Below are 55,363 nucleotides of genomic sequence, written 5' to 3'. Positions count from 1 at the left end.
TGGGCGTGAGCATGGCCTTGCGAGCCGTAGCCGACGATGGTGACTTTCTTGCCCTTGATGAGCGACAGGTCTGCGTCCTTGTCGTAGAAGACTTTCATGGGTTTCCCTTGTGTGCTGTGTAGGTTTATGCGGTGCTGCGGGCTGGTGCGGAATGCGGTGTGCGGATCAGAGACGCAGGATGCGGTCGCCGCGGCCGATGCCGGCCACGCCGGTACGCACGGTTTCCAGGATCAGCGAGCTGTCGATCGCGCCGACGAAGGACTCGATCTTGGCCGTGTTGCCGGTCAGTTCGATCACATAGGTCGAATCGGTCACGTCGATGATGCGGCCACGGAAGATGTCGGCGACACGCTTCAGTTCCTCGCGGTCCTTGCCGGTGGCGCGCACCTTGATGAGCATCAGTTCGCGCTCGATGTGCGCGGCTTCGGACAGGTCGACCACCTTCACCACCTCGATCAGCTTGTTCAGCTGCTTGGTGATCTGCTCGATGATGTCGTCGGAGCCGGTGGAAATGATGGTCATCCGTGACAGCGAACCGTCTTCGGTCGGCGCCACGGTGAGCGATTCGATGTTGTAGCCACGCGCCGAGAACAGGCCCGACACGCGCGACAGCGCACCGGCTTCGTTCTCGATCAGTACGGAAATGACATGCCTCATTGCGAGCGCCTCTTTTTTCTAAACGGAGAACCGCCGCCACGGTGCGGGCTGCCGGAGGCCGGTGCCCGCTGCCTGACCGGCGGGTAAGCCGGTCAGGCGACCCCGGCGACGCGTGGATGCCGGGGGCCGCGCGCGACAGTGTCGGATTGCCGTGTTACAGGTCCTCGGCGGACAGGATCATGTCGGTCAGACCCTTGCCACCCATCACCATCGGATACACGTTTTCAGTCGGATCGACCTGGAAGTCGATGAACACCAGGTCGTTCTTGCGCTTGAAAGCTTCGCGCAGCGCACCTTCCACGTCACCCGGCTTCTCGACGCGCAGACCGACGTGGCCATAGGCCTCGGCCAGCTTTGCAAAATCGGGCAGCGAATCCATGTAGGACTCGGAGTAGCGGTTGCCGTGGATGAACTCCTGCCACTGGCGAACCATGCCCAGATAGCGGTTGTTCAGGCTGCAGATCTTCAGCGGAATGCGGTACTGCTTACAGGTCGACAGTTCCTGGATGTTCATCTGCACCGAACCTTCGCCGGTGATCACCGCCACCGGCGAACCCGGGTGCGCGAGTTGCACGCCGATGCCGTAGGGAATGCCCACGCCCATGGTGCCCAGACCGCCGGAGTTCAACCAGCGACGCGGCTTGTCGAACTTGTAGTACTGGGCGGCCCACATCTGGTGCTGGCCCACGTCCGAGGTGACAAAGGCGTCCCCCTTGGTGATTTCCCACAGCTTCTCGACCACGAACTGCGGCTTGATCACCTCGTCGCTGTGCTTGTACTTCAGGCAGTCGCGACTGCGCCATTCCTCGATCTGCTTCCACCATTCGGCCAGCGATTCCTTGTCCGGACGATCGCCCGAAGCTTCAAGCAGACGCAGGATGTCGTCCAGCACGTCCGGCAGGTTGCCGACGATGGGCACATCCACCTTCACGCGCTTGGAAATCGACGACGGATCGATATCGATGTGGATGATCTTGCGCGCCACCCGGGCGAAATCCGCCGGGTTGCCGATCACGCGGTCATCGAAGCGGGCACCGACCGCGATCAGCACGTCGCAGTACTGCATCGCCATATTGGCTTCGTAGTTGCCGTGCATGCCCAGCATGCCGACGAACTGCTTGTCGGTCGCCGGATAGGCACCCAGGCCCATCAGCGTGTTGGTGCAGGGCGCGCCCAGCGTGCGCACCAGCTTGGCCAGCTTGTCCGATGCATCCGACAGCACCACGCCGCCGCCGGCGTAGATCATCGGACGCTTGGCTTCCAGCAGCAGCTGGACCGCCTTCTTGATCTGGCCCTGGTGACCCTTGGTGATCGGGTTGTAAGAGCGCATGGTGACCGACTTCGGATAGTCGAATTCGGCCTTGGCCATCGTGATGTCCTTCGGGATATCGACCAGGACCGGACCTGGACGGCCGGTCTTGGCGATGAAGAAGGCCTTCTTGATGGTCGGGGCGATGTCCTTGACGTCCTTCACCAGGAAGTTGTGCTTCACGCACGGGCGGGTGATGCCGACCGTGTCGCACTCCTGGAAGGCGTCCTGACCGATGGCGGCGGTCGGCACCTGGCCGGTGATGATCACCATCGGAATGGAATCCATATACGCGGTCGCGATGCCGGTCACGGCATTGGTCACGCCCGGACCCGAAGTCACCAGCGCGACGCCGACGCGCTCGGTCGAGCGCGAATAGGCGTCCGCTGCGTGCAGCGCGGCCTGTTCGTGGCGGACGAGTACGTGCCGTACCTTGTCCTGCTTGAAAAGCTCGTCGTACAGGTACAGCACGGCGCCGCCGGGGTACCCGAAAACATACTCGACCTTTTCTTCCGCAAGGCACCTGACTACAATTTCCGCTCCGGTCAAAAGCATCGCCACACCTGTAAAAAAATTCCGGAAAAGCCGCAAAGGGTAGCTTTGGCACTCTTTCCGGTCAAGGCATTTGTCGGCGTCAGGCGGGCATATTGCCGCCCGTATGCCGCCTGTGGCATACCATCCGCACCGACCCACCGAAAGACCGAGCCCTGGCTTCCCGCGAAGAACTGTCCGCCTTTCTTGCCGCTGTCGAACGCCGCGCCTTCAAGCAGGCCGTGTTCGCTCTGCGCAACGACGAATCGGCGCTGGATGCGGTACAGGACGCGATGATGAAACTGGCCGAGAAGTACGCCGACCGGCCGGCCGACGAGCTTCCGCTGCTGTTCCAGCGCATTCTGCAGAACGTGATCCGCGACGCCTTCCGGCGTCGCAAGGTCCGCTCGACCTGGACCACGCTGCTGTCGGCGCTGACCGGACAGGACGACGAGGACGACTACGATCCGCTGGAAACGATGGTGGTCGACGACCCGTCGGAACTCGGCCGGACCCCCGAACAGAACCTCGAACAGTCGGAAGTGATGGCATTGATCGAGCGCGAGATTTCCCGCCTGCCGACACGTCAACGCGAAGCCTTCCTGATGCGTTACTGGGAGGAACTGGATATCGCCGAGACCGCGTCGGTCATGGGCTGCTCCGAAGGAAGCGTCAAGACGCACTGCTCGCGCGCAACGCACGCCCTCGCGGCCGCCCTCAAACTGCGTGGCATCAAACTATGAACCGGACTCACCTACCGCCTCCTGCAAGCGGCCTCGACGAAGCCGCCATCGGTCGTCGCGCGCATGCCGCCCTCGAAGCAAGCTGCGCCGAACTGCCCCCGGATATCGCGTTCCGTCTGCGTCAGTCGCGCGAACGGGCCGTCGCGGCCGCACTGCCCCGGCGGCGTCTGGCGCTGCTCCCCCGGCTGGCCGGCATGGCCGGCACGCTGGGCGGCGGCGACTGGCTGCGGCAGAACCTGATATCGGCCACCGGCGTCGTGCTGCTCGCGCTGATTGCGGCCTTTGCCAGCCAGCAGTCGCAGGACGAGCGCCTGAATGAATCGATAGACATCGACACCGCACTGCTGACCGACGACCTGCCGATCGACGCCTATCTCGACCGCGGCTTCGGCAACTGGCTGGACAGCCAGGGCGAGCGCTGATGCGTATCCTTCTGGCCGGCGCGCTGCTCGCAGCGTCGCTGTCGTGCGCCCCCGCGCTCGCCCAGAGCCGGGCGCCCGCATGGTATCTGCTGAAGCCGGCGGAACAGGCCATCCTGTCGCCGCTGGCGGAGGACTGGGACAGCTTCGAACCCGAACGCCGGCGCAAGTGGCTGGATCTGGCGGCCCGCTATCCTTCGATGACGTTGGAAGAACAGACCCGCATGCGCGCGCGCATGGCGTACTGGGGCAGCCTGAGTCCGAAGGAAAGAATCGAGGCACGGGAACGCTACCGGCGGCTTCAGACCATGCCCCCGGACCAGCGCGAAACCCTGCGACGGCAGTGGGAAGCCTACGAAAGCCTGTCTCCGGAAGAACGCAAACGCCTGCAGGAAGCAGGCAGAAGCGGCAGCAAGACACCGGGCGCGCCTGCAGCGGCGCCGGTTCGCAAGTAGACTGCGCTCCCCTTCCCTTTCGCGGCTTCCTTGCAGCCGCACTGAAACAATGTCAGAAGCTGCCCGATTTCCGGCCGCCGGCCTGCGCCGCCGGCTCGCCTCCCTGTTCTACGAAGCGCTGCTGCTGCTCGGCGTGCTGGCTGCCGGCTTCATGCTGCCGTATCTGGTGATCGGGCTGGCGCTGGACGTGGCGCCTCAGGGCTGGTTCGCCTGGCTGCACATTTTCCTGCTGCTCGGCCTGTACTTCGTGCACTACTGGCGCAAGGGCGGCCAGACGCTGGCCATGCAGACCTGGGGCATACGGGTGGTGGATGCGCTGGAAGACCGCCCGCCCAGCTTTCGCCGTGCGCTGCTGCGCTATCTGCTGAGCTGGCCCTCGCTGTGGTTCGGCGGCGCCGGACTGATCTGGGCGCTGTTCGACCGAGAACGCCAGTTCCTGCACGACCGGCTGGCCGGCACCCGGGTGATCCGGATCAAGTAAGGCCGGTCAGCGCCGGTCTTCCCACCACAGCATGGCGGCTGCGGCGAACATGAACAGCACGCCCGGGGTGAGCGCCGCCGCATAGGGCGGCCACGAATTGATCGCGCCGAGGTTGGAGAACAGGCCGTTCAGCATGTGGAACAGCACGCCGATCATCACGCCGGCAAATACCTTGATGCTGACCGCGGCGTTGCGGTTGTGCATGTAGGCGAAGGGCAGCGCCAGCGCCAGCATGACCAGACAGGCCAGCGGATAGGTAAACTTCTTCCACAGCGCGATTTCGTAGCGGCCGGTGTCCTGGTGGTTGTCCGCCAGATGCTGGATGTAGTGCCAGAGCTTCCAGGCAGACATGCGTTCCGGCACCACCAGCATCACGCTCATCACATCCGGGCTCAGTTCGGAATCCCATACCAGGGTTTCGGCGCGCGTCACGCGTGCGCCCTCGGCCGAGAAGTCGGTTCTCGCCACCTCAGCGAGTACCCAGCCGTCAGGCAGACGGTAGGCGCCCCGCCCCGCTTCCAGAATCGACAGCAGCTCCCGGCGCTCGTTGAACTCGAAAATGCGCACCTTGCGCAGTTCGCCGTCGGGCGTGACGCTGCCGATATTGATGAAATTGCGGCCGTCCTTCACCCAGAAGCCACTGCGGAATTCGCTGGTGAGCAGTTGCGAACGGGCGGCCAGCTTCAGTTCCTGCGCTGCACGTTCGGCTGGTGGCGCGATGAATTCGCCAGTCGCGAAGGTGAGCAGTACGAAAGGCAGGCCAATGCGCGCAAGCAGTTTCAGGATGCGCGCGGTGGACAGGCCGGAGGCGCGCAGCACCGTGATTTCCGAGTGCCGCGACAGCGTGGTGAGCGAGTACAGCGCGCCGATCAGCACCGCGATCGGCAGCGTCTCATAGGCCCGGCCGGGAAGCGTCAGCACGGTGTACATCACCGCGTGCTCCAGCCCGTAATTGCCGCGCCCGAGGTTGTCCAGTTCGTTGATCAGGTCGAAGAAGCCGAACAGGCCGAGGAAGGCGGTCAGCACCAGAAGGGTGGCGAGGGCGACCTCGCGGCGGACGTAGCGTTCATGAATCAGCATGGTCAGCGGCTCCGCAATGCACGCGGCAGATGGCCGTACATGCGCCACGCGAACATCGCCGACAGCAGCAGGAACATGCCGCCGTGCAGCGTCCACATGACCATGCCGAACGACAGCTTGCCCTGCGCCACCATGGCCTGGGTCACGCTCAGCAGATTCGAGTACACGAGGTAGATGAGCAGCGCCATCAGCAGATTGTTGGCCCGACCGGCCCGCGGATTCACGAAGGAAAGCGGAATGGCGAGCAGCGCCAGGTTGAGCGCGGCGATCGGCAGGCCAATGCGGAAGGCCAGCTCACCCATATTGGGCGGCGACGGATCGGCCAGCAGTTCCTGCACCGTGAGCACATTGGGCCGCTCTTCCGCGCCCTGGGATTCCTTGGTTTCTATCCGCACCGCGTAACGTTCGAATTCCATCACCCGGAATTCCGGTGTGCCGGGCAGACCTTCATAACGACGTCCGTGCAGCAGCACGACGAAGCGGTCGCCGCTGGCCAGCGTCTGGGTATAGCCGTCCGCAGCGACCGTCACGCCCACGCGCCCCTTGTCGCTCGAACTGACGAAGATGTTCTTGACGGCACCGTCACTGCCGTCCCCGCTCTCGACGAAAAACACGCGGTTGGCCTGGGACGATTCGCGGAAACTGCCGGGCGACATCTGCGCCACGTCGTCGCGGTTGCTCATGCGGGTGCGGAACTCAGCGCTTTTTACCTGCGACCAGGGCGACAGATAGAGCGACAGCACCGCCACCGCCACCACCATGGGCAGCGCGAACAGCACCACCGGACGCACCCACGCCGACAGCGGCAGGCCGGTGGCGAACCACACCACCATTTCGGAATCGCGCCAGGTGCGCGACATTGCCAGCAGCACCGAAATGAACAGCGTGAGCGACAGGATCACGCCCAGGTAGCGCAGTGCGCCGAAGCCGAGCAGCGCCATGACCGCTTCGGACGCCACTTTTCCGCCGGCCGCCTGTCCGAGCAGGCGCACCAGCTGGGTGGACAGCACGATGGCGAACAGCGCGACGAAAACAGTCAGTGCGGTACTGGCGAATTCGCGCAGGGCGGCGCGCTGGAAGATCAAGCCTGGGGCTCCGTGCGGAACGCCTTCGCGCAATGGCGCGTCAGGCCGTTCTTTTTTGACTCGCGCGCAGCGTCGAGCCGATAATCGGCGCGACTGACTCAGCGCGTACTGATAGAGGAGAAGCGGGTGGAATTTAGCATAAAGAGCGGCAGCCCCGAAAAGCTGCGTACCGGCGCCCTGGTCGTGGGCGTATTCGAGTCACGCAAGCCGGGTGCCGCCGCAGCGGCCCTCGATGCCGCCAGCAAGGGCCGCATCACCGAAGTGCTCGCCAGCGGCGACCTGGAGGGCAAGGCCGGCAGCACGCTGCTGCTGCACAAGCTGCCGGGCGTGGCGGCGGACCGCATCCTGCTGGTCGGCCTGGGCAAGGAAAAGGATTTCGGCCTGAAGGAATTCCGCGACGCGGTTGCCGCCAGCGTCCGCGCCCTGCGCGATACCGGCGCTGCTGACGCGGTGATCACGCTGGCCGAACAGGCCCCGCGCAAGCTGGGCGGCGCTGGCGCACTGCGCCAGTCGGCCATCGTCGCGCTGGACGTGCTCTATCGCTACGCCTCGCCGGTCGGCGAAACGAAGGACCCCAGCCGTGCGCTGGCCGCCCTCGGCTTCACGGTGCCGAAGAAGGGCAGCGCCTCAGCCGCGGCCGAAGCGCTGAAACAGGGCGAAGCCATTGGCCACGGCATGTCGCTCACGCGCACGCTGGGCAATCTGCCGCCCAACATCTGCACGCCCACCTATCTGGCCGAACAGGCGCTGGAGCTGGGCAAGCGCGGCGACATCAAGGTCACCGTGCTGGACCGCCCCGAACTGGAAAAGCTGGGCATGGGCTCGTTCCTTTCGGTGTCCGATGGCTCGCGCCAGCCGCCGAAGTTCATCGTGATGGAGTACCGCGGCGGCAAGAAGAATGACGCGCCAGTGGTGCTGGTGGGCAAGGGCATCACCTTCGACACTGGCGGCATTTCGCTGAAGCCGGGCGAAGGCATGGACGAAATGAAGTACGACATGTGCGGCGCCGCCAGCGTGCTCGGCACCTTCCAGGCGCTGGCCGCGATGAAGCTGTCGCTGAACGTGGTCGGTCTCATCCCGACCACCGAGAACATGCCGGGCGGCGCCGCCACCCGGCCGGGCGATGTCGTGAAGTCGATGTCCGGCCAGACCATCGAAATCCTGAACACCGACGCCGAAGGCCGGCTCATCCTGTGCGACGCGCTGACGTACGCCGAGCGCTACGACCCGGCCTGCGTGGTCGATATCGCCACGCTGACCGGCGCCTGCATCATCGCGCTGGGCCACATCACCAGCGGCCTGATGGCCAACGACGACGCGCTGGCCGATGAACTGCTGGCCGCCGGCCAGGCATCGTGGGACCGCGCCTGGCGCCTGCCGATCTGGGACGACTATCAGGAACAGCTGAAGAGCAACTTCGCCGACATGGGCAATATCGGCGGCCGGCCGGCGGGTTCGATCACCGCCGCCTGCTTCCTCGCGCGCTTCACGAAGAAGTACAAGTGGGCGCACCTGGACATCGCCGGTACCGCATGGAAGAGCGGCAAGGACAAGGGCGGCACCGGCCGTCCCGTGCCGCTGCTGACCCACTTCCTGCTCGAACGCGCCGGCAAGCTCTGAGGCGGGCATGGCGGTCGCCGAATTCCATCACGACGCCCAGGACAAGCTGCGCCACGCCTGCACGCTGGTGGCACAGTGGTACCGGGACGGGCGTCGCGTCTGGATTCATTGCGACAGCGAGCCGCTGGCCGCACGGCTGGACCAGATGCTGTGGGTATTCGAGCCGCTGGCCTTCGTTCCGCACGTACGCGACGGCCACCGGCTGAGCGAGGCCACACCGGTGCGCATCGGCCATGACCCGGCCGCCGCGCCCGCGGACGCCATCGTGCTGAACATGGCGCAGTCGGTGCCCGCCGGCTTCGAACAGCGCGAACACATCGTCGAGATCGTGAGCCGCGACCCGGCGGACCGCGACGCGGCCCGGGCGCGCTTCATGCGCTACCGGGAGCGCGGCTTCGACATGCAGACACGAAAGGCTGAAGCATGAGTGAGGACCTGATTGGCCGCGCGGATTCGCTGATGCGGCGCGGTCGCAGCTTCGTCGCCGGCCGGGTCGCGCCGGCGGTGGTCGACGACGGCATTCCGCTGCTCACCGAGGCGGTCGACCTCGAAACGCTCGCCCCCGAGCCGGAAGACCGCACGGCCGAAATCACCGCGGCAGTCACCGCCGAGGTCACTGAGCGGGTCACCCGGGACGTGACCGAACAGGTGACCGCCGAGGTGACCGAGCGGGTGACGGCTGAAGTGACCGAACGCGTCACCGCCGAAGTCACGGCCGAAGTCACCGAGCGGGTCCGCGCGGAGGTGAGTGCGCAGGTCACCGAGCAGGTGAGCCGTTCGGTCGGCAGCGAGGTGAGCGAGAACCTCCTGCTGCGCGCTTCGGATGCGCTCGACCGGGAGTTCGCCGATCTGCCCTCGCAGGTGCAGCTGCGCATCGACGAATGGTGCGCGAGCACGCTGCCGGCACTGGTGAGCATCGAAATGCAGGCCGCCTTTGAGGCGGCACTGGGCGCCGCGCTCGAGAGCGCCGCAGGCCGCATCCGCAGTCAGGCCACGCTGGATCTGCGTGAACAGATCGCCGCCGAGATCGAAAAGCGCAGCCAGGCTGTGCTGCACGCCACGAACCCGCCTTCGGACCAGCCCGACCAGCCTCTATAATCGCGGGTTTGCATCCACGCAGACCCGTCATGACGCTGGCCAAGAGCTTCGAACCGGCCGACATCGAACGCCGCTGGTACCCCGAGTGGGAATCGCGCGGCTATTTCGCTGCCGGCCTGGACACCGACACCCCGAACAAGCCCAACTTCTGCATCCTGCTGCCGCCGCCGAATGTCACCGGCACGCTGCACATGGGTCACGGTTTCAACCAGACCCTGATGGATGCGCTCACCCGCTACCACCGGATGCGCGGCGACAACACGCTGTGGCAGCCGGGCACCGACCACGCGGGCATCGCGACCCAGATCGTGGTCGAACGCCAGCTCGACGCGAAGGGCGTGTCGCGCCACGATCTCGGCCGCGAGGAATTCGTGAAGAAGGTGTGGGAGTGGAAGGAGTACTCCGGCTCCACCATCACCCGCCAGATGCGCCGCCTCGGCACCTCGCCCGACTGGACGCGCGAGCGTTTCACGATGGACGAAGGCCTGTCGAAGATCGTCACTGAAACCTTCGTCCGCCTGCACCAGGAAGGCCTGATCTATCGCGGCAAGCGCCTGGTGAACTGGGATCCGGTGCTGGGCACCGCGGTGTCCGACCTCGAAGTGGTACAGGAGGAAGAAGCCGGCTCGCTGTGGCATATCCGCTACCCGCTGGCCGACGGCTCCGGTTCCCTGACCGTCGCCACGACACGTCCGGAAACCATGCTCGGCGACGTCGCGGTCATGGTGCATCCGGAGGACGAGCGCTACAGCGCGCTGATCGGCAAGACGGTGAAGCTGCCGCTGACCGACCGGGAGATCCTGGTCATCGCCGACGCCTACGTCGACCGCGAATTCGGTACCGGCGTGGTGAAGGTCACCCCGGCGCACGACTTCAACGACTACGCGGTCGGCCAGCGCCATGGCCTGGCCATGATTTCCATCCTGACGCTGGATGCGAAGATCAACGACAACGCGCCGGAAAAGTACCGAGGTCTGGACCGCTTCGCCGCACGCAAGGCTATCGTGGCCGACCTCGAAGCCGCCGGTCTGCTGGAAAAGACCGACAAGCACACGCTCAAGGTGCCGCGCGGTGACCGCACCAATGCGGTGATCGAGCCCATGCTGACCGACCAGTGGTTCGTCGCCATGAGCAAGCCGGGCCCGGACGGCAAAAGCATCACGCAGAAGGCGCTCGACGTGGTGGCCAGCGGCGAAATCCGCTTCCACCCGGAAAACTGGGTGAATACCTACAACCAGTGGCTGAACAACATCCAGGACTGGTGCATCTCGCGCCAGCTGTGGTGGGGCCACCAGATTCCGGCCTGGTACGACGACCAGGGCAATGTGTTCGTCGCGCACTCGGAAGCCGAGGCCTACCAGCGCTACTTCGAACATCTTGCGAAGACCAACCCCGACCTGAAGCGCCTGGCGATCGCCACCGCGATGGCGCGCGAAATGTCCGGCGACACGCTGCCGGAGGTCGGCCGCAACTACGCGATCAAGGAAAACCTGCCGCTGCTCAAGCGCGACGAGGACGTGCTCGACACCTGGTATTCGTCGGCGCTGTGGCCTTTCTCGACGCTGGACTGGACGCCGGACTGGGAGCCGGGCAACCCGGAGAAGAGCAACCCGGCGCTCGACCTCTACCTGCCCTCCTCCGTGCTGGTGACCGGCTTCGACATCATCTTCTTCTGGGTGGCGCGCATGGTCATGATGACCACGCACATCACCGGGAAGATTCCGTTCCGCGACGTCTATGTGCACGGCCTGATCCGCGACGCGGAAGGCCAGAAGATGTCGAAGTCCAAGGGCAATGTGCTGGACCCGATCGATCTGATCGACGGCATCGCGCTCGACGATCTGGTGAAGAAGCGCACCACCGGCCTGATGAATCCGAAGCAGGCGGAGCAGATCGAGAGGCGCACCCGCAAGGAATTCCCGGACGGAATTCCCGCCTTCGGTACCGACGCGCTGCGCTTCACCTTCGCCTCGCTCGCCAGCCCGGGCCGCGACATCAAGTTCGACATGCAGCGCTGCGAGGGCTACCGCAACTTCTGCAACAAGCTGTGGAACGCGACCCGCTTCGTGCTGATGAACTGCGAAGGTCAGGACTGCGGCATGGCGCCGTGCAATGACGACTGCGGCCCGGACGGCCCGCTGCACTTCCAGGCGCCTGATCTTTGGATCGTCAGCGAACTGCAGCGCGTTGAAGCCGAGGTCGAGAAGCAGTTCGGCGACTACCGCTTCGATCTGGTGGCGCAGGCGATCTACCGCTTCGTCTGGGACGAGTACTGCGACTGGTACCTCGAACTGGCCAAGGTGCAGATCCAGAACGGCACGCCGGCCCAGCAGCGCGCCACCCGCCGCACTCTGCTGCGCGTGCTGGAAACGGTGCTGCGTCTGGCGCACCCGCTCATTCCCTTCATCACCGAAGAGCTGTGGCAGACCGTCGCGCCGCTGGCCGATCGCAAGGAAGGCGAGTCGATCCAGCTGGTGCGCTATCCGCAGGCCAACCTCAGCCGCATCGACGCCACCGCAGACGCCTGGGTGGCCGAGCTGAAGACCATGGTGGATGCCTGCCGCAGCCTGCGTGGCGAAATGGGCATTTCGCCGGCCACCAAGGTACCTCTGCTGGCCGCCGGCAAGACCGAGGCGGTGCGCGGCTACGCGCCCTACCTGGCTGCGCTGGCCAAGCTCAGCGAAGTACAGGCGGTCGGCGATGCACTGCCGGATTCGCCGGCCCCGGTGCAGGTGGTGGGTGACTTCCGCCTGATGCTCAAGATCGAGATCGACGTCGCCGCCGAGCGCGAGCGCGTGGGCAAGGAAGTCGCGCGGGTGAAGGGCGAAATCGCCAAGTGCGAGGGCAAGCTGGGCAACGAAAGCTTCGTCGGCCGCGCGCCCGCCGCGGTGGTCGATCAGGAGCGCAAGCGCCTGGCCGACTTCGGCGACCTGCTGGCGAAGCTGGAAGAACAGCTGGGGCGGTTGGGGTGACGCGAGGGGCTGGGGGCTAGGGATTTGGGGCTAGCGGATTGCGGGCGGCGAAGCCGCCCGGAAACTTTTCTAGCCCCTACATCCTAGCCACTAGCTCCTCCAGTAAACGTCCCTCATCCGCTCGCAGTAGCGGACGAGGGACGGATAGTCACGCTCGATCAGCGTCTTGAACGGCAGGTCGAGATCGACGAACACCACGTTGGCCAGCATGCCGTAGGCACTGGCATCGACGCTGGACGGTTCGCCGAACAGGAAGGGCTTGTCGCCCAGCACGGTGGCGATGGCGTCGATGTCGCGCATGCCCAGCGCAGTGATCTCGTCCGCCGAATGGCGGCCGATGCCGGCCGCCTTCACCTGCTTCACCATGCCCTGGCGGGCCAGCTTTGGCACGAACCACTTGTAGGGCGCGCCCATGCCGGCGAAAAAGGCCTCGTGCGTGGCCGGCCAGAAGCGGTCGTCCGCCCAGCGGAAGTACAGCACGCACCAGTAGGCGTGCTCTTCCAGCGTGCGCTGCAGCAGCAGCGACTGCGCACGCTCGCCTCTATCGAGATGATCGTCCAGCGTCACGCCGTGGCGCTTCGTCAGGTGATCGATGATGAAGCTGCTGTCGGCCAGGGTCGTGCCGTCGTCAATGATGAAAGGCAGCTTGCCCTTGGGCGCCCGCCCCAGATTCATCGTGTAGACGTTTTCGTACGGCAGGCCCGCCATGCGCAGCCAGGTTTCGAGCTTGAGGCAGAAACCGCTTGCGTTGGGCAGCCCCATCGCCGGGGGAAACTGGAACAGCCTGATCATGTTGCAGTCTCCCGGTAGAGGTGAGGGGTGGCCGCTTACTTGCGGCGCAGCAGGAACACGAATTCCTTGTCCGCCTCGGTGGCCTCGAGCAGCGTGTGGCCGGTCTGACGGGTAAAGGCCTCGAAATCGCGCACCGCGCCCGGGTCGGTCGCCACCACGCGCAGCACCTGACCGCTGCTCAGTTCGGACAGCGCCTTCTTGGTACGCAGGATGGGCAGCGGGCAGTTGAGCCCGCGGGCGTCGAGTTCCTTGTCGAATTCCATGATTCACTCCAGTGCGGAGCGCCGTTTATACCTGCAGCCACCGCTGCTGCGCAACGCCGCCACGCTCACAGTCCGTCACGGCGCTGCTCGGCCAGCCGCTCACGCAGCTCGCGCAGCCGCGCATCGACCGCCGACTGCTGATAGAAATCGCCGTCGGCCGCCCGCTGGGCCAGTTCCAGCTGTTCGATCGCCGCCTGATACTGGCCGTTCAGCACATAGGCCTCGGCCTGTGCGCGATGCTGGGCCAGCCGCTTGCCGAGCAGCGCGCTGGTGCGGGCCTGGTACTGGTAGAGCTGCGGGTCCTGGGTAGTGAGACTGATTTCGTCGGTCGCGACCGCGAGTGCCTCTTCCGGGCGGTTGTCGGCGATCAGCGCCTCGATCAGGCCATACACGATGGCACGGGGCCGCAGGCCGCTGCGCTGCAGCCCTTCCTTGAAACGGCTCACCGCTTCCGCGGGGCGGCCGGCGTCGAGGCTGATGCGGCCTGCGAGATTGTCCAGCATGGGCGATGAAAACCCGTCGGCGCGCAGCCCGTCGACTTCCTTCTGCGCGCGGACGAAATCGCGCTTGCGCAGCGCGGCGTGCGCGAGGCCGAAGCGTGCCGCGATGCGGGCAGCGCCCTGCACGTCGCGCAGCCGGGTCTCGAACTCGGCGAAGGCTTCGCGTGCCTCGCCGTCGTAGGCGCGCAGCTTGGCACGCACCAGCAGGAAATCGATGCTGTCCGGCACCTGGCGGTAGGCGGTTTCCTGGATGCGGGCGGAGGCGTCGGCGATCCGCTCGGTGGTCAGCGGATGGGTGCGCAGATAGGCCGGCGAATTCGATTCGTAGAAGCGGACCGAGCGCTGCATGCGCTCGAAGAAAGCCGCCATGCCGCGGGTGTCAAAACCTGCGCCATCCAGCATCTGGATGCCGATGCGGTCGGCCTCTCGCTCGAAATCACGGGTGTAGGCGAGCTGGCTGGCCACGGTGGCAGCCTGGCCGCCGACCACCGCCGCCTGCGCCGCCTGTCCGTTGCCACGCGCCGCCAGCGCCGCGATGATGAGCGAGGCGATGGCGATCACGCTCATTTCGCCGCGCTTCGAGTAGAGCCGCGCGATGTGGCGCTGGGTCACGTGCGAAATTTCGTGTGCGATCACCGAGGCCAGTTCCGATTCGCTCTGCGCCGCAACGATGAGCCCGGAATGCACGCCGATGAAGCCACCGGGCCAGGCGAAGGCGTTCAGCGTCGGGTCGCGCAGCGCGAACAGTTCGAAATCCTGGCGCGAATCCGGCAGCTTGGCGATCAGCCGGTCCGCCAGCTGGTTCAGATAGCCGTTGATTTCCGGATCGTTGATGTAGCTGCGCTCGCGTACGCGGGTTTCGCGCCACAGCGATTCGCCGATGCGCCTTTCCAGCGAAGGCGGCAGATCGGCCTGCGCCACGTCGCCCAGATCGGGCAGGTTGTTGGCCGGCAGCACCGGCGGCATCATCAGCACGATCGCGAGCGCCGCGCGCAGTCGCAGGGCGCGGCGGGACCGTCCGGCAGAGGGGAAGAAGGTCATGGCAATGCTATGATAGCCGGCAGGCGTGAACGATCGTTCGGTCGCAGGTGAAAGGCGGCGCGCACGACGGGTAAGCAGATGTGACGACAGGTATCGTCGCGCGGACACGCCGCATCACAGCGCTGCACAGAAGGCCGGCCCCCAACGTTACCCATCTCCACGCCTCCGATGTCGTCCATTCCGGTTGGTTCGCACGCCCTGCTGCTGATTGAAGACGTTCCCGAAGACGTCAAGCTGATCACCACCGCGCTGCGGGCCATCGTGCCAGCGGACCAGATACAGGTGGTGGCCTCCGGCGAGGAAGGCCTGGACTACCTGTTCGGCCGCGGCGTCTATGCCGGTCGCGATACCCGCTATCAGCCGGCACTGGTCATGCTCGACCTGACGCTGCCCCGCATCGACGGTCTGGAGGTGCTCAGGCAGATCCGCGCCGAAGCGCAGACCCATGTACTGCCGGTGGTCATCGTGTCGGCGTCGAGCCAGCAGCGTGACGTGAAACTGGCCGCCCAGCTGGGCGCCAACAGCTTCGTACGTAAGTCGCTCGATTTCGTGAGCTTTTCCGAAACCCTGACGCTGCTGGCCCGCTACTGGCTGGAACTGAACATTCCGCCCCCCCACCCTTCAGCAATGGTTCGATGAGCGCAGACAATCCCCTCACCCACTTCGACGCCCAGGGCCAGGCCCACATGGTGGACGTCGGTGACAAGGCACACACCGCGCGCGTCGCCCGCGCAGCCGGCTCGATCACCATGCTGCCGGCGACGTTCGCGCTGGTGCGCGACGGCAACGCGAAAAAGGGCGACGTGCTGGGCGTGGCGCGCATTGCCGGCATACAGGCGTCGAAACGCACCTCGGACCTGATCCCGCTGTGCCACCCGATCGCACTGACCAAGGTGAGCGTCGACTTCTCGCTGGATGAGGCGAACAACCGGGTGGACTGCGAAGTCACCGCCCGGACCACCGGCCAGACCGGAGTCGAGATGGAGGCGCTGACCGCGGTCAGCGTGGCGCTGCTCACCATCTACGACATGTGCAAGGCGGTCGATCGCGGCATGCGCATCGACGGCATACACCTGCTGGAAAAGGCCGGCGGCAAGTCCGGCCACTGGACCGCGGAATGATCCAGCTCAGGCGGCGCCTGCGGGCCAGGCCTGCAGGGCCCCGGCAGCGCCGCCCTGACGGCTCCGCGCATGTCTGTCGCAGTGCACGGTGACGAACACGACCGCTTTCGGTCTACCATCCGGCCGGTTGCGGAGGCCCGCTCCGCTCTCCCGCCGAAACGATGGCCCAGGAAATAGAACTCAAGCTGGCGCTGGCCGAACAGGGCTGGCGATCCCTCTCGCGCCACCCGGCGCTGCGTGAGGCGGCAGAACCGCCCCATACGCAGACGCTGCGCAATCTCTATTTCGATACCGTCGACCTGGCCCTGCGTCGCCAGCGCGTCGCGCTGCGTCTGCGCCGCGCCGGTCGTCAATGGCTGCAGACGGTCAAATGCGCCAGTTCGGCGCGGGCCGGCCTGTCATCGCGTCCGGAGTGGGAACAGCCCTTTTCCGGACATTTCGATTTCTCCCGGATCGAAGACGTCGCACTGCGTAGCGAACTGGAAGCGCTGCGCGACCGCGGCGCACTGAGCGCGGTGTTCGACACCGACTTTGAACGCCGCGAATGGCGCTTCAGCGTCGGCGGCGGCGAACTGCTGCTGATGGCGGACCGCGGCCACATTCTGGCCGGAGGCCGGCGGGAAACCATCTCGGAGATCGAGCTCGAACTGGCCGGCGCGCCGGTGGAGGCGCTGCTCGAACTGGCTGGCCGGCTGGCCGAAACCCTGCCGCTGCGTGCGGAGTCACGCAGCAAGGCGCAGCGCGGCTACGACCTGATGGCCGGCGCAGAACCGGTGCCGGTACGCGCCGGGCGTTCGCCCATCGATCCGGACGGCTCTGCGGCGGCCGCCTTCCGGGCGGTCGCGCTGGACTGCATCGCCCACTATCAGGCCAACGAACACGGCGCGCTACATTCGGACGCCCCCGAATTCATCCATCAGATGCGGGTCGCGCTGCGCCGCCTGCGCAGCGCGCTGCGCGTGTTTGCGCCCGCCCTGCCGACCGCAGCCGCCGAAACGCTCGCCATGCACCTGCGCGCTCTGGCCAGCGAACTCGGCGAACTGCGCGACCGCGACGTGCTGCAGACAGAACTGCTGGCGCCGGTCATCGCCAGCGCACCGGATGTCGCGCTGCTGGATCTGGAGCGTACCTTGCGCAGCGCGCGGGCGGCCCGTCGCGACCGCGTGCTGGCTGCGCTGCAGGACGGCCGCCAGGCACGACTCATGATCGCGCTGCTGTCGCTGCTGCAGCAACCGGACATCGATCACGCGCCGTCGCTGCGCAAGCTTGCCCGCAAGCGCCTCGCCAGTGCGCACCGCCGCATGATCCGCGCAGCCCATCGCGCGCGGGGCGGCGACATCGACACATTGCATGCGCTGCGCATCGACGTGAAGCGGCTGCGCTACGCGATCGAATTCTTCCTGCCGCTGCTGGACGCCGAACGCACCCGCCAGACCCTGGACACGCTTTCGGAGGCACAGGAATCCCTCGGATTCCTCAACGATCTGAGCCAGGCCGGTCCGCGACTGCTGGCAGCGGCCGGCAACAGCGAGGTGCTGCTGTCTGCCGTGTCGCGCATCGCCGCGCATCACATGCCACGTTACCGCACGGTCGTTGATCGGGCACCGTGTCTGCTGCGCGCGCTGTCACATCTGCCGGCCCCGCGCTGAGCCACGCAGGGCGTCACGCCCCTGTCACTGCAGTTCATGACACTGCCGCGCCGAAGAACACGAGGAGACATTGCATGGACCTGATTCTGTGGCGCCACGCCGAAGCGCTCGATACCGTGCCGGATGCCAGCCGCAAACTGTCGTCGCGCGGCGAGAAGCAGGCACGCCAGATGGCGGCCTGGCTCAAGCCCCGGCTGCCCCGACAAACCCGCATCCTGGCCAGCCCCGCGACGCGCTGTCAGCAGACTGTCCAGGCACTCGGGCTGGAGTTCGAAACCTCACGCCTGCTCAGCACCGATGCATCGGTGGCCGACCTCATCGCCGCCACCGAGTGGCCGACATGTAGCGGCGCGGTTCTGGTGGTGGGGCATCAGCCGACGCTGGGGCGGGTCGCCGCACTGCTGCTGTCGGGGCAGGAGGCAGAGTGGACGGTGAAGAAGGGGGCTGTGTGGTGGTTCACGAATCGCGTACGGGATGGCGAGACGCAGACCGTCTTGCGGGCATGCCTCGGCGCAGATCTTCTGACCTCGTCTTGAGCCAGCGATGGATGGTCGATGACCGGACCCCATCGACAATAATCATCGCGATGAACATGCGAATGCGCCCTACAAGTATCGAGAAGAAGGAAGCTCCATGACCCATTCCGTGATCAAGAGATGGCTTTTTCCAGCGCTGATCGTTCTCGCAGCGGCAGGACTCTACGCGCCCTACCTCGACAACCCGCTGGTGTTCGATGACGAATACTTCTTCATGGCTGGAAATCCCGAAAGTTATGTGGCGAAGGGATTTTCGTTCGCACCGCGCTGGCTGGCGTACTACTCGCACGGACTGACATTCACGCTGATCGGCACGGAAATCTATCCGCAACGGATCGGCAACATGATCCTGCACGCCGGCACTGGCGTTGCCCTCTATGCGTTCATTCTCTGTCTTCTCTCGACGGTGCGTACAAGACGAGAGAACGGACCCAGTGTTGAATTGGCTGCTGCAATTGCGGCCCTGTTGTTCGTTCTTCACCCAGCAGCAGTTTACGGGGCTGGCTATCTGATTCAGCGCACCATCCTGATGGCCACGTTTTTCTGCTTGCTGAGCTGGGTTGCGTTCTGGAAAGGGATCAACGGCTCCAGAACAGCGTTGTGGTTGGCCACCCCGCTGTTTATGTTGGCCGCCCTTTCGAAGGAGCATGTCGTCATGGCACCAATCATCGCGGCGCTACTCTGGATTGGAGTTCGCGGCGATGGCATGCAGCGGCCTTGCCCAAGCCAGCGGGAAATCATCGCCGCTCTTCTGAGTCAGGCAGTCGTGTCGCTGATGCTTGTACTGAGCATGGCCAAAGTCATCGGACATGCGTATGAGCCGATGGTCGCGGGTACTGTAAGCCCCGAATCCGCAGCGAGTACTGACAGTCCGCTGATCTTCCCGTTGAGCGTTCTGACTCAGTCAGGGCTCTTCTTCAAGTACTTGATACTTTGGATTGTTCCAAACGGCTCGTGGATGTCGATCGATATGCGTGAGCCTTTCGCCGCTCTCCCGGTGCCGGCAACGACCTGGTTGCGCAGCCTTGCGTTTTTCGCATATCCGGTCGCGATAGTGATGGCGTGGCTCAAGTACCGACGGCGTTTCGCCATCGGTATCGCGCTGCTCACTCCTTGGGTCATGTTTTCCACGGAGATCGCCACGGTTCGTGTGCAGGAGATATTCGTGCTTTATCGAAGCTATCTGTGGATGCCGGCTCTTTTCGCCCTGGCTGCGCTCGGACTGCTCAAGCTCGAACGACGCATGTGCATAGCCCTGGGCGTCATCGGCTGCTGTGCCCTCGGTTTGTTTTCCATCAACAAGCTCAACACCTTCTCTCATACGTTCTACATCTGGGATGAAGCTGCGTCTCTAGCCGAGCAACAAGGAGCCGATGAGCGCACTCCGGCTGGTCTGGCGCGTATCTATCACAACCGGGGACTGTCGCTGATGCGAGAGGGCTTCATTCCCAATGCAATCGAAGACTTCAACAAGGCACTCTCTCTCGCGCCTGAATACACAGCGGTCTATAGCGACAGAGGTGCAGCCCACCTCGGGATGAAGGCTTTCGATCAGGCAATCGAGGACTTTGAATCAGCGGCCAGACTCGACCCGAACGAAGGAAAATACAGAGCCGGCAAAGCGGCCGCGCTGCGAGGTAAGGAGGACACGTCGAACGCACGCCTGGAAGACGCAGCGGCGTGCGCACTCGGCTGGGTCAGAAGCTGCACATCTCCTTGAATACAATAAAAAAAGCCGCTCCGAGGAGCGGCTTTTTCATCCATCGAGGGTTACTTGCAGACGTTCGCCGCCAGGCAGGTGCCGGACGTGGTCCACTTCAGCACACCACCATCAACAGACGGGGTGGAAATGTAGGTGTAACCACCTGCGGTCGACGTCGCGGTGCTCGTAATGACACCAGCAGCAACCGTCATGCTCGCGAGGTTGGCATTTGCGGCCGGAACCGCGGGGATACCGTTCGAACCGGCGTTGCAATTGGTCAGCACGCCAGCGTTTTCCTGCGAGCAGAGCGCCACGGCCGTCTTGTAGGACTCAGTCTGACTGATGACGTCTGCGAATTTTGCCTTGGTCGTGTACTGCTGATACTGCGGCAGCGCGATCGCCGCCAGAATGCCGATGATTGCGACCACGATCATCAGTTCGATCAGGGTGAAACCTTGCTGAACCTTTTTCATTACTCTCTCCTGTGTTGAACGATACGGGCGCCGATGCGCTCAGGGTGTTATCGAGCAAGGTAGGTGCCAGCTTTAGCAGAATTTTACGTTTTCCGCGAATTCAATGACTTGCCGGAAAATGCGGTCAGGACACCTTTCGTCACACATGCCCGCGTCGTGACAGGCAACGACAGAAAGTGACGAAAAACGTCAGTTCGCGAGGTAGCCGGGGATGGCGGACAGATCGACCATATCGATCTGTTCCGGATCGAGGAAGGTTTCGGCGTAGCGCAGATAGACCTGCTTGCGCACGAACACGTCGAACAGATCCGGGTCGATGTGACCGTTGAGGCGGAACTTGCCGAGGATGTGCAGCGCTTCCGACAGCTTCATCGGCCGCTTGTACGGCCTGTCCTTGGCGGTGAGCGCCTCGAAGATGTCAGCAATGCCCATCACGCGCGCCTGCACGCTCATCTGGTCGCGGGTCAGCCCCCGCGGGTAGCCCTTGCCATCCATGCGTTCATGATGGCCACCCGCGTACTCGGGCACGTTGGACAGATGACGCGGCCAGGGCAGCGATTCCAGCATCCGTATCGTCGATACGATGTGGTTGTTGATGACTTCCCGCTCGGCGCCTGTCAGCGTGCCGGCGCGTATCGTAAGGTTCTCGATCTCGTCGTCGCTCAGGCAGGCATGGGTCTGGCCCAGCGTGTCGGACCATGACCAGCGGCGCGCGATCGCATGCACCCGCTCAACGTCGGCGTCGTTCATGCGCTCGGAGCCGATGTTGGCGTGGTGCAGGAAGGCGCGATCAGCATCCAGCTCCCGCAGCCTGTCCTCGCCGTGGCGCTCGATCTGCGCGAGCACCACCGGCGACGCATCCGGACCTGCGGACACGCGGCTGCGCAGCGCGGACAGCTCCACGTCGCGACGGATCAGTTCGAAGCGGGTGTCGACCAGCGCGATGCGATCGAAAATGGTCTGCAGCTTGGTGGCCTTGTCGACCACATGCACCGGCGTGGTCACCTTGCCGCAGTCGTGCAGCAGGCCGGCGATCTTGAGTTCGTAGCGGTCGGCGTCTGACATCGTGAAGTCGGCCAGCGGCCCTTCGGTGGTGTCGTTAACTGCCTCGGCCAGCATCATGGTGAGCGTGGGTACGCGCTGGCAGTGGCCACCGGTATAGGGCGACTTTTCGTCGATCGCGTTGTTGATCAGCGTGATGAAGGATTCGAACAGCGCTTCGAGCTGGCTCACCAGCAGCCGATTGGTCAGCGCGATGGCCGCCTGGGAGGCCAGTGATTCAGCCAGCTTGCGGTCCGAGTCTGAAAACACGCCGACGGCGCCGGTCACCGGGTCCAGTGCATTGATCAGCTGCAGCACCCCAATCACCCTGCCCTCGTGATTCATCATGGGCACAGTGAGGAAGCTGGTCGATCGATAGCCGGTACGGGCATCGAACGCGCGGGTGCCGGAAAAATCGAAACCTTCCGCGGTGTAGGCGTCGGCAATGTTGACCGTCTGCCGCTTCAGTGCGGCGTAGGCCGCCACCATGGACAGATTGGGTGCGCCATCGGCGAGGTGCAGCGGCAGCGGCGGAAACACGATGCGCTTGCCGCTGGTCCCGCCCATCGCGATGCCGATCGAATCGGTGCGCATGATTTCGAAACGGAGATGGGTCCCGCTGTCGTCGGTGCGGTAAAGCGTGCCACCGTCGGCATGGGTGATCGCCTTGGCGGCGAGCAGGATCTTTTCGAGCAGGGCGTCGATATTGCGCTCGTTGGACAGCGCTGCGCCGATCTCGTTGAGATCCTCGAGCCGGCGCAGCAGATCCTGGAGCTTGTCCATGCGGCGGCGGCCTACTTGATGCAGACCGCGCGAACCTGCTTCATGTCGGTCACGCCGGACAGCACCTTCTCCATGCCGTCCATCTTGAGAGTGCGCATGCCCTCTTCCAGCGCGGTGGCCAGCAGTGTGGCGACACGCTCACGCTCCTGGATGTTCTTCTTAACGCGGTCGGTACCGATCATCAGTTCGTGCAGACCGAGCCGGCCACGGTAGCCGGTGTTGCTGCACTCGGCGCAGCCCTTGGGCCGGTACAGCGTGAAACGGCCCTTGTCGTCGGCGTAGGCCTTCGCCCAGGCCTTGAAGATGCGGTCCATCGCGCCTTCGGCATCCACCTTGAAGTCGGTGGTGTTGCGCAGCTCCTCGCAGTACTCGTCGAGAAAGTGCTTCATTTCCGCCGCTTCCGGGTGGTAGGCCTCCTTGCAGCTCGGGCACAGCCTCTTGGCCAGACGCTGGGCGAGGATGCCAAGCAGCGCATCGGCGAAGTTGAAGGGGTCCATGCCCATGTCGAGCAGGCGGATGATGGATTCCGGCGCGCTGTTGGTGTGCAGCGTCGAGAACACCAGGTGACCGGTCAGCGATGCCTCGATGCCGATGGCCACCGTTTCCTTGTCACGCATTTCGCCGACCATGATCACGTCCGGATCGGCCCGCAGGAAGGCACGCATGATGGCCGCAAAATCAAGGCCTGCCTTCTTGTTGATCTGGACCTGGCGCAGACCCTTCTGGGTGATTTCGACCGGATCCTCGGCAGTCCAGATCTTGGTTTCCGGCGTGTTGATGTAGCTGAGGATGGAGTGCAGCGTGGTGGTCTTGCCGGAGCCGGTCGGACCGCACACGAAGAACAGGCCATAGGGCTTGCCGACCGCCTCCTTCAGCCGCGACAGGTTGTGCGGCAGCACGCCCAGCTTGTCGATCGGGATCGGCTCGCCGGCGGCGAGGATACGCATCACCACGTCCTCGACGCCGCCGGCGGAAGGAATGGTGGCCACCCGCAGTTCAATGTCCAGCGGACCGAACTTGCGGAACTTGATCTTGCCGTCCTGCGGCTTGCGACGCTCGGAAATGTCGAGATCGCACATGATCTTCAGCCGGGTGACCAGCGAGCTGCGATAGCTGGCCGGCACTTCGATGTACGGGTGCAGCGAGCCGTCCTTGCGGAAGCGGATCTGGGTCTTGTCCTTGCCCGGCCGCGGTTCGATGTGGATGTCGGACGCACCCTGCTGGTAGGCATCGATGATGATCTTGTTGACCAGGCGCACCAGTTCGTTGTCGGCCGCAGCGGTGACATCATCGCCGCCGCTGTCGATGGCCTCGTCTTCCTCCCCCAGCATGTCGGACAGCAGGTCGCCGACGCTGGTGTCGTCCATCGTGCTACCGTAGAACTGGTCCAGCGTCTGCACGAACTCGCGCGTGGTGGTGACCCGGTACAGCAGTTTCGACTTCGGGAAGATGTTGTTGACGACGCGCGAACCCTTCACCTTTTCCGGATCGAGCGCGGCGATCACGATGCCTTCGGCGCCCTCTTCGACCGGCACCCACTGCTGTTCCTCGAGGTACTCGCGCTTGAGATTCTTGATCAGGTCGAAGGGCTTGACCCGCTCCGGCTTGAACGGCTCGTAGGTCACGCCGAAGAACTTTGACAGCGATGCGCCGATGGCCGGCTGCTTCACCTGGAAGTCCCGCGCCAGCACATCCTCGATATCGACACCCTTGCGACGCGCCGCACGCGAGGCCAGATCGAACTCCTGCGCCGACATCACGCCATCGACCACCAGGTAGTCGTACTTCGACTTCACCACGTGCGCCGGCTTGTTGCGCTGCTGGAAAGCGACGGCCAGCGTATGCGCCATGCTCTGCAGGCCTTCTTCCGCCAACGCGGAGAAGGGCTGGCCGGACTTGTTGTTGATCAGCTGGACCACGCCCAGCAGATCCTTCTTTTCCGGATCGAGAATCGGCGCGACCAGCATCTGCTTGGTGCGATAGCCCGTCTTCTTGTCCACGCCGTCGAGGAATTTCAGGCTGGCCGAATGTGACTTCAGCTCGGCCTCGTCGTACACATCACGCAGGTTGAGCAGCTTGCGGCTCATGCCCACGAAACCGGCGATCGACTGCTCGGTCAGCGGCAGGCGCAGATCCTTGAAGGAATTGAGGCCGGTCTTCACCTTGGACACGATGGTGGACCGGTCTTCGCCCATCACGTAGATCGTGAGGCGGTCGGCGTTGAACAGCGCAGAAATTTCCTGCGACAGTTCAAGCATGATTTCATCGATATTGGTGGTGGCGTGAATCTTGGTAGTCACGCCCTGCAGGTTCTTGAAGAACGCCAGCCGGCTCGACACATCGCTCATCGCGCCCAGATCGCTGGCCGGCGGCACCACTGCACTCATTCCGTCACCCCGTTACTGCCGACCGACCGGGCCGCGCAGTCGCGCGTGTACCGGTCAGAAATCGAATACATGATTGTTGCGCAACATGCGCGGGCTGCGCGAGCCCAGCGTTTCGGCGATCTCGCGCATGGTGATGTCCATCTGGCTCGGCTTCAGATGGGTGATGTAGATATCGGCCTCATGGCGCAGCTTCTCCAGCTCACCGGCGAGCATGTCGGGACACAGGTGGCGGGACATCACCGCGAGCTGACGATCACGGTCCGGGAAGGCGGTTTCGATGATCAGGTGACGCAGATCCGGCAACGCATTGACCGCATCCCAGAATTCGTCGCACACCGTCGTATCGCCGGAGAAGGCCAGCGTACCGCCCGGGCCGCGCACCGCGTAACCGACCGCCGGCACCGTGTGCTGGGCCGGCAGCACGCGGATCGCGCGGTTGCCCATGTCGATCTCGTCGCCGACCCGCAGTTCGCGGAAACACATGAAAGGCCGCTCGACCGACGGAATTTCGGTGAAGTCCGGCCAGATCGACCAGTTGAAGATGTGCCGGCGCAGCACCTCGAGCGTGGGGGCGGAGGTCCACACCGTGAGCGGACGCGTCCGCAGTTCGCCCACGGTATCGATCATCAGCGGCAGACAGGCGATGTGATCGAGATGACTGTGAGTCACGAACACATGGTCGATGCGGGCCAGTTCGGCGATCGACAGGTCGCCGACACCGGTACCGGCGTCGATCAGGATGTCGTCGTCGACAAGCAGCGAGGTGGTGCGCAGATGCGACCCACCGATGCCGCCGCTGCAGCCGAGTACCCGTATCCTCATCTGTGTTCCCGTACCTCAGTCCCTGATCACTTCGTTTCGAAGGCTCTCACACCGTCCCAGTCCCTGCCCGGCGGAGAACGACGGTAATAACCGATCTGTTCCGCGTACGCACTGTAGAGCAGACAGTCCGGTGCCAGCCGTTGCAGATTGAACAGAGTCAGTTCTGCCTGATCCCACTCCTGCGCCCTGAACTGCCGCAAAGCCTGGTTCCAGAGCTTCAGCTCCTCGACCCGGCCGCGGTCGAATTCCGCCTCCAGCGCCAGCGGCTCGTGGATGGACACCGGCTCGTCCTTGCCCTTCACCCGGACACGGTCGATTTCCCGGAACACGACGCCCTTGGTGGCGCGCCGGGTATCGTCACCCACCAGTATGCCAACACCATACTGCTTGGTCAGCCCCTCCAGCCGCGAAGCCAGATTCACCGCGTCGCCCATCACAGTATAGGCTTTGCGTACCGGCGACCCCATGTCGCCCACGGTGACCGTGCCGGTGTTCAGACCGATGCCGATCTTCAGTTCGGGCCAGCCACGCGCGGTCAGCGAGCGGTTCAGTTCTTCCAGCCGGGCCTGCATCTTCAGCGCCGCCACCACACCGTGACTGGCGTGATCGGTGTCGCTCACCGGCGCACCCCAGAACGCCATGATGGCGTCGCCGATGTACTTGTCGAGCGTTCCACGCTGATCCTGAATGACGAAAGTCATTGCGCCCAGGTATTCGTTCATGAGCTGGGTCAATTCCTTCGGTTCCAGCCCTTCCGAAATGCTGGTGAAGCCCCGGATGTCTGAAAACAGGATGGTCAGTTCCGCGTTGCGGCCGTCCATGCTGTAGTTCTCCGGGTTGCGGCTCATTTCCTCGACCAGTTCGGGCGGTACGTACTGTCCGAACATGCGGGCGAACTGGCGCTTGGAGCGCGATTCGAAGAAATAGCCGTAGGACATGTTCAGCGCGTAGAGGCCGACCACCAGCAGCAGGCCGGCCGCCACCGGCAGCACGAAATCCGCGTACTGCCAGAACGCGAAGTTCATGCCTACCAGCAGCACCAGCGTGCCGCCGGACAGCAGCGTGGCGTTGAGCGGCGACAGCCGGGGCAGCAGCCAGAGCAGCAGACCGCCGACCAGCAGCAGCACGACCACGTCGAAGCCGGTCACGTACTGCGGCCGGTGCTTGATCCGGCCATCGAGCATGCCGGCGATCAGATTGGCGTGGATTTCCACCCCCGGGTAGGTGCTGCCGACCGGCGTCGCCCGCAGATCGAGCAGGCCCGGTGCGGTGGTACCGAGCAGCGCCACCTTGCCCTTCAGCGCCTCGACCGGTGTCTTGCCGGCCAGCACGTCGGCCAGCGAGTAATAGGCGAAACTGCCCTGCGGACCCCGGTAGGGAATCAGCGCGGCCACGTTCTCATCGACCGGAATGCGCAGCGTCCCCCGCGCGGACGGCAGTTCCAGCCATTCGAGACCACCGTAATCGCGTGCGGACACGCCGAAGAAGCCGCCTTCCGCATAGCCCGGCACCAGCCGCGGACTGCCCAGAAGGGTGCGCACGATGGCCAGCGACAGCGATTCGTAATAGGCGCCCTTGTGTTCGACCAGCATCGGCACCCGGCGGTTGAGACCGTCGAAATCCGGCATCGGATTGAAATGGCCGGCGCCCATGGCCGCCGACTGGAAGCGCGGAAGATTGGCGCCGAAGCTGTTGAAGCTGGCGAAGGCGATGTTGCGGCCGCGGAAGGTACCGGCCGGCAGCACTGGATCCGGCAGTGCGCCACTGCTCTGGCCGTCACTGCGGTCGCTGAAGTAGTAACCCAGCAGAACCGGCCGCTTGTCCAGCGAGGTCGCGAAAAGACTGTCGTAATCGAGCTTCGGGCGCAGTTCGTCGAGCGCAGCGCGGAAACCGGCGTCGCCGGCGAGCGGCCCCTTGGCCAGCGCGTCCAGCGTGGCGAGGCCGGAACTGGTATCCGGCTCCGCGAACACCACGTCCACGCCGAGCAGCATCACGCCGTAGTGGTCGAACAGGGTGTCCATCAGACCGGCCAGCCGCTCACGTCCCCAGGGCCAGCGGCCGATCTCGGCCAGCGAGCGCTCGTCGATGTCGAGAATGACCACCCGCTCGTCACGCACCCGCGGCATGGTCAGGTGCAGCTTGGTGTCGTAGGCGATGTGATCCAGATTGCCCAGCACCGGCAACTGGTAGAGCCGGGCGGCATGGCCGAGCAGCACGGCCATCAGTACCAGGCCGAGGCCGTAACGCAGCAGATGTGAATTCACCGTCGGCCTCCCCGGCGCGCGGAACCGTCAATGCGCAGCCGGCCCGTAGCGGGTCCGGCGGCGCAGGGCTTCAGGAGCCGCGGCATGGGCGGAAAGGGTTGGAAGCCGTCAGCGCTTCAGGAAGAACTCCATCTTCACGCCGGCAATCTCGATCACGTCGTGATCGCTCAGCGGATGGGCCTGGGCATCAAGCTGGCTGCCATTGACGATGGGGAAACTGGCGCCTTCGACGTGGGTGATGAAATAGCCCTGCGGACGGCGGGTGATCACCGCGACCTGAAGGCCGGGCTTGCCGAGCGTGGTCAGGGTCTTGGTCAGTTCCAGTTCGCGGCCGGCATTGGCGCCGTTCAGGATCTGGATGGCGCCAATTTGACTCGGCGGTGCGGCGGCCGGAGCAGGGGCGGGCGCAGACACCGGGGCCGGCGGAATCGCGCCGCCCATCGAAGTACCGGCAGGCACCGATGCGCGGAAACCGGCCTGGGTTTCGGTCGGCGCGCGCACCGGCACCACCGGCGGCGCGGTCGGCGCTTCGGCCGGAGGCTTGCGCATCATGTCGGGCCGCAGAACCATGGTCTTCTCGAAATCCGGAGACTGTGCCTGCACCGGCGTTTCGTTGATGTACTTCAGGCGGTACTTGCCCAGTTCGACCACGTCGTTGTTCTGCAGGAAGTGCTTCTTGATCGGCTGGCCGTTCACATAGGTGCCGTTGGTGCTGTTCAGATCCTCGAGGAAGGAATCGTTGAGGATGGTCACGATCACCGCGTGTTCGCCGCTGATCGCGAGATTGTCGATCTGGATGTCGTTGTGCGGCTTGCGGCCGATGGTCGTGCGCTCCTTCGCGAGCGGCAGCTCCTTGAGGACCAGACCATCCATGCTGAGTATGAGTTTTGCCATTTTCCAGTCCTTCACTTCAACCATGCGAGCAGACGCGCCAGCCAGCCGCGGGGCGCGGCAGGAAAGGGCTGCAATACCTTGACCAGGATTACCGAAACGTTGTCGCGCCCGCCATTGTCGTTGGCCATCTGCACCAGCTGTTCTGCGGCAAGATCCAGATTGGCGGACAGGGCCTGCAGGGTGAGCGCGATGTCGTCGCTCTCGACCATGTCGTTCAGACCGTCCGAACAGAACAGATAGACATCGCCGGGTTCGACTGCATAGGTATGGATTTCCGGTTCCACCACCGGATCGACGCCAAGCGCGCGGGTGACCAGATTCTTGTTCTGGGAACGACGCGCCTCTTCCTCCGTAATCATGCCGCTGTCGATTTGCTCCTGCAACAGCGAGTGATCGCGGGTGACACACTCGAAAACACCGCCGCGCAGCCGGTACATGCGGGAGTCGCCGATATGCGCGACAGATACATGGTCATCGTGGAAGGCGGCCATCACCAGCGTGGTGCCCATACCCGCGTACTGGGGCTGGCTCTCCGCTGCGCGGTAGATCGATTCGTTGGCGTGGCCGATCACCGCCTCCAGCAGTTCGGATACGTTGCGGCGGCCTTCGCGCAGACCCTGTTCGAGCTCGGTACCGATGACTGCGGTCGCCATGCCGCTGGCGACTTCGCCAGCGTTGTAGCCACCCATGCCGTCGGCCAGTATGGCCAGGCCAAGCGCGGGCTGGACGGCGACCGCGTCCTCGTTGTGGGTGCGTACCATGCCCGGGTCGGTACGGCTGACCATCTGAAGAGCGGGGCTGAGATCCGGAGTCATGTCAGAGGCTGAAATCGACCTGGGAGAGGGATTGTGAAAGGGAGCCGGCGCAGGCGCGCAGATCGGCCGCCATGTCGTTGCCGGACTGGTAGCGCGCCTCCACGTCCTTGGCCAGCGCGCGATCGATGATGGCGGACAGGCAGTCCGGCACGTCCGGCCGCAGGTCGCGGATGTCCGGGTGCGGCTCATTGGCGATGCGGAACATGAGCTGTGCCATCGAATCGCCTTCGAACGGCAGCTTGCCGCACACCAGCTGGAACAGCATCACGCCCAGCGAGAACAGGTCGGAGCGCCCGTCTATCTTCTTGCCGGCCAGCTGCTCCGGCGACATGTAGGACGGCGTACCCAGCACCATGCCGGTCTTGGTGCGCGACGAGTCGGTGATGCGGGCGATGCCGAAGTCGGTCACCTTCACCTGATCCGACTCGGCTTCGTACATGATGTTGGCCGGCTTCACGTCGCGATGCACCACGTTGTTGCCGTGGGCGTAGGCCAGTGCCTCGGCGACCCGGGCAACGATGTCCATCACCCTGGGCAGCGGCAGCAGGTGGCCCGGCTTGGTCTGCGGCACCAGGTCGCGGCCCTTCAGGAACTCCATCGCGATGTAGGCGAGATCGTGCTCCTCGCCCGCATCGAAGATGGTGACGATGTGAGGATGGTTGAGCCGGCCGGCGGTTTCAGCCTCGCGGAAGAAGCGCTCCTTCACGTCCGCCAGTTCTTCCTCGTCAAATTCCTGCGACAGCGCCATGGTCTTGATTGCGACCACGCGGTTGATCTTCGGATCGCGGCCCAGGTAGACCACGCCCATGGCGCCCTTGCCCAGTTCCTTCTCGACCTGGTAACGCCCCAGCATCGGCTTCTCGACCGTGCCGTCCTCCAGGATGCTGGCGTTGGTGCGCCCCGCCCCGGCGCCACCCAGCATGACGGTTTCCGACATGGCTTTCGCGCGCTTGACCCGGGTTTCCAGATCCTTGAACTTCGGATTGAACTCGGCCATGTGGCGGAACACGGTTTCCGCCTTGTTGAACTGACGCTTGCGCTCGAAATCGAGCGCAAGGTTGTACAGGTTTTCCATCACGGCGTCGGACAGCGGCACAAGACGGAACTTGTCCCAGGCCATGTCGAGCTGGCCCTGACCCTGGAACGCCAGCGCCAGCATGCGGTTGGATTCGGCGGACTGTTCGTCCGATTTCACCTTGCCGCGCTCGGTCACCAGGAAGCGCTTGGTGGTCAGCAGCAGGTGACCGACCAGCAGCAGCGTGGCCGGCAGCATCAGCTGCAACCACATCAGCTGACCGGTCATCAGCACGAAATGGGCTGCCAGCAGCGCGACGAACAGGCCGGCGGTGACGGCAGCGCCGAGACCGGCTTTCAGCCGCGGCAGCAGCACGATGAGGTAGAGCGCGACCAGCAGGAAGATGCTGAACTCGGCGGCCCACCCCCACGACGGCGACACGAAGAAATGCTCCTGCAGGATGCTGGACAGCCCGTGTGCCATCACCTCGACCGAGGACATGGCCGGCGATACCGGCGTCGCATAGAAATTGCCGATGCCGGGCGCGGTCTGGCCGATCAGCACGATCTTGTCGCGATACTTGTCGAGCGGAATCTTGCCGCTCATGACGTCGAAGAAGGAATCGACCGGGAAAGCCGGCTTCCCGCCCTCGCCGCGGTAGTAGAAGCTGTACATGCCCAGACCGGGGTCGGTGGCGATGTTGAGCCGGCCCAGCGACACCGATTCGCCCAGCTTCACGCGGATATCGTCCACGCCCAGATTGAGGCTCTTCGCCGCGATCAGCAGCGGCAGCGACGGATAGAACTGGTCGAAGTGCGTCATCACCAGCGGCTGTACCCGCAGGCCGCCGTCGCGGTCGATCGACGGATTGAGGTGACCAACCGCCGCCGCCACCTTGCCCAGCGGCTCGATCACGCCGGCCGCGACGTCCAGCGTCAGCGGCGGCAACGGCTCGGTGCCGGCCACGTTCTTCAGCGCCATCGCGCGCACGAAATCCGGCAGCGGTCGGTCCGGCCGACCCTGGGGTTCGCCATCCTGGAACAGCATGGGCAGCGCCACGTTGCCGGCCTTGCCGATGCTGGCTGCCAGCAGCCGGTCGGTGTTCAGCGCGTTTTCCGCCTCGTGCAGCACCGCGGAGAATGCCTGCAGCGCTTCGCCCGGCGGGGACGGCTGCGTCTCACCGTCGACCGCTGCAGCGCGGGTCTGGCTTTCGATCGCCAGCAGCTTGTTGATGTAGGCCAGCCCCGGATCGATCTGCGGTTCGGCGAAGAAAATGGTGGTGCCGACCACCTTGGCCTGTGCCTGCGCCAGCCGGTCGATCATGCGCGCATGCACATCGCGCGACCAGGGCCAGCGACCGATGTTGTCGATGCTCTGCTGGTCGATCGCAATGATGGCGATGCGTGAACTGGGGCTGCGCTGGGTGGCGCCGACCCCGACGTCGTACGCCTTACGCTCCAGACTCTGGATCAGGTCGGACTGCGCGGAAAACAGGAAAAGGAGGCTGATGGCGGCGCCAAGAAACCAGTCGGTCTTCCAGATAGCGGCCTTGGTCACGCTCACCCCCCGCAAATGCTTGGCGTCCTCGCCCGAGGGGATGGCGCCTGTCAGCTTGTTGTATGGATGCCGTCCGGCTTTCCACGCGACAAGTCACGCGGAAAAACAGGCGTCTGTCACATATTCTTGCAGTTCCGCCTCAACACAGTCAAACGACGGCTGCGCGTGGGCGGTGGAATTTCACGCTTGGGGTGCCGAATTGCCATCCGGCGTCGCCGGCTCGGCTCAATAAGGCAGTTCGCGACCCAGACCGGCCGCGCGGGCTTGGTCCAGCACCCGGTGCGCCAGCACCAGATCCTGTATCGCCATGCCCTGCGACTCGAACAGCGTCACGTCGGCGTCGCCGCGACGCCCAGGCCGCATGCCGGTCAGCAGTTCGCCCAGTTCGATCATGCCGTATTCGGACAGGCGACCCTTTTCCAACGCCGGCAGCAGATCGCCGGATTCGCGCAGCGCGGTGGCGCGGGCATCCACCGCCACCACGGCGGCGCGGCGTATCGTGGCTTCGTCGATTTCGCGGCGGATGAGCGCGTTCGAGCCGGCAGCAGTGACATGGGTACCGTCGCTCAGCCAGCGGCCATCGAACAGTGGCTCGGAGGCCGTAGTGATGGTGACCACGACGTCGGCGCCGCGGACTGCCGCCTCGACATTGTCCGCCGGTTCGACAGCGCGGCCGAGCAGCGCGGACTGCTCGGCGCAGAAGGCTTCCAGCCGCTCACGCCGGCGGGCGACCACCTTCACCCGGGCGATGTCACGCACCGCGCACAGCGCAGCAATCTGGCTGCGCGCCTGCCAGCCGGCGCCGAACACCAGCGCTTCGCGGGCATCGGTCCGCGCGAGCACCCGGGCCGACAGGCCACCGGTGGCGCCGGTGCGCATCATGCCGAGGTAGTCGGCTTCAATCACCGCCAGCGGGCGACCGTTGGCGGCGTCGAACAGATGCACCCAGAAGCGCGCCGCCTCGCGGCTGGTGGTATAGCTCTTGTAGCCGATGACGCCCAGCGGCTGCACCGCGCCGTGCAGCATGTGCAGCGCCGAAGTCGGTGTGCGGCTGCGCGCCCGCGGCGTATCGATGGCCTCGCCGGTCGCGTGCCAGCGATGCGCCTGTTCGACCGCCGCCAGCGCATCCGGCAGCGTCAGCACCTGCCGGACTTCGTCCTCGGTGAGGTAGAGCGCCACGAGCCTGCCTTACTGGATCGGGAAATCGACCGGCTTCTGGCGGGCTGCAATGATCTTGCCAACTGCCAGCACGAGGAGTGCGCCGATCACGCCGGCGCCGTAGCGCACCAGATCGGTCACCTCCGGCCGCGCTTCGGTGCTCGCCGGATCGAGCGGCATGTAGGGCAGCACACCCGGATCGGTCACCAGCATGGTACCGGCGATCCAGCCGAGCAGCATGGCGCCCAGCGTGACGATGAAGGGAAAGCGGGTCATCAGGCCCAGCACGATCTGGCTGCCCCACACGATGATCGGAATCGACACCAGCAGACCGAACACCACCAGCGGCAGCTGATGGTCTCCACCCGCGCCCTCGGCCGCGCCGGCGATCGCGATCACGTTGTCCACGCTCATGACCAGATCGGCCACGATGACGGTCTTGACCGCACCCCACAGCTTGTCGCTGGACGCGATGTTGGCGTGTTCGTCCTCGTCTTCCGGCATCAGCAGCTTGATGCCGATCCATAGCAGCAGCACTGCGCCGACCACCTTCAGGAAAGGCACCTTGAGCAGGGTGAGCGCGAACATGATGAGGATGACGCGCAGCAGTACCGCACCGGCCGTGCCCCACATGATGCCGAGTTTGCGCTGCGCCGGCGGCAGCTTGCGGCAGGCCAGCGCGATCACGACCGCGTTGTCACCGCCCAGCAGGATGTCGATCATGATGATCTGGCCGACGGCGAGCCAGAACTCGGGAGAAGTAAAGTCCATCGTGTGTTGCGCCCGGATTGCGAAAGCGCGGATTCTACCGACAGACCCTTATGAAGGGCACAAATGAAAAGGCCACCGCCTGCGCGGTGGCCTTTTCAGCCGCGTCCGTACCGGATACGGATCACCCGGTCAGAGCTTGGCCTTCAGCAGCTTGGCCATTTCCGACGGATTGCGCGTCACGGTGAAGCCGCACTCTTCCATGATGGCGAGCTTGGCGTCGGCGGTGTCGGCACCGCCCGAGATCAGCGCACCAGCGTGGCCCATGCGCTTGCCCGGGGGCGCGGTGACGCCGGCGATGAAGCCGACGATGGGCTTCTTCATGTTGGCCTTGCACCACTGCGCTGCCTCGGCTTCGTCCGGACCGCCGATCTCGCCGATCATGATCACCGCGTCGGTGTCCGGATCGTCGTTGAACATGCGCATCACGTCTATATGCTTGAGCCCATTGATCGGGTCGCCACCGATGCCGACCGCGCTCGACTGGCCGAGGCCGATCTCGCTCAGCTGGCCAACCGCTTCGTAGGTCAGCGTGCCGGAGCGGCTGACCACGCCGATGCGGCCCTTCTTGTGGATGTGGCCCGGCATGATGCCGATCTTGATTTCGTCCGGCGTGATCAGGCCCGGGCAGTTCGGGCCCAGCAGCAGCGTCTTCTTGCCGCCGGCCGCTTCCTTGGCCTTCATCTTGTTGCGCACCATCAGCATGTCGCGCACCGGAATGCCTTCGGTGATGCAGATGACCAGGTCGAGGTCGGCTTCGACCGCTTCCCAGATCGCCGCGGCCGCGCCAGGGGGCGGCACGTAGATGACCGACACGGTGGCGCCGGTGGCGGCCTTCGCTTCAGCCACGGTGGCGTGGATCGGGATGCCCTCGAAGTCCTCGCCGGCCTTCTTCGGATTCACGCCGGCGACGAAACAGTTCGCGCCATTGGCGTAGTCGCGGCACATGCGGGTGTGGAACTGGCCGGTCTTCCCGGTGATGCCCTGGGTGATGACCTTGGTGTCCTTGTTGATCAGAATCGACATGTCTGGTTCTCCCCTCAGTGTCCGGCCACGGCGGCAACGATCTTCTGTGCCGCATCCGCCATGCTGTCGGCCGAAATGATGGGCAGACCCGAGTCCGCCAGAATCTGCTTGCCCAGTTCCTCGTTGGTGCCCTTCATGCGCACCACCAGCGGCACCGTCAGGTGCACCTCGCGCGCCGCAGCGACGACGCCGGTCGCGATGGTGTCGCAGCGCATGATGCCGCCGAAGATGTTCACCAGAATGCCGCGCACATTGGGGTTGCGCAGCATGATCTTGAACGCCTCGGTCACCTTCTCGGTGGTGGCGCCGCCACCCACGTCGAGGAAGTTGGCCGGCTCGGCGCCGTACAGCTTGATCACGTCCATGGTGGCCATGGCCAGACCGGCACCGTTCACCAGACAGCCGATGTTGCCGTCCAGCGACACATAGCTGAGGTCGAACTTCGACGCCTCGATCTCGGCCGCGTCCTCTTCGTCGAGATCGCGGAAAGCCACGATATCTTCATGACGGTAGAGCGCGTTCGAATCGAAATTGAACTTGGCGTCCAGCGCCTTGATGTTGCCGTTGCCCTCGAGAATCAGCGGATTGATTTCCGCCAGCGAGGCATCGGTTTCCATGTAGCAGGTGTAGAGCTTCTTGAAGGTGTCGATCGCCTGCGCCTGCGATGCTTCGGGAACGCCGATGCCGTCGGCCAGTTCCTTGCCCTGCGCGTCGGTCATGCCGACCAGCGGGTCGATGAACACCTTGATGATCTTTTCCGGAGTGTTGTGGGCGACTTCCTCGATGTCCATGCCGCCTTCCGACGAGGCCATCATCGCCACCTTCTGCGTCGCGCGGTCGGTCAGCGCGGCGACGTAGTATTCCTTGCGGATGTCGGCGCCTTCCTCGATCAGCAGACGACGGACCTTCTGGCCTTCCGGGCCGGTCTGGTGCGTGACCAGCTGCATGCCCATGATCTGCTTCGCGAACTCGCGCACTTCATCGAGCGACTTCGCCACCTTCACGCCGCCGCCCTTGCCGCGGCCGCCGGCGTGGATCTGCGCCTTGACAACCCAGACCTTGCCGCCCAGCGATTCCGCCGCGGCCACAGCCTGATCAACCTCGAAAACCGGTACTCCGCGCGGCGTGACCACACCGAAACGGCGCAATACCTCCTTCGCCTGATACTCATGGATCTTCATGCGTATTCCTCGCCTTGTTGTCTGCACAGGATGGTGAAACGCCCGCTTCGGGTTGTAGCCCTCACGGATCTTGTCAGGCCCCGGAACGCTGGTCAGCGGCCGGTACCGGCCGCCGGGCGCGCAGAGCCCGATGGCGTAATCCATAATTATACGCGCGCTTCGCTGCACCGCAGCGAACGGCAGGATAAGAAATCCTCACTCCAGCGAGGGGCCTATCATCAGATCGAGCCTGCCCACGCCGGCGACTGACGCTTCGATCCGGTCGCCCGGCTGCAGAGCGGAAACCCCGGCCGGCGTACCGGTGAACAGCAGGTCGCCGGCCTTCAGCTCGACCAGTGCCGACAGCCGGACCAGCAGCGCCTCCACATCGAGAATCATGTCCGACAGGTCGCCCTGCTGCCTCAGCCGGCCATTCACCGCCAGTTCGATGCGGCCGCTGCGCGGATGGCCGCACTCCGCCGCCGGCACCAGCGCCGACACCGGCGCGCTGAAATCGAAGCCCTTGCCCATGTCCCAGGGCTGGCCCTTGTCACGCGCGGCGCGCTGCAGATCACGGCGGGTCAGATCGAGCCCGACGCCGTAGCCGTATATGCAGGCACGCGCGCGCGCTGCGTCGAGATTGCGCCCGCCGTCATGCAGCGCCACCACCAGTTCCACTTCGTGCTGAAGGTCGGTGGTCTGCGACGGATAGGGCACGCTGTCCGGCAGTGCCACCGCCGCATACGCCGGCTTGGAAAAGAAGAAGGGCTGTTCCAGCGCCGGGTCGTGGCCCATCTCTCGCGCGTGGTCGGCGTAGTTGCGGCCGACGCAGTAGATGCGGCGTACCGGAAAAAGGGCGTGCTCTCCGCGGATCGGCAGATGCACCGGGGAAAGTTCGAAAAGTGTCGCCGGCATGCGGCCTCCGGTCAGGGTTGTGCGATACACAATTTTGCCTGTTCCCGGATCGCCTTGTCTGAAGCGGCTCCCGAAAGCGTGCGCCACTAAAGTAAAGTTTCCCCTTCGCAGGCCGAAAGAACCCACAATCGGGTATCGCCTCTTGCTCACCGGCTGGGAGTTTCATCAATTGCACATGTCAGGCACCGCGCACGCACGAACGCATGGACGATCGCGTTCCCGCATGCGTCCGACGCTGCTCGCCGCCGCCTTGTTCGCCATCGGTCTGCAGGTCACTGACGCGCAGGCGCTCGGGCTCGGCGGCCTGCGGGTGCGGTCGGCACTGGGCGAGCCTTTCCGTGCAGAGGTGGCACTGATCGGCAGCGGCGAGAGCACGCCCGCAAGCACCTGCTTCTCGATCGAAACGCCGCCTTCGATGAGCGCGGACGATCTGCCGTGGCTGGGCAGTGGCCGCATGCGCATCCAGGGCCGGACACTCCATATCAGCAGCAGCGCACCAATCAATGAACCGGTACTGATGGTCGGCGTACGGGTGGGCTGCGGCTTCGAGGTGTCCCGTGACTACACGGTGCTGATGCAGCCCATGGGCGCAGCGCCGGAAGACGCGCCGGTCGCATCCGCCGCACCGGCTGCGCCGGCCGCCACCGCAGCCGACAGCGCAGTACCTGCCCCCGCCCGCACGCGGCGCGCAGACAGCGCATCCCGCGCCTCCGAAGGCGCCGCCGCGCCCGTCGACGCCGCCGCAGAACCGGCGCGAGCTGCCCCCCGCAAGGCAAAAGCGAAGCGCGCGGAAGGCAGCGGTGACCGTCTGTTCGTGGCACCGGGGCTGGAAGGCGGTGCCCTGAAAATGTCCGGCGGCATGGCCAGCCGGCCGGAAGCGACCGAAGCGCAGCGGGAGGCGCTGCGCAGCGAACAGAAACTGCTGGCTGCGCTGGACGAACAGATCGCGACCCATCTGGCGATCGCGGACAAGGTGAAGCACCTTGAAGCCCGGCTGGCCGAGCTGCAGAAACAGCTCGACCGCAGCGGGGCTGCACTCGATGCGGCGCGCGCCCCTGCGCTGGCCGCACCGCCCGCGACGCCCTTGTCAAATCCTGCCGTCGCACCGGCTCCGTCGGTTCAGGCAGAGACCCGCCCAGCCGTCACACCGCCGGTCGAGGCCGAACGCAGCGACGGGCCGTCCGGCGACGTGCCCTCCGCCTCCCCGCAGGAACAGCTTCCGGCGCCGGTGGCACAGGCAGACGTGCCGCCGCCCGCCCCCGGTCTGACCAACGAACCGGTCAAGGTGGTGACCAAGCTGCCGCCGGATGCGGCCGCCGAAGACCCGGCCGCCGAGCTGCCGGGCGTGGACTGGATGGTGGCCGGTCTCGGTCTGGCCGCCGCCGGTGCGGTACTGGGCGGCAGCTGGCTGTGGCGCCGCCGCGCGGCCCGGATCGCCGCAGCCCGCGCCCGCCGGGAGCAGGAACTGGCCGCCAGCCTCGCCAATCGCCCGTCGCCACGTCGCCGCGACGACCGCGCGGCCGACAGCGAATACGCGCACGGAGACGGCTTCCGCCCGGGCGACACGCAACCGGCGCAGTCCGCGGTGTCCGCATCGCCGGCCCCTGCCGTGGCCATGACAGCCTCCTTCGAAGGCCGGCCCCAGTCTCCAACCTATTCGCTCACGCCGCCGGTCCCGCAGGTACAGGAAGTGGCCTCCATCGATTTCTTCCCGGGCGAGGCGCCAGCCGAGCACATGGAAGACATGGAAATCGCCGCATCGCCGGCGGCCACGGAGGCGGACGAGCCGGGCAAACCGTCAGCGGCCGTTCCCGATCTGGAGTTTTCGACCTCGTCGATCGCCAGCGTCGATTTCGAACTCGGCAATGACGCGGAGACGCCCGCCGTCGCACCGGCCCGACTGGATCTGGAATTCGACTCGTTCAGCGGCAGCACCAGTTCGAACGGTCTGTCGGCCACCCAGGCCGAAGCCTTTTCGACCCAGGGACCGCGGCTGGTCAGCAGCCAGCCCAGCGTCCCGGCGACGACCGGCATGGCGATCGACCAGAGCGCCCATCCGGCCAACGAGGAAGCCGCCCCTTCGCACGAGCACGTGCTGGAACTGGCCGAAATCATGATGTCCTTCGGCCGGGCCGAAGGCGCCGCGCAGACGCTGTCGGACTTCCTGCGCGACTACCCCAAGGAATCGCTGGTCCCCTGGCTGAAGCTGCTCGATCTGTATCACAAGGGCGGCCGCCGGGGCGAATACGACGACCTGGCCCCCAAGCTGAACCGCGCTTTCAATGTGAAAGTGCCGCAGTGGGAAGAGTTCACCGGTCCGCTCACCTCGGAATCGGTGGAGCAGTTCGCTCACATCATGGCCCGGGTCAATGCGACCTGGCCGGGTCAGGACTGTCTGGACTACCTGACCGAGCTGCTGCGCGACAACCGGGCGGGCACCCGCATCGGCTTTCCGCTCGGCGTGATCGACGACATCCTGCTGCTCAAGAGCATGCTGGAGTGGCTGATCGCCAACCCGCCGATGACCAATACCAGCGCCTCCCGCCTCGCCCAGCTCTGACCCTGTCCGGCCGCTCAGGCCGGGTTGTCGATATCGACGAAGTCCACCTGCAGGCCGAAGTGCGCAGCGATGTGCGCGCCCAGCGCCCGCACGCCATAGCGCTCGGTCGCATGATGGCCGGCCGCGATGTAGGGCACGCCGCTCTCGCGCGCCAGATGCGTGGTCTGCTCCGAAATTTCGCCGGACAGATACAGATCCACCCCTTCGGCGATCGCCTGCTCGAAATAGCCTTGGGCACCGCCGGTACACCAGGCGACACGGCGTACGCTGCGGCAGGCATCACCGACCAGCAGCGGCGCGCGCCCCAGCGCTTCACCCACCTGCTGCGCCAGTACCGACGCCGCCACCGGCTGCGCGGTTTCGCCCAGCCACAGCAGGCCCTGATCGCCGGCGACGCCGGTCGGTGTCAGACCGAGCACCCGGCCCAGCTGGGCGTTGTTGCCCAGTTCGGCGTGGGCGTCCAGCGGCAGGTGGTAGGCGAACAGATTGATGTCGTGCGCCAGCAGCCGGGCCATGCGGGCCTTTTTCATGCCGGTGACGCGGCCGTCCTCGCCACGCCAGAACCAGCCGTGATGCACCAGCAGCGCCTGCGCGCCGCGCTCGATGGCGGCCTCGATCAGCGCCTGGCTGGCGGTCACGCCGCACACCACTTTCCGCACCTCGGGCGCGCCTTCCACTTGCAGGCCGTTTGGGCAATAATCCTTGAAGCGCGCGGCTTCCAGCAGGTCATCCAGATGTCGTTGCAGCTGCGTCCTGTCCATTCCCGACCACTTTTCCCCGTTCCGACTCCGAATTATGCAGCGTCTGTGGCTGGTCTTTGCTCAATCGGTCACTGCCGCGCTGGCCGTGCTGTTCGTCGTGGTCACACTCAAGCCGGACTGGCTGCCGGCGCGCAGCAGCCCCGCCCAGAACGGCGCCTCCCCACTGCCTTCCATCGAACACCTGCTGCCAGCCCAGCCGCCGGTCGCCACCCGGGTCGAAGCGGCCAAGGTGGTGAGCTATTCGGATGCCGCGCAGAAGGCACTGCCGTCCGTGGTGCACGTGTTCACCACCAAGGCGGTGCGCACGCCGCAGCACCCGCTGATGAACGATCCGGTATTCCGCCATTTCTTCGGCGACCGCCTGGGCAGCCAGCCGCAGCGCCAGATGGGCCTGGGTTCAGGCGTCATCGTCAGCGAGGACGGCGTGGTGCTGACCAATAACCATGTGGTGGAAGCGGCGGACGAGATCGAGGTATCGCTGAACGACGGCGGCAAGTATCCGGCAGTGCTGATCGGCAGCGATCCGGAATCCGATCTGGCGGTGCTGCGGGTGAAAGCGCCGGGCAAGCTGCCGGCGGTCAGCTTCGCCAGCAGCGACAGCCTGCAGATCGGTGACGTGGTGCTGGCCATCGGCAACCCCTTCGACGTCGGCCAGACCGTCACCATGGGCATCGTGTCGGCGCTGGGCCGTTCGCAGTTGGGCATCAACACCTTCGAGAACTTCATCCAGACCGACGCGGCCATCAATCCGGGCAATTCGGGCGGCGCGCTGGTCGATGCGAACGGCAATCTGGTCGGCATCAACACCGCCATCTATTCGCGCAGCGGCGGTTCGCTGGGCATCGGTTTCGCGATCCCGGCCAGCACCGCGCGCAGCGTGATGGAACAGATCGTCGCCAGCGGCTCGGTGACCCGCGGCTGGGTCGGTGTCGAGGTGCAGGAACTGACGCCGGAACTGGCGGAAAGCTTCAAGTACCCGCTGACCGGCGGCGCGCTGATTGCCGGCGTGATGCGCGGCAGTCCGGCCGACCGTGGCGGCGTGCGCCCGGGCGACGTGCTGCTGGAAGTCGAAGGCCGCAAGGTGAAGGACGCGTCGGGCATGCTGCAGCTGATCGCGGCCCTGGTACCGGGTCAGCAGGCCACGCTGAAGGTGTACCGCAGCGGCGGTGAGCGGGATATCGCGGTGACCGTGGGCAAGCGTCCGATCAACGGCGTCGCAGCCAAGAACCGCGAATGAGCGGAAAGGTCAGCCCGAGGTAAGAACAAACCGGGCGTTCACGACTGCGAACGCCCCGCTCCTCGGATCGTTTTCAGACCGCGGTATCGGTGCGATCGCTCTCTTCGCGGGTCACCGGACCGCCGATGAAACGGGCGGCCAGAATGCCCAGTTCGTACAGCAGGCACAGCGGAATCGCCAGCATCAGCTGGGACACCACATCGGGCGGCGTGACCACCGCAGCCACCACGAAGGCGCCGACGATGACGTAGGGACGCGCCTCCTTCAGCTTTTCGATCGTCACCAGACCGAAGCGCACAAGCACGATCACCACCACCGGCACCTCGAAGGTGACGCCGAAGGCAGTGAACATCGTGAGCACGAAACTGAGGTACTGCTCGATGTCCGGCGCTGGCGTGATGCTCTTGGGCGCGAATTCGGCGATGAAGTGGAATACCACGCCGAACACGAAGGTGTAGCAGAACGCCATCCCGAGCACGAACAGGACGGTGCTGGCGATGATGAGCGGCAGGCCCAGCCGCTTTTCGTGCGCGTACAGCCCCGGCGCGACGAAAGCCCAGGCCTGGTAGAGCACGTAGGGCAGCGCGATCAGGAAGGCCACCATCATGGTCACCTTGATCGGCACGAAGAAAGGCGTCACCACACCTGTAGCGATCATCTTCGTGCCTTCCGGCAGCGCGATCATCAACGGGCGGGCCAGCAGGTCGTAGATGTCGGCCGCCCAGGGCATCAGGCAGATGAACACGATCACCACCGCCGCCACCGCGCGCAACAGGCGGTCACGCAGTTCGACCAGATGGGAAATGAAACTTTCGGTCTGCTCGCTCATGTCTTGTCGGCCGGAGTGGCCGGCGTTGCCGGGGTGGCTTCGGGCAGCGGAATGTCGAGGGACAGCTGGGCGGATTCAGGCTGCGGCCGGGCAGGTACTGCAGCTGCATCCTGCTGCGCTTCGGGTGTGGCGTGAGCAGCGTCCTGTCCGGCAGCCTGCTGCTCGATGGCCGCGTACTTCTCCTGCTCGGCCATCGCTGCCTTCATCTGGTCGCTCAGGCCATCCACTTCCTTGTTCGCGGTGGACACCGCCTCACTGGCCTGACGCTCGACGTCACGCACCTGCTGCTCGACCTGGGCCTGCAGCTTGCGCAGTTCCTCGAGCTGCATTTCACGTGAAATGTCCGCCTTCACATCGCTCACGTAGCGCTGCAGGCGGCCCAGCAGATGGCCGGCGGTACGCGCGACACGCGGCAGGCGCTCGGGGCCGAGCACCAGCAGCGCCACGACGCCGATTACGAAAAGTTCGGAAAAACCGATGTCGAACATGGGACGGGGGGCGTGATGTACAGGGCAGACCGAAGCCTGCCCTGTACGGACGGAATCGCGGCGCGGGCCGCGCAGATCGCGGCCCGTCCGGTCAGGACTTGACCTTCTCTTCGGCCTTCACGTCTATCGTGTGGCCAACACTCTGGGTGGGCTGGTCGGACGGAGCACCCGACTCGGCACCCTTCATGCCTTCCTTGAAACCCTTCACCGCGCCGCCGAGGTCGGAGCCGATGTTGCGCAGCTTCTTGGTGCCGAACACGAGAAGCACGATGACGAGCACGATGAGCCAGTGCGTGATGCTGAGCGAACCCATGGATTACCTCTCGGAAACGATCATGGGCGGCAGCGGGTGGTCACCGCCCAGAACATGCATGTGAAGATGATACACCTCCTGCCGACCCACCTTTCCGCAGTTGATGATGGTGCGGAAACCGTCGCCCGCTCCCGCTGCGCGGGCCAGTTCGCCGGCCTTCGCCAGCATGCGGCCGAGGATGACTTCATGGCTGCCGTCGGCATCGTAGAGCGTCGCGATGTGCGCCTTCGGAATGATGAGGAAGTGCACCGGCGCCTGCGGGTTGATGTCGTGGAAGGCGTAGATCAGGTCGTCCTCGTACAGCTTGCGCGACGGAATCTTGCCTTCGATGATCTTGCAGAAGATGCAGTTGGGGTCGTGCATGGTTTCAGTCTGTCCCTGAGCCCGAAAGTTTCAAATACGCGTATTACCGTATTGCGAGCGGACTTCAGCCGCCAGTGCGCGAACGCTTCTCGTCGATGCCGGAAATGCCCTCGCGGCGACGGAACTCGTGCAGCACGTCTTCCACCGTCAGGCCGTGATGGGCCAGCAGCACCATGGAGTGGAACCACAGGTCGCACACCTCGCGCACCACGTGGCCGACGTCGCCGTCCTTGGACGCCATGATGGTTTCAGCCGCCTCTTCCGCCACCTTCTTGCAGATCGCGTCGGTGCCCTTGTGGAACAGCGAGGACACGTAGCTCGACGACGGGTCGGCCCCCTTGCGCTCGGCAATGGTCTGCGCAACGCGGCGCAGCACTTCGATATCGATCATTTGTAGATGTCGTCCGGGTTCTTGATGACCGGGTCGACCTCGTCCCAGCGGCCATCGGTGAGCGAATGGAAGAAGCAGCTGTGACGGCCGGTATGGCAGGCGATGCCGCCTGTCTGTTCGACCTTGAGCAGCAGCACGTCGCGGTCGCAGTCGAGCCGGATGTCCAGCACCTTCTGCGTGTGGCCGGATTCCTCACCCTTGTGCCACAGCTTGCGGCGCGAGCGCGACCAGAACACCGCCTCGCGCAGTTCAGCGGTACGCGCCAGCGCGTCCCGGTTCATCCAGGCGAACATGAGCACGTCGCCGGTCGATGCCTCCTGCACGATGACCGGCAGCAGACCGTTGTCGTCCCAGGCGATGTCCTTGATCCAGTCCGGCATGCTCATCACAGACGGACCTCGATGCCGCGCGCCTTCATGCGCTCCTTGGCTTCGCGCACCGTGTGCTCGCCGAAGTGGAAGATGCTGGCCGCGAGCACCGCGTCGGCGCCGCCTTCGAGCACGCCGTCGGCCAGGTGATCGAGGTTGCCGACGCCACCCGACGCGATGACCGGAATCGGCACCGCGTCCGACACCGCGCGCGTGAGCGCAAGGTCGAAACCGCTCTTGGTGCCGTCGCGGTCCATGCTGGTGAGCAGGATTTCGCCGGCACCCAGCGCCGCCACCCGCTGCGCCCATTCGATGGCATCGAGACCGGTGGCCTTGCGGCCGCCGTGCGTGAACACCTCCCAGCGCGGCTGGCCGTCGCGGTCCTCGACCCGCTTCGCGTCGATCGCGACCACGATGGCCTGCGAACCGACCTTGCCGGACGCGCGGGCCACCAGTTCAGGATCGGTGATCGCGGCGGTGTTCATGCTCACCTTGTCGGCACCGGCGTTGAGCAGCCGGCGGACATCGTCCACGGTGCGTACGCCACCGCCGACGGTCAGCGGAATGAATACCTGTTCGGCCACCTGCTGCACCACGTGCAGGATGATGTCGCGCGCGTCGGAGCTGGCGGTGATGTCGAGAAAGGTCAGTTCGTCCGCGCCCTGCTCGTCGTAGCGGCGGGCGATCTCGACCGGGTCACCGGCGTCCTTCAGCGACACGAAATTGACGCCCTTGACCACGCGGCCGGCGTTGACGTCCAGACAGGGAATGATGCGCTTGGCTAGCATGTGTGTTCCGCGCCGAGCGCGAGCAAAAGTGAGGTCAGCCCTTGCCGTTGAGCCGGTCGGCTTCCGCCTGGGCCGCGGCGAAGTCCAGCGTGCCTTCGTAGATGGCGCGACCGGTGATGGCGCCGATCACGCCTTCGTCCTCGACTGCGCACAGGCCGCGGATATCTTCCATATTGGTGACGCCGCCGGAGGCGATGACCGGAATGCGCAGTGCCTGGGCCAGCTTGACCGTGGCATCGATGTTCACGCCGCTCAGCATGCCGTCGCGGCCGATGTCGGTATAGACGATGGCTTCGACGCCCTGGTCCTCGAACTTCTTGGCCAGGTCGATCACGTCGTGACCGGTCATCTTGGACCAGCCGTCGACCGCCACCTTGCCGTCCTTGGCATCGAGGCCGACGATGATGTGGCCGGGGAAGGCGCCACAGGCGTCATGCACGAAACCCGGGCTCTTGACCGCGGCGGTGCCGATGATGACGTAGCTGATGCCGTCGTCGAGATAGCGCTCGATGGTGTCGAGATCGCGGATGCCGCCGCCAAGCTGGATCGGGATTTCGTCGCCCAGCTCCTTCACGATGGCCTTGATCGCCGATTCGTTCTTCGGCTTGCCGGCGACGGCGCCGTTCAGATCCACCAGATGCAGGCGGCGGGCACCGGCGTCGAGCCAGTGGCGCGCCATGGCGGCCGGGTCTTCCGAAAATACGGTCACCACATCCATATCACCCTGCTTCAGGCGTACGCAGTGGCCGTCCTTGAGGTCGATGGCGGGAATGAGCAGCATGGCGCGAGTCGTGTCGTGTCAGGGGGTGGAGGAAAGGAAGGGCCGGACGACAGCGTCAGGCCCGCGGAATCAGGGCATCCAGCCGATGAAGTTGGAAAGCAGGCGCAGGCCAGCCTGCGCGCTCTTTTCCGGGTGGAACTGCACCGCAAAAATATTATCTCGGGCTACCGCACTGGTAAAGGTTGCGCCGTAAGCGGTTTCGCCCACGGCCAGCGTCGCATCGGCCGGACACACGTAGTAGCTGTGCACGAAGTAGAAGCGTTCGCCGTCAGCAATGCCGGCCCACATCGGGTGGGCGCGGGTCTGCTTCACGCCGTTCCAGCCCATGTGCGGCACCTTGAGCCGGCCACCGCTGGTCGGATCGACCGGATCGGCGAAGCGCTTCACCTCGCCCGCGAACAGGCCCAGTCCCGGCACGTCACCCTCTTCGCTGTGCTCGAACAGCATCTGCAGACCGATGCAGATGCCGAGGAAGGGCTTGCGGGCGGCCGCTTCCAGCACGACCGAGCGCAGGCCGCGCGCATCCAGCTCGCGGGTGCAGTCGGGCATGGCGCCCTGACCGGGGAATACGACGCGATCGGCAGCGGCGACCACCGAAGGGTCGCTGCTGACGATGACTTCGGCGTCGGGGGCCACGTGTTCGATCGCCTTGGCGACCGAACGCAGATTGCCCATGCCGTAGTCGATGATGGCAACGCGAGTCATGAGACGGCGAAAATCAGCGGTAGAGGATGAATCCGGAGCGGATCAGAGCGAACCCTTGGTCGACGGCATCTGGCCGGCCGCACGCTCGTCACGCTCGGTGGCGGCGCGCAGCGCGCGGGCAAAGGCCTTGAACACGGTTTCGCACTGGTGATGGGCGTTGATGCCACGCAGATTGTCGATGTGCAGCGTAACCAGCGCGTGATTGACGAAGCCCTGGAAGAACTCACGGGTGAGATCCACGTCGAAATCGCCGATGCGGGCACGCGTGAAATCGATGTTGTACTCCAGCCCCGGACGGCCTGACAGGTCGACGACGACGCGCGACAGCGCTTCGTCCAGCGGCACGTAGGCGTGGCCGTAGCGGCGCAGACCCTTCTTGTCGCCGATCGCCTTGGCGAAGGCCTGTCCGAGCGTGATGCCCACATCCTCGACCGTATGGTGCGCGTCGATGTGCAGGTCGCCCCGGGCGACCACATCGAGATCGATCAGGCCGTGACGGACGATCTGGTCCAGCATGTGATCGAGAAAGGGCACGCCGGTATCCAGCTTGCCCTGACCGGTACCGTCGAGATTGATGCGCACCGTGATCTGGGTTTCCAGGGTGTTGCGCGTGATGTCGGCTTGCCGCATGAAAGGGAACGAAGAAGATGCAGAAGGGTGATTCGGTGATCCGGCCCGGCCACGGACCGAAGCGGAGATGGCCGGATGATAACATCGACTTGCTGCGGCCATTGCCGGCCGGCGCTGACAGCGCACCGTTCCCCGAATCACCCTAGCCTGCCTTCCCGCACCGCCATGAGCCAGTTCTGGAGCCCCGTCGTCCACACCCTCTCGCCCTACACGCCGGGCGAGCAGCCGAAGATCGACGGTCTGATCAAGCTGAACACCAACGAGAACCCCTACCCGCCCAGCCCGCACGCGGTGGCGGCCATGCAGGCCGAACTGGGCGTGGATGGCGACCGGCTCAAGCTCTACCCGGAGCCGACCGGGCTGATGCTGCGCGAAGCGCTGGCCGACCATTTCGGCATCACGACCGACCGCGTGTTCGTCGGCAACAGTTCGGACGAAGTGCTGGCCCACACCTTCATCGGCCTGCTGAATCACGCGCGGCCGTTGCTGTTCCCGGACATCACCTACAGCTTCTACCCGGTGTATTGCGGGCTGTATGGCATCGCTTTCGAACGCGTGCCGCTGGACGATCGCTTCGCCATCCGCGTCGATGACTACATCGAGCGCCAGCCCGGCGCGGTCATCTTCCCCAATCCGAACGCGCCGACCGGCCGCCTGCTGCCGCTGGCCGACATCGCCCGCCTGGCCGCGGCGCTGCCGGATGCGCCGGTGGTGATCGACGAGGCCTACATCGATTTCGGCGGCGAGTCCGCGGTCGCGCTGATCGATGCCCATCCGAATGTGCTGGTCACGCAGACGCTGTCGAAGTCGCGCTCGCTGGCCGGCCTGCGGGTCGGCTTCGCGGTCGGCCAGCCGGCGCTGATCGAGGGTCTGAACCGGGTCAAGGACAGTTTCAATTCCTACCCGCTGGACAGGCTGGCGCTGGTGGGTGCCACCGCTGCGGTACGCGACCGCGAGTGGTTTGACCAGACCCGCCGCCGGGTGATGGCCAGCCGCGAACGGCTGGCCGGCGAACTGGCCGGCCTCGGCTTCGAGGTGCTGCCGTCGGCCGCCAACTTCCTGTTCGTGCGCCATCCGCGGCACGACGCGGCCGCGCTGTCCGCCGGGCTGCGCGAGCGGCGCATCCTGGTGCGCCACTTCCGCGCTCCGCGCATTGACCAGTTCCTGCGCATCACGGTGGGCACCAACCCGCAGTGCGACGCACTGGTCGAGGCATTGCAGGAACTGGTCTGACCCGCCCCGACTGACCGGGCGGCGTAACGCCACCCGGTCGTGGAGCGCTTCTTGCTGCGTCGGGTGCATCGTCATCCGTCCTCCGGCTCGCCATGTTCCGATCCCGCACCGCACTCCCCGCCCTGCTGGGCGCTCTCCTGCTGTCCGCCTGCACCAGCGTGTCCTTCAAGCAGGGCGCCGGCGGCAACGACTACAAGGCCGATGAACGCACCTGCCTCGGCACCACGACGGAGCGCACCGCCTTCCTGCAGTGCATGGAAGCGAAAGGCTGGTGGACCCGCTCGACCGAGGAACTGTCGCAGATCGCACTGGTGCCGGTCGAGGACAGCGACACGGCCGAAGCGGCGTCCACCGCCGCTGCCGCGATCCCGGCGGAGACTGCAGTGACTGCACCGGCAGCGCCCCTCGGCAGCGGCGCAGAAGCCCGTGCGCAGACGGTCGCCCCTGCGGCCGCCGCACCACGGGATCCGCTGTCGCGGGTCCGCATCGCGATGTGGTCGAAGATGGGCGCCGGTGCCGACGACCTGATCGCGGACCAGAAACGGTGTCTGGACACGCTGGGCGACGCCCACGCGCCGGACACAATGGCCGGCACCGTCAGCCGCGGTCTATACGACTGCCTCCGTCGCCAGGGCTGGACCGGACTCACGCTGCGCTGACCCGGAATATTCTATTTGAATAATCAGAACCACTGTCATACATTGACGGCGGGTGGCCTCGCACACATCACACAAACACGACACACATCGGCGCCGGAGACACACCACCCTCGCGGCCGTTCCGTCCGGAACGGCGCAACCCACACGAGGAGGTGTTCATGTTTTCAGCAAGAATCGTTTGCATCGCGTCGCTGTGCCTGGCCGCACCGGGCGCGCACGCGCTAGGGTCCGGCGACATCGCGTTCACCGCGTTCAACGCCGACGAGGACGGATGGGCCATCGTGGTCCTGACCGATCTGGCCGCCGGCAGCACGGTCTATTTCAGCGACAGCAACTGGAACGGCAGCGGCTTCGGCAGCGCGGAAGGCATGCACACCTGGACCACCGGCGCCTCGATCATCGCGGCCGGCACCGTGATCCGCTTCAGCGACATTGACCAGAGCGCGCGTTCGGTCAGCATCGGCAGCCTCAGCACGAGCGGAAACGCCGGGCTCAGCAGCAGCGGTGACACGCTGTTCGCCTATGTCGGCAGCAGCGTGTCCGCACCCCAGACCTTCCTCGCGGCGGTGTCGTCCGAAAGTGCCTCGGCGGCGGCCACCGCGCTGGCGAATGCCGGACTGAGTTCCGGCGTCAACGCGCTGATCCTGCCGGCCAGCACCGACTACGCCTACTACGTCGGGCCGCGCAGCGGTCAGGCTTCGATGGCGGGCTATCGCAGCGCACTGAACGATGCCGCGAACTGGTCGGCCGCGATCGACGGCAACCACGCCGACGCGATCCCGGACCCCACCGCCTTTTCGGTGGTCAGTACGGTGCCGGAAGCGTCGAGTGCGTGGATGCTGCTGGCCGGTCTGAGCGTGCTTGGCCTGCGTCGCAGAGTGCTGCCGGTTTAAGCGGTCGCCGCCACCGGGTGCTGCAGCGGTTCGATCAGCGCCCGGTAGGCGTGCCAGGTGGCATGACCCACCAGCGGCATCAGCACGATGAGACCCAGCATGAAGGTGGCGAAGCCGAGCACCGCGAAGCAGGCGATGATGGCCGCCCACAGCAGCAGCGGCGCAGGATTCCGCCCGAGCGAAATCAGGCTGGCCAGGATGGAAGTGACCGCGTCCTGCCGCCGGTCCAGCATCAGCGGGATGGCCACCACACTGGCACCGAACACCAGCGACGCGAAAATGAAGCCGACCACCGCGTACGCCAGCAGAAACTCGACGTTCTGCAGCGTGAGCACCTGTTCGAGGAAGTGATCCACCGACGGCATCTGGGTGGTGTAGAAGAGCGCGAACACCACCAGCGAGGCACGCGCCCACACCAGAAAGATGATGATGAGGATGACCGCGAACACGCCGATCGCGCCGGCGTTGTGACTGCCAGCGGTCAGCGAGTGCGCCAGCACCGGCGACTTTCCAGCCTCCCGCTGGCGCGACAGGTCATAAAGACCCAGCGACAGGAAGGGTCCGAGCAGCAGGAAGCCGCACACCAGCGCGGACGTGAGGTGATAGGCGTGGCGGAAAACCGTGGTGAGCACCAGCCCCATGAAAGCGAAACAGCTGCCGTAGAACAGGCTCCCGCCAGGATTGGCGCGCATGTCGCGGGCCGCGGCGGCCAGCCAGCCGAAACAGGCGAACACGCCGACTTCACGGACGACGGGAAACGGAAGGTCCAGCGCGTCGCTGCCTGCCTGGGGGACTTCCGGGTGCTCGGACTGCTGCATGCCTGCTCCTGATCGGTTCACACATCGCAACGACGTGTGCATGACCGGCGCTGGCCCACACACGACCCGGGCGCCACTGTACGCCGGGTCGGTGCGGTGTGGAAGTCAGTCCTTCAGACGCATTTCGGCCGAACGGGCGTGCGCCTGCAGCCCTTCGCCGTGGGCCAGCACCGAGGCGATGCGACCCAGCTTCTGCGCACCCTCTTCCGAAATGTCGAGGATGGAAGTGCGCTTCTGGAAGTCGTACACGCCCAAGGGGCTTGAAAAGCGCGCGCTGCGCATGGTCGGCAGCACGTGGTTCGGGCCGGCGCAGTAGTCGCCCAGCGCCTCGACCGAATAGTGACCGAGGAACATCGCACCGGCGTGGCGGATGCTCTCGACCAGCGCACGCGGGTCCTCGGTGCAGATTTCCAGGTGTTCGGGCGCGATCCGGTTGGCGATGTCGCAGGCTTCGGCCAGATCGCGCACCTTGATCAGCGCGCCGCGGTTGGCCAGCGAAATGGCGATGGTGTCGCGCCGCGGCATCTCGGCCAGCAGCCGGTCTATGGAGGCATGGACACGGTCGAGAAAGCCGGCGTCGGTACACAGCAGGATGGACTGCGCCAGTTCGTCGTGCTCGGCCTGGGCGAACAGGTCCATCGCCACCCAGTCCGGATTGCCGTGACCGTCGGAAATGACCAGCACCTCGGACGGACCGGCCACCATGTCGATACCGACGGTACCGAACACCCGCCGCTTGGCGCTGGCCACATAGGCGTTGCCCGGACCGACGATCTTGTCGACCTGCGGAATGGTCTGCGTGCCGTAGGCCAGCGCGGCCACCGCCTGTGCGCCGCCGATCGTGAACACGCGATCCACACCGGTGATGGCCGCTGCGGCCAGCACCAGCGGGTTGCGTTCGCCACCGGGCGTCGGCACCACCATGATCAGTTCCTTGACCCCGGCCACCTTGGCCGGAATCGCGTTCATCAGCACCGAACTGGGGTAGGAGGCCCGCCCGCCCGGCACATAGAGGCCGACGCGATCCAGCGGCGTCACCTTCTGGCCCAGCCGGGTACCGTCAGCTTCTGCGTACTCCCAGGAATCCTGCTTCTGGCGCTCGTGGTACAGGCGCACCCGGTCGGCCGCTTCAGCCAGCGCGGCGCGCTGCGCGTCGCTCAGGCTGGCGTAGGCGTCGTCCAGCACGCTGCGCGGCAGTTCCAGTTCCACCATGGACGCGCAGTCCATGCGGTCGAAGCGGCGGGTGCAGTCGATCACCGCGGCGTCGCCGCGCGCGCGCACGTCGCGCAGGATGTCGGCCACCGCGTGCTCGATCGCGTCGTCGGTGCTGCTCTCGAACGCGAGCAGCGCGTCCAGCGTCTGCAGGAAATCCGGGGCGCCGGAATCGAGCCGGCTGATCTTCGTGTTGCTCATTTCTTCACCGCACCTTCGATCGCTTCAAGAATCGGCTTGAGCAGATCGTGCTTCACCTTCAGCGCCGCCTGATTGATGACCAGACGCGAGCTGATGTCCATGATGTGTTCGACCTCGACCAGATTGTTCGCGCGCAGCGTGCCGCCGCTGCTCACCAGATCGACGATGGCATCCGCCAGACCGACCAGCGGCGCCAGTTCCATCGAGCCGTACAGCTTGATCAGATCGACGTGGACGCCCTTGGCGGCGAAATGTTCGCGCGCGGTGTGCACATACTTGGTCGCCACCTGCAGGCGCGCGCCACGGCGCACCGCCTGTTCGTAGTCGAAGCCCTTGGGCACCGCGACGCTCAGCCGGCAGCGTGCGATGTTCAGGTCGATGGGCTGGTACAGCCCGGCACCGCCATGTTCCAGCAGCACGTCCTTGCCGGCGATGCCCAGATCGGCGGCGCCGTACTGCACATAGGTCGGCGTATCGGACGCGCGCACGATGACCAGACGCACGTCCGGCCGGTTGGTGCCGATGATGAGCTTGCGCGACGACTCCGGGTCGTCGGTCGGCACGATGCCGGCCGCCGCCAGCAGCGGCAGCGTTTCTTCGAAGATGCGTCCCTTGGACAGCGCGAGGGTGATGCCTTGCACGGTGTGCCTTTCTCGGTGGCGTGCCTCAGGACACGCGGCGGACGGTGGCGCCGAGCGCGGTGAGCTTCTGCTCGATGCGTTCGTAGCCGCGGTCCAGATGATAGATGCGTTCGATCAGCGTTTCACCGCGGGCGACCAGACCGGCGATGATGAGGCCGGCGGAGGCGCGCAGGTCGGTCGCCATGACGGTGGCGCCGTCGAGGCGGGCGACGCCGGTCACCACCGCGGTGTTGCCGTCAATACGGATATCTGCGCCCAGGCGGGCCAGTTCAACCGCGTGCATGAAACGGTTCTCGAAAATCGTCTCGCGGATGACCGCGGTGCCTTCGGCCACGGTATTGACCGCCATGAACTGCGCCTGCATGTCGGTCGGGAAGGCCGGATACGGCGCGGTGCGGATCGACACCGCTTTCAGTTTTTCCGGCGCCTTCAGCACGATGGCTTCAAATGACGGGGACTTTTCGGTGCGGATGTCGCAGCCGGCGTCCATCAGCTTGTCGATCACCGCGTCAAGATAGCCAGCCGAGGTGCCGGTCAGGCGGATCTCACCACCGGTGACCGCGGCCGCGCACAGATAGGTACCGGTTTCGATGCGGTCCGGCATGATGCGGTGGGTGGCACCATGCAGACGGTCGACGCCCTGGATGCGGATCACGTCGGTGCCTGCACCGGAAATGCGCGCGCCCATGGCCACCAGACAGTTCGCCAGATCGACCACTTCCGGCTCACGCGCGGCGTTCTCGATCACGGTTTCACCGTCGGCCAGCACCGCCGCCATCATCAGGTTCTCGGTGCCGGTCACGGTCACCATGTCGGTGAACAGCCGGGCGCCCTTGAGCCGCGTGGTGCGCGCGACCACATAGCCGTGCTCGACCGAAATGTCGGCCCCCATCGCGGTCAGGCCCTTGATGTGCTGGTCCACCGGGCGCGCACCGATGGCGCAGCCGCCGGGCAGCGACACCCGCGCCTCGCCGCAGCGGGCGACCAGCGGACCGAGCACCAGGATGGACGCACGCATGGTTTTCACCATTTCGTACGGCGCCAGCGGATTGTTCAGGCCGGACGCATCCAGCGTGACGGTCGAACCCTCACGCTGCACCGCCACGCCCATCTGCGCGAGCAGCTTGAGCATGGTGCCGATGTCGTTCAGCTGCGGCACATTGGTCAGCGTGAGCGGCTCGCGGGTGAGCAGCGCGGCACACAGGATGGGGAGTGCAGCGTTCTTGGCGCCCGACATTTCGGCCTCGCCGCACAGGCGGTGGCCGCCTTCGATCAACAGCTTGTCCATGGCGCGCTCAGGCCTTCCACTCGTCCGGCGTGAGCGTCTTCATCGACAGCGCGTGGATTTCCTCCCGCATGCGGTCGCCCAGCGCGGCATACACCAGCTGGTGACGGCGCACGCTGCGCAGGCCTTCGAAGGCCTGCGCCACCACGAGGGCCTCGAAATGATGACCGTCACCGACGACCGTGCAGTGGGTGCAGTCTATGCCTGCGGTGATGGATGCCTGGATGCTTTCGGGAGTGACCATGTTCAACTTCTCAGTTTGTAGCCGCGCGCCAGCATGTTCAGCGTAATGCCCGCAAGCACCGCGAAACTGCCGCCCGCGACCAGGGCGCTGACCCACGGCGATACGTCCGACTGGCCGAAGAAGCCATAGCGGAAGCCGTCGATCATGTAAAAGAAAGGGTTCAGGTGCGACACCGCCAGCCAGAAGTCCGGCAGCGTATGAATGGAGTAGAACACGCCGGACAGGAAGGTGAGCGGCATCACGATGAAATTCTGGAAAGCCGCCAGCTGGTCGAACTTGTCCGCCCAGATGCCGGCGATGATGCCCAGGCTGGCGAGCAGCGCGCCACCGAGCACCGCGAACAGCAGGATCCAGCCCGGATGCGCGTAAGGCAGGTCGACGAAGAACAGTGTGACCGCCCATACGCCGGCGCCCACCACCAGCCCGCGGATGACCGCGGCCAGCACGTAAGCGGCAAAGAACTCGCGATAGGAGATCGGCGGCAGCAGCACGAACACGATGTTGCCGGTCACCTTGGACTGGATGAGCGAGGACGAGCTGTTGGCGAAGGCATTCTGCAGCAGGCTCATCATGACCAGGCCAGGCACCAGGAAGGCGGTGTAGCTGACACCGCCATAAACCTCCACGGTACGGTCGAGCACGTGCGAGAACACCAGCAGGTAGAGCAGCGCGGTCAGCACCGGTGCGCCGACGGTCTGGAAACCCACCTTCCAGAAACGCAGCAGTTCCTTGTACAGCAGGGTACGCAGCGCCGGACTCATCAGGCGGCCTCCTGCATCATGGCGATGAACACGTCTTCGAGCGCCGGCTTGGCCAGTTCGATGTCGTCGA

The 55,363-nt window shown here is 65.3% G+C and carries 57 protein-coding genes (2 of these 57 running past the window's edge); 18 read left to right on the top strand and 39 right to left on the bottom strand.

The window, feature by feature from the left end:
- The 3 genes from ilvC to METUNV1_RS12085 form a co-directional block, all read right to left on the bottom strand.
- On the bottom strand, positions 1 to 98 hold the 5' portion of the coding sequence (gene ilvC, locus METUNV1_RS12095) for a ketol-acid reductoisomerase (RefSeq protein ID WP_008062093.1). Its footprint begins 919 nt before the window's first position; only the first 98 of its 1,017 coding nucleotides appear in the window; the start codon lies at positions 96 to 98; its stop codon lies beyond the left edge, outside the window.
- Between the two features lie 67 nt (positions 99 to 165).
- On the bottom strand, positions 166 to 657 hold the full coding sequence (gene ilvN / locus METUNV1_RS12090; RefSeq protein WP_008062092.1) for an acetolactate synthase small subunit: 492 nt from the start codon (positions 655 to 657) through the stop codon (positions 166 to 168).
- 154 nt (positions 658 to 811) lie between these two features.
- Positions 812 to 2,521, bottom strand: a complete 1,710-nt coding sequence (locus METUNV1_RS12085; protein ID WP_043359794.1) for an acetolactate synthase 3 catalytic subunit — start codon at positions 2,519 to 2,521, stop codon at positions 812 to 814.
- Between the two features lie 152 nt (positions 2,522 to 2,673).
- Here METUNV1_RS12085 and METUNV1_RS12080 point away from each other — a divergent pair, with 152 nt between their 5' ends.
- From METUNV1_RS12080 to METUNV1_RS12065, 4 genes are read left to right on the top strand one after another with little or no spacing between them, the layout of a single operon-like run.
- Positions 2,674 to 3,240 (top strand): RNA polymerase sigma factor, encoded by a 567-nt coding sequence (locus METUNV1_RS12080; protein ID WP_051165446.1) that lies wholly within the window; start codon positions 2,674 to 2,676, stop codon positions 3,238 to 3,240.
- The gene (locus tag METUNV1_RS12075; RefSeq protein WP_008062082.1) at positions 3,237 to 3,662 is read left to right on the top strand and encodes a DUF3619 family protein; all 426 of its coding nucleotides are present in this window, start codon (positions 3,237 to 3,239) and stop codon (positions 3,660 to 3,662) included. The genes METUNV1_RS12080 and METUNV1_RS12075 overlap by 4 nt, the downstream gene beginning before the upstream one ends.
- On the top strand, positions 3,662 to 4,114 hold the full coding sequence (locus METUNV1_RS12070; RefSeq protein ID WP_008062081.1) for a DUF3106 domain-containing protein: 453 nt from the start codon (positions 3,662 to 3,664) through the stop codon (positions 4,112 to 4,114). The genes METUNV1_RS12075 and METUNV1_RS12070 overlap by 1 nt, the downstream gene beginning before the upstream one ends.
- Before the next feature lie 49 nt (positions 4,115 to 4,163).
- Positions 4,164 to 4,595, top strand: a complete 432-nt coding sequence (locus METUNV1_RS12065) for an RDD family protein (RefSeq protein ID WP_008062080.1) — start codon at positions 4,164 to 4,166, stop codon at positions 4,593 to 4,595.
- Positions 4,596 to 4,601: 6 nt separating this feature from the next.
- On the opposite strand, the gene lptG is transcribed toward METUNV1_RS12065, so the two are convergent.
- Both lptG and lptF read right to left on the bottom strand, forming a co-directional pair.
- Positions 4,602 to 5,675: an LPS export ABC transporter permease LptG gene (gene lptG / locus METUNV1_RS12060; protein ID WP_008062079.1), complete on the bottom strand. Its 1,074-nt coding sequence runs from the start codon at positions 5,673 to 5,675 to the stop codon at positions 4,602 to 4,604.
- Between the two features lie 2 nt (positions 5,676 to 5,677).
- Positions 5,678 to 6,760, bottom strand: a complete 1,083-nt coding sequence (gene lptF / locus METUNV1_RS12055) for an LPS export ABC transporter permease LptF (RefSeq protein ID WP_008062078.1) — start codon at positions 6,758 to 6,760, stop codon at positions 5,678 to 5,680.
- Between the two features lie 126 nt (positions 6,761 to 6,886).
- Here lptF and METUNV1_RS12050 point away from each other — a divergent pair, with 126 nt between their 5' ends.
- Genes METUNV1_RS12050 through METUNV1_RS12035 form a run of 4 tightly spaced genes read left to right on the top strand, consistent with a single transcriptional unit; the run spans position 6,887 to position 12,450 of the window.
- Positions 6,887 to 8,380, top strand: coding sequence for a leucyl aminopeptidase (locus METUNV1_RS12050; RefSeq protein WP_008062070.1), 1,494 nt, complete (start codon positions 6,887 to 6,889; stop codon positions 8,378 to 8,380).
- 7 nt (positions 8,381 to 8,387) lie between these two features.
- Positions 8,388 to 8,807, top strand: a complete 420-nt coding sequence (locus tag METUNV1_RS12045; RefSeq protein ID WP_008062069.1) for a DNA polymerase III subunit chi — start codon at positions 8,388 to 8,390, stop codon at positions 8,805 to 8,807.
- On the top strand, positions 8,804 to 9,478 hold the full coding sequence (locus METUNV1_RS12040) for a hypothetical protein (protein WP_008062068.1): 675 nt from the start codon (positions 8,804 to 8,806) through the stop codon (positions 9,476 to 9,478). The genes METUNV1_RS12045 and METUNV1_RS12040 overlap by 4 nt, the downstream gene beginning before the upstream one ends.
- Before the next feature lie 29 nt (positions 9,479 to 9,507).
- Positions 9,508 to 12,450 carry a valine--tRNA ligase gene (locus tag METUNV1_RS12035; RefSeq protein ID WP_008062067.1) on the top strand — a complete coding sequence of 981 codons (2,943 nt, stop codon included), beginning with the start codon at positions 9,508 to 9,510 and terminating at the stop codon, positions 12,448 to 12,450.
- Positions 12,451 to 12,540: 90 nt separating this feature from the next.
- Here the strand turns inward: METUNV1_RS12035 and METUNV1_RS12030 are convergent, their stop codons facing one another.
- From METUNV1_RS12030 to METUNV1_RS12020, 3 genes are all read right to left on the bottom strand, one after another.
- Entirely contained in the window at positions 12,541 to 13,242 is a 702-nt protein-coding gene (locus tag METUNV1_RS12030; protein ID WP_008062066.1) for a glutathione S-transferase family protein, read from the bottom strand.
- A 35-nt stretch (positions 13,243 to 13,277) separates the two neighbouring features.
- Positions 13,278 to 13,505, bottom strand: a complete 228-nt coding sequence (locus METUNV1_RS12025) for a sulfurtransferase TusA family protein (protein WP_008062065.1) — start codon at positions 13,503 to 13,505, stop codon at positions 13,278 to 13,280.
- A 65-nt stretch (positions 13,506 to 13,570) separates the two neighbouring features.
- The gene (locus METUNV1_RS12020; protein ID WP_008062064.1) at positions 13,571 to 15,046 is read right to left on the bottom strand and encodes a M48 family metalloprotease; all 1,476 of its coding nucleotides are present in this window, start codon (positions 15,044 to 15,046) and stop codon (positions 13,571 to 13,573) included.
- Between the two features lie 168 nt (positions 15,047 to 15,214).
- On the opposite strand from METUNV1_RS12020, the gene METUNV1_RS12015 reads away from it, so the two are divergent.
- The 5 genes from METUNV1_RS12015 to METUNV1_RS11995 all read left to right on the top strand — a co-directional run bounded on the left by METUNV1_RS12015 (position 15,215) and on the right by METUNV1_RS11995 (position 20,072).
- Complete coding sequence (locus METUNV1_RS12015; RefSeq protein ID WP_008062063.1) at positions 15,215 to 15,685, top strand: response regulator; 471 nt, start codon at positions 15,215 to 15,217, stop codon at positions 15,683 to 15,685.
- Entirely contained in the window at positions 15,682 to 16,167 is a 486-nt protein-coding gene (moaC, locus tag METUNV1_RS12010) for a cyclic pyranopterin monophosphate synthase MoaC (protein ID WP_008062062.1), read from the top strand. The genes METUNV1_RS12015 and moaC overlap by 4 nt, the downstream gene beginning before the upstream one ends.
- A gap of 161 nt (positions 16,168 to 16,328) precedes the next feature.
- Positions 16,329 to 17,816, top strand: coding sequence for a CYTH and CHAD domain-containing protein (locus tag METUNV1_RS12005; protein WP_008062061.1), 1,488 nt, complete (start codon positions 16,329 to 16,331; stop codon positions 17,814 to 17,816).
- Between the two features lie 74 nt (positions 17,817 to 17,890).
- Entirely contained in the window at positions 17,891 to 18,352 is a 462-nt protein-coding gene (locus tag METUNV1_RS12000) for a SixA phosphatase family protein (protein ID WP_008062060.1), read from the top strand.
- Between the two features lie 97 nt (positions 18,353 to 18,449).
- On the top strand, positions 18,450 to 20,072 hold the full coding sequence (locus METUNV1_RS11995) for a tetratricopeptide repeat protein (RefSeq protein WP_008062059.1): 1,623 nt from the start codon (positions 18,450 to 18,452) through the stop codon (positions 20,070 to 20,072).
- Between the two features lie 50 nt (positions 20,073 to 20,122).
- Here METUNV1_RS11995 and METUNV1_RS11990 read toward each other — a convergent pair whose 3' ends face one another.
- The 13 genes from METUNV1_RS11990 to METUNV1_RS11930 all read right to left on the bottom strand — a co-directional run bounded on the left by METUNV1_RS11990 (position 20,123) and on the right by METUNV1_RS11930 (position 37,132).
- The gene (locus METUNV1_RS11990; RefSeq protein WP_008062058.1) at positions 20,123 to 20,527 is read right to left on the bottom strand and encodes a pilin; all 405 of its coding nucleotides are present in this window, start codon (positions 20,525 to 20,527) and stop codon (positions 20,123 to 20,125) included.
- 189 nt (positions 20,528 to 20,716) lie between these two features.
- Positions 20,717 to 22,351: an HD family phosphohydrolase gene (locus METUNV1_RS11985; RefSeq protein WP_008062057.1), complete on the bottom strand. Its 1,635-nt coding sequence runs from the start codon at positions 22,349 to 22,351 to the stop codon at positions 20,717 to 20,719.
- Positions 22,352 to 22,362: 11 nt separating this feature from the next.
- Positions 22,363 to 24,738, bottom strand: coding sequence for a GspE/PulE family protein (locus METUNV1_RS11980; RefSeq protein WP_008062054.1), 2,376 nt, complete (start codon positions 24,736 to 24,738; stop codon positions 22,363 to 22,365).
- A gap of 54 nt (positions 24,739 to 24,792) precedes the next feature.
- On the bottom strand, positions 24,793 to 25,560 hold the full coding sequence (locus METUNV1_RS11975; RefSeq protein ID WP_008062053.1) for an MBL fold metallo-hydrolase: 768 nt from the start codon (positions 25,558 to 25,560) through the stop codon (positions 24,793 to 24,795).
- A gap of 26 nt (positions 25,561 to 25,586) precedes the next feature.
- Positions 25,587 to 27,824 carry a CHASE2 domain-containing protein gene (locus tag METUNV1_RS11970; protein ID WP_008062052.1) on the bottom strand — a complete coding sequence of 746 codons (2,238 nt, stop codon included), beginning with the start codon at positions 27,822 to 27,824 and terminating at the stop codon, positions 25,587 to 25,589.
- Positions 27,825 to 27,932: 108 nt separating this feature from the next.
- Positions 27,933 to 28,718 carry an FHA domain-containing protein gene (locus METUNV1_RS11965; protein ID WP_043359790.1) on the bottom strand — a complete coding sequence of 262 codons (786 nt, stop codon included), beginning with the start codon at positions 28,716 to 28,718 and terminating at the stop codon, positions 27,933 to 27,935.
- Between the two features lie 11 nt (positions 28,719 to 28,729).
- Positions 28,730 to 29,503, bottom strand: a complete 774-nt coding sequence (locus tag METUNV1_RS11960; RefSeq protein ID WP_008062049.1) for a Stp1/IreP family PP2C-type Ser/Thr phosphatase — start codon at positions 29,501 to 29,503, stop codon at positions 28,730 to 28,732.
- Between the two features lie 31 nt (positions 29,504 to 29,534).
- Positions 29,535 to 32,111 carry a CHASE2 domain-containing serine/threonine-protein kinase gene (locus METUNV1_RS11955; RefSeq protein WP_008062048.1) on the bottom strand — a complete coding sequence of 859 codons (2,577 nt, stop codon included), beginning with the start codon at positions 32,109 to 32,111 and terminating at the stop codon, positions 29,535 to 29,537.
- 219 nt (positions 32,112 to 32,330) lie between these two features.
- The gene (locus tag METUNV1_RS11950; RefSeq protein ID WP_008062046.1) at positions 32,331 to 33,284 is read right to left on the bottom strand and encodes an ornithine cyclodeaminase family protein; all 954 of its coding nucleotides are present in this window, start codon (positions 33,282 to 33,284) and stop codon (positions 32,331 to 32,333) included.
- A gap of 9 nt (positions 33,285 to 33,293) precedes the next feature.
- Positions 33,294 to 34,034: a TerC family protein gene (locus METUNV1_RS11945; protein WP_008062044.1), complete on the bottom strand. Its 741-nt coding sequence runs from the start codon at positions 34,032 to 34,034 to the stop codon at positions 33,294 to 33,296.
- Between the two features lie 129 nt (positions 34,035 to 34,163).
- Positions 34,164 to 35,057: a succinate--CoA ligase subunit alpha gene (sucD, locus tag METUNV1_RS11940; RefSeq protein WP_008062042.1), complete on the bottom strand. Its 894-nt coding sequence runs from the start codon at positions 35,055 to 35,057 to the stop codon at positions 34,164 to 34,166.
- Positions 35,058 to 35,071: 14 nt separating this feature from the next.
- Entirely contained in the window at positions 35,072 to 36,238 is a 1,167-nt protein-coding gene (gene sucC / locus METUNV1_RS11935; protein ID WP_008062039.1) for an ADP-forming succinate--CoA ligase subunit beta, read from the bottom strand.
- A 195-nt stretch (positions 36,239 to 36,433) separates the two neighbouring features.
- On the bottom strand, positions 36,434 to 37,132 hold the full coding sequence (locus METUNV1_RS11930) for a fumarylacetoacetate hydrolase family protein (protein ID WP_008062038.1): 699 nt from the start codon (positions 37,130 to 37,132) through the stop codon (positions 36,434 to 36,436).
- 223 nt (positions 37,133 to 37,355) lie between these two features.
- Here METUNV1_RS11930 and METUNV1_RS11925 point away from each other — a divergent pair, with 223 nt between their 5' ends.
- Entirely contained in the window at positions 37,356 to 39,692 is a 2,337-nt protein-coding gene (locus tag METUNV1_RS11925; RefSeq protein WP_008062036.1) for a type IV pilus assembly protein FimV, read from the top strand.
- 14 nt (positions 39,693 to 39,706) lie between these two features.
- On the opposite strand, the gene METUNV1_RS11920 is transcribed toward METUNV1_RS11925, so the two are convergent.
- A complete protein-coding gene (locus METUNV1_RS11920) occupies positions 39,707 to 40,453 on the bottom strand; it encodes a Nif3-like dinuclear metal center hexameric protein (RefSeq protein ID WP_008062034.1) in 747 nt (248 codons plus the stop codon).
- Between the two features lie 34 nt (positions 40,454 to 40,487).
- Here METUNV1_RS11920 and METUNV1_RS11915 point away from each other — a divergent pair, with 34 nt between their 5' ends.
- Complete coding sequence (locus tag METUNV1_RS11915; protein WP_008062033.1) at positions 40,488 to 41,690, top strand: Do family serine endopeptidase; 1,203 nt, start codon at positions 40,488 to 40,490, stop codon at positions 41,688 to 41,690.
- Between the two features lie 73 nt (positions 41,691 to 41,763).
- On the opposite strand, the gene tatC is transcribed toward METUNV1_RS11915, so the two are convergent.
- The 10 genes from tatC to hisB form a co-directional block, all read right to left on the bottom strand.
- Complete coding sequence (gene tatC, locus METUNV1_RS11910; protein ID WP_008062031.1) at positions 41,764 to 42,519, bottom strand: twin-arginine translocase subunit TatC; 756 nt, start codon at positions 42,517 to 42,519, stop codon at positions 41,764 to 41,766.
- Positions 42,516 to 43,007: a Sec-independent protein translocase protein TatB gene (gene tatB / locus METUNV1_RS11905; protein ID WP_008062030.1), complete on the bottom strand. Its 492-nt coding sequence runs from the start codon at positions 43,005 to 43,007 to the stop codon at positions 42,516 to 42,518. The genes tatC and tatB overlap by 4 nt, the downstream gene beginning before the upstream one ends.
- Before the next feature lie 91 nt (positions 43,008 to 43,098).
- Entirely contained in the window at positions 43,099 to 43,320 is a 222-nt protein-coding gene (gene tatA / locus METUNV1_RS11900; RefSeq protein WP_008062029.1) for a Sec-independent protein translocase subunit TatA, read from the bottom strand.
- Positions 43,321 to 43,323: 3 nt separating this feature from the next.
- On the bottom strand, positions 43,324 to 43,683 hold the full coding sequence (locus tag METUNV1_RS11895; protein ID WP_008062028.1) for a histidine triad nucleotide-binding protein: 360 nt from the start codon (positions 43,681 to 43,683) through the stop codon (positions 43,324 to 43,326).
- Between the two features lie 64 nt (positions 43,684 to 43,747).
- Positions 43,748 to 44,074 carry a phosphoribosyl-ATP diphosphatase gene (locus tag METUNV1_RS11890; protein ID WP_008062026.1) on the bottom strand — a complete coding sequence of 109 codons (327 nt, stop codon included), beginning with the start codon at positions 44,072 to 44,074 and terminating at the stop codon, positions 43,748 to 43,750.
- On the bottom strand, positions 44,071 to 44,460 hold the full coding sequence (hisI, locus tag METUNV1_RS11885) for a phosphoribosyl-AMP cyclohydrolase (protein WP_008062024.1): 390 nt from the start codon (positions 44,458 to 44,460) through the stop codon (positions 44,071 to 44,073). Before hisI ends, METUNV1_RS11890 begins: the two co-directional genes overlap by 4 nt.
- Positions 44,460 to 45,230: an imidazole glycerol phosphate synthase subunit HisF gene (gene hisF / locus METUNV1_RS11880; RefSeq protein ID WP_008062022.1), complete on the bottom strand. Its 771-nt coding sequence runs from the start codon at positions 45,228 to 45,230 to the stop codon at positions 44,460 to 44,462. Before hisF ends, hisI begins: the two co-directional genes overlap by 1 nt.
- A 34-nt stretch (positions 45,231 to 45,264) precedes the next feature.
- Positions 45,265 to 46,011, bottom strand: a complete 747-nt coding sequence (gene hisA, locus METUNV1_RS11875; protein ID WP_008062020.1) for a 1-(5-phosphoribosyl)-5-[(5-phosphoribosylamino)methylideneamino]imidazole-4-carboxamide isomerase — start codon at positions 46,009 to 46,011, stop codon at positions 45,265 to 45,267.
- 69 nt (positions 46,012 to 46,080) lie between these two features.
- Positions 46,081 to 46,716, bottom strand: a complete 636-nt coding sequence (gene hisH / locus METUNV1_RS11870; RefSeq protein WP_008062018.1) for an imidazole glycerol phosphate synthase subunit HisH — start codon at positions 46,714 to 46,716, stop codon at positions 46,081 to 46,083.
- Between the two features lie 42 nt (positions 46,717 to 46,758).
- Entirely contained in the window at positions 46,759 to 47,346 is a 588-nt protein-coding gene (gene hisB / locus METUNV1_RS11865) for an imidazoleglycerol-phosphate dehydratase HisB (RefSeq protein ID WP_008062012.1), read from the bottom strand.
- 165 nt (positions 47,347 to 47,511) lie between these two features.
- Between hisB and hisC the strand changes: the two genes are divergently transcribed.
- The 3 genes from hisC to METUNV1_RS11850 all read left to right on the top strand — a co-directional run bounded on the left by hisC (position 47,512) and on the right by METUNV1_RS11850 (position 50,131).
- A complete protein-coding gene (gene hisC / locus METUNV1_RS11860; RefSeq protein WP_008062010.1) occupies positions 47,512 to 48,579 on the top strand; it encodes a histidinol-phosphate transaminase in 1,068 nt (355 codons plus the stop codon).
- 92 nt (positions 48,580 to 48,671) lie between these two features.
- Entirely contained in the window at positions 48,672 to 49,238 is a 567-nt protein-coding gene (locus tag METUNV1_RS11855; RefSeq protein WP_008062008.1) for a hypothetical protein, read from the top strand.
- A gap of 158 nt (positions 49,239 to 49,396) precedes the next feature.
- A complete protein-coding gene (locus tag METUNV1_RS11850; protein ID WP_008062007.1) occupies positions 49,397 to 50,131 on the top strand; it encodes a PEP-CTERM sorting domain-containing protein in 735 nt (244 codons plus the stop codon).
- Here METUNV1_RS11850 and METUNV1_RS11845 read toward each other — a convergent pair.
- The 7 genes from METUNV1_RS11845 to METUNV1_RS11815 all read right to left on the bottom strand — a co-directional run.
- Positions 50,128 to 50,949: a DUF2189 domain-containing protein gene (locus METUNV1_RS11845; protein ID WP_008062006.1), complete on the bottom strand. Its 822-nt coding sequence runs from the start codon at positions 50,947 to 50,949 to the stop codon at positions 50,128 to 50,130. The genes METUNV1_RS11850 and METUNV1_RS11845 overlap by 4 nt on opposite strands.
- Positions 50,950 to 51,054: 105 nt before the next feature.
- Positions 51,055 to 52,362, bottom strand: coding sequence for a histidinol dehydrogenase (gene hisD, locus METUNV1_RS11840; RefSeq protein ID WP_008062005.1), 1,308 nt, complete (start codon positions 52,360 to 52,362; stop codon positions 51,055 to 51,057).
- The gene (hisG, locus tag METUNV1_RS11835; RefSeq protein WP_008062004.1) at positions 52,359 to 53,003 is read right to left on the bottom strand and encodes an ATP phosphoribosyltransferase; all 645 of its coding nucleotides are present in this window, start codon (positions 53,001 to 53,003) and stop codon (positions 52,359 to 52,361) included. Before hisG ends, hisD begins: the two co-directional genes overlap by 4 nt.
- A gap of 25 nt (positions 53,004 to 53,028) precedes the next feature.
- On the bottom strand, positions 53,029 to 54,291 hold the full coding sequence (gene murA / locus METUNV1_RS11830) for a UDP-N-acetylglucosamine 1-carboxyvinyltransferase (protein ID WP_008062003.1): 1,263 nt from the start codon (positions 54,289 to 54,291) through the stop codon (positions 53,029 to 53,031).
- Positions 54,292 to 54,298: 7 nt separating this feature from the next.
- The gene (locus tag METUNV1_RS11825; protein ID WP_018230223.1) at positions 54,299 to 54,532 is read right to left on the bottom strand and encodes a BolA family protein; all 234 of its coding nucleotides are present in this window, start codon (positions 54,530 to 54,532) and stop codon (positions 54,299 to 54,301) included.
- Positions 54,533 to 54,534: 2 nt separating this feature from the next.
- Positions 54,535 to 55,293 (bottom strand): ABC transporter permease, encoded by a 759-nt coding sequence (locus METUNV1_RS11820; RefSeq protein ID WP_008062000.1) that lies wholly within the window; start codon positions 55,291 to 55,293, stop codon positions 54,535 to 54,537.
- Positions 55,293 to 55,363, bottom strand: partial view of an ABC transporter ATP-binding protein gene (locus tag METUNV1_RS11815; protein WP_043359786.1) — the 3' end only. Its footprint extends 844 nt past the window's final position; the window shows 71 of its 915 coding nt (coding positions 845-915); its start codon lies beyond the right edge, outside the window — the gene reads right to left on this strand; its stop codon occupies positions 55,293 to 55,295. The genes METUNV1_RS11820 and METUNV1_RS11815 overlap by 1 nt, the downstream gene beginning before the upstream one ends.

This window comes from Methyloversatilis universalis FAM5 (genome assembly GCF_000214035.2).
Lineage (GTDB): Bacteria > Pseudomonadota > Gammaproteobacteria > Burkholderiales > Rhodocyclaceae > Methyloversatilis > Methyloversatilis universalis.
The sequence above is the reverse complement of the archived record's forward strand: the minus strand, read 5'-3'. Positions and strand labels throughout refer to the sequence as shown.

Excerpts from the sequence above, each read along its gene's own strand:
- ilvN (WP_008062092.1), bottom strand. The coding sequence starts at position 657 with ATGAGGCATGTCATTTCCGTACTGATCGAGAACGAAGCCGGTGCGCTG.
- METUNV1_RS12085 (WP_043359794.1), bottom strand. The coding sequence starts at position 2,521 with ATGCTTTTGACCGGAGCGGAAATTGTAGTCAGGTGCCTTGCGGAAGAA.
- METUNV1_RS12075 (WP_008062082.1), top strand. The coding sequence starts at position 3,237 with ATGAACCGGACTCACCTACCGCCTCCTGCAAGCGGCCTCGACGAAGCC.
- METUNV1_RS12070 (WP_008062081.1), top strand. The coding sequence starts at position 3,662 with ATGCGTATCCTTCTGGCCGGCGCGCTGCTCGCAGCGTCGCTGTCGTGC.
- METUNV1_RS12065 (WP_008062080.1), top strand. The coding sequence starts at position 4,164 with ATGTCAGAAGCTGCCCGATTTCCGGCCGCCGGCCTGCGCCGCCGGCTC.
- lptG (WP_008062079.1), bottom strand. The coding sequence starts at position 5,675 with ATGCTGATTCATGAACGCTACGTCCGCCGCGAGGTCGCCCTCGCCACC.
- METUNV1_RS12045 (WP_008062069.1), top strand. The coding sequence starts at position 8,388 with ATGGCGGTCGCCGAATTCCATCACGACGCCCAGGACAAGCTGCGCCAC.
- METUNV1_RS12040 (WP_008062068.1), top strand. The coding sequence starts at position 8,804 with ATGAGTGAGGACCTGATTGGCCGCGCGGATTCGCTGATGCGGCGCGGT.
- METUNV1_RS12035 (WP_008062067.1), top strand. The coding sequence starts at position 9,508 with ATGACGCTGGCCAAGAGCTTCGAACCGGCCGACATCGAACGCCGCTGG.
- METUNV1_RS12030 (WP_008062066.1), bottom strand. The coding sequence starts at position 13,242 with ATGATCAGGCTGTTCCAGTTTCCCCCGGCGATGGGGCTGCCCAACGCA.
- METUNV1_RS12025 (WP_008062065.1), bottom strand. The coding sequence starts at position 13,505 with ATGGAATTCGACAAGGAACTCGACGCCCGCGGGCTCAACTGCCCGCTG.
- METUNV1_RS12020 (WP_008062064.1), bottom strand. The coding sequence starts at position 15,046 with ATGACCTTCTTCCCCTCTGCCGGACGGTCCCGCCGCGCCCTGCGACTG.
- METUNV1_RS12015 (WP_008062063.1), top strand. The coding sequence starts at position 15,215 with ATGTCGTCCATTCCGGTTGGTTCGCACGCCCTGCTGCTGATTGAAGAC.
- moaC (WP_008062062.1), top strand. The coding sequence starts at position 15,682 with ATGAGCGCAGACAATCCCCTCACCCACTTCGACGCCCAGGGCCAGGCC.
- METUNV1_RS12005 (WP_008062061.1), top strand. The coding sequence starts at position 16,329 with ATGGCCCAGGAAATAGAACTCAAGCTGGCGCTGGCCGAACAGGGCTGG.
- METUNV1_RS12000 (WP_008062060.1), top strand. The coding sequence starts at position 17,891 with ATGGACCTGATTCTGTGGCGCCACGCCGAAGCGCTCGATACCGTGCCG.
- METUNV1_RS11995 (WP_008062059.1), top strand. The coding sequence starts at position 18,450 with ATGACCCATTCCGTGATCAAGAGATGGCTTTTTCCAGCGCTGATCGTT.
- METUNV1_RS11990 (WP_008062058.1), bottom strand. The coding sequence starts at position 20,527 with ATGAAAAAGGTTCAGCAAGGTTTCACCCTGATCGAACTGATGATCGTG.
- METUNV1_RS11985 (WP_008062057.1), bottom strand. The coding sequence starts at position 22,351 with ATGGACAAGCTCCAGGATCTGCTGCGCCGGCTCGAGGATCTCAACGAG.
- METUNV1_RS11980 (WP_008062054.1), bottom strand. The coding sequence starts at position 24,738 with ATGAGTGCAGTGGTGCCGCCGGCCAGCGATCTGGGCGCGATGAGCGAT.
- METUNV1_RS11975 (WP_008062053.1), bottom strand. The coding sequence starts at position 25,560 with ATGAGGATACGGGTACTCGGCTGCAGCGGCGGCATCGGTGGGTCGCAT.
- METUNV1_RS11965 (WP_043359790.1), bottom strand. The coding sequence starts at position 28,718 with ATGGCAAAACTCATACTCAGCATGGATGGTCTGGTCCTCAAGGAGCTG.
- METUNV1_RS11960 (WP_008062049.1), bottom strand. The coding sequence starts at position 29,503 with ATGGTCAGCCGTACCGACCCGGGCATGGTACGCACCCACAACGAGGAC.
- METUNV1_RS11945 (WP_008062044.1), bottom strand. The coding sequence starts at position 34,034 with ATGGACTTTACTTCTCCCGAGTTCTGGCTCGCCGTCGGCCAGATCATC.
- sucD (WP_008062042.1), bottom strand. The coding sequence starts at position 35,057 with ATGTCGATTCTGATCAACAAGGACACCAAGGTCATCACCCAGGGCATC.
- sucC (WP_008062039.1), bottom strand. The coding sequence starts at position 36,238 with ATGAAGATCCATGAGTATCAGGCGAAGGAGGTATTGCGCCGTTTCGGT.
- METUNV1_RS11930 (WP_008062038.1), bottom strand. The coding sequence starts at position 37,132 with ATGCCGGCGACACTTTTCGAACTTTCCCCGGTGCATCTGCCGATCCGC.
- METUNV1_RS11925 (WP_008062036.1), top strand. The coding sequence starts at position 37,356 with ATGCGTCCGACGCTGCTCGCCGCCGCCTTGTTCGCCATCGGTCTGCAG.
- METUNV1_RS11920 (WP_008062034.1), bottom strand. The coding sequence starts at position 40,453 with ATGGACAGGACGCAGCTGCAACGACATCTGGATGACCTGCTGGAAGCC.
- METUNV1_RS11915 (WP_008062033.1), top strand. The coding sequence starts at position 40,488 with ATGCAGCGTCTGTGGCTGGTCTTTGCTCAATCGGTCACTGCCGCGCTG.
- tatC (WP_008062031.1), bottom strand. The coding sequence starts at position 42,519 with ATGAGCGAGCAGACCGAAAGTTTCATTTCCCATCTGGTCGAACTGCGT.
- tatB (WP_008062030.1), bottom strand. The coding sequence starts at position 43,007 with ATGTTCGACATCGGTTTTTCCGAACTTTTCGTAATCGGCGTCGTGGCG.
- tatA (WP_008062029.1), bottom strand. The coding sequence starts at position 43,320 with ATGGGTTCGCTCAGCATCACGCACTGGCTCATCGTGCTCGTCATCGTG.
- METUNV1_RS11895 (WP_008062028.1), bottom strand. The coding sequence starts at position 43,683 with ATGCACGACCCCAACTGCATCTTCTGCAAGATCATCGAAGGCAAGATT.
- METUNV1_RS11890 (WP_008062026.1), bottom strand. The coding sequence starts at position 44,074 with ATGATCGATATCGAAGTGCTGCGCCGCGTTGCGCAGACCATTGCCGAG.
- hisI (WP_008062024.1), bottom strand. The coding sequence starts at position 44,460 with ATGAGCATGCCGGACTGGATCAAGGACATCGCCTGGGACGACAACGGT.
- hisF (WP_008062022.1), bottom strand. The coding sequence starts at position 45,230 with ATGCTAGCCAAGCGCATCATTCCCTGTCTGGACGTCAACGCCGGCCGC.
- hisA (WP_008062020.1), bottom strand. The coding sequence starts at position 46,011 with ATGCTGCTCATTCCCGCCATCGACCTCAAGGACGGCCACTGCGTACGC.
- hisH (WP_008062018.1), bottom strand. The coding sequence starts at position 46,716 with ATGACTCGCGTTGCCATCATCGACTACGGCATGGGCAATCTGCGTTCG.
- hisB (WP_008062012.1), bottom strand. The coding sequence starts at position 47,346 with ATGCGGCAAGCCGACATCACGCGCAACACCCTGGAAACCCAGATCACG.
- hisC (WP_008062010.1), top strand. The coding sequence starts at position 47,512 with ATGAGCCAGTTCTGGAGCCCCGTCGTCCACACCCTCTCGCCCTACACG.
- METUNV1_RS11855 (WP_008062008.1), top strand. The coding sequence starts at position 48,672 with ATGTTCCGATCCCGCACCGCACTCCCCGCCCTGCTGGGCGCTCTCCTG.
- METUNV1_RS11850 (WP_008062007.1), top strand. The coding sequence starts at position 49,397 with ATGTTTTCAGCAAGAATCGTTTGCATCGCGTCGCTGTGCCTGGCCGCA.
- METUNV1_RS11845 (WP_008062006.1), bottom strand. The coding sequence starts at position 50,949 with ATGCAGCAGTCCGAGCACCCGGAAGTCCCCCAGGCAGGCAGCGACGCG.
- hisD (WP_008062005.1), bottom strand. The coding sequence starts at position 52,362 with ATGAGCAACACGAAGATCAGCCGGCTCGATTCCGGCGCCCCGGATTTC.
- murA (WP_008062003.1), bottom strand. The coding sequence starts at position 54,291 with ATGGACAAGCTGTTGATCGAAGGCGGCCACCGCCTGTGCGGCGAGGCC.
- METUNV1_RS11825 (WP_018230223.1), bottom strand. The coding sequence starts at position 54,532 with ATGGTCACTCCCGAAAGCATCCAGGCATCCATCACCGCAGGCATAGAC.
- METUNV1_RS11820 (WP_008062000.1), bottom strand. The coding sequence starts at position 55,293 with ATGAGTCCGGCGCTGCGTACCCTGCTGTACAAGGAACTGCTGCGTTTC.